Here is a 57,101-nt window from a genome sequence, read left to right on the forward strand (position 1 = left end):
GACTGGGGGGCTAGGGGGCTGGGGGGCCGACGGTGCAATCTCCTCTGCTCCCCTGCTCTCCTGCTCCCCTGCCATCACAGCCGGATCATAGATATGCAGACTGTTTCCTTCGGCCAGGCAGGGGAAGTAGCCGTAGACCAATTGGGGGTGCAGCAGGTTTTCTGAGAGAATCCGCTGCTTCCAGGTCTCTAGAATCGGATGCACGGTTTCTTTCAGAAAGGCGTCGTACTCTTCCCGCGACTGCTCCTGGGGTTTGCGAAACTGCCACTGGCCCACAAACAGCGCTTGAAGGTCGAGGTAGCCAAAGACTTCCTCTAGGGTAACGTCAGATGGAGTCAGCACCCGAGTACCCCAGAACGGCGGCGTGGGACGGGGAATGGTGGGGTCGACGGCCTCGGAGCGGGTGGTGTCTTCAGGATTTTGGATTTTGGATTTTGGATTTTGGTCAGTCTCCTCTAGGGCAGCCCCAGACTCATCCCCTCCTGGGAGGGGCAGGGGTGGATTCTCTGGGATGCCTGCCTCATCCAAAAAGCCCTTCAAATCATCCCAGTTCTCCGCCGCCTTAGCGGGCATGAGTTTATCCATAAAGTGCAGATCAGAGAAGGCGTCTTTGCCGTAGACAACTCGACCGTTGTAGGTGTTTTGGCAATCTTCGTGGACGAATTTGGGGGTCAGGGCCGCGCCGCCGAGAATGACGGGGACGGTGATGCCCTCCTCATTAAAGGTAGCCAGGTTGTCTTTCATAAAGGCGGTGGATTTGACCAGCAGACCACTCATGGCGATGCAGTCGGCCTGGTGCTCTCGATAGGCCTGGATGATGGCTTCGACGGGCTGTTTGATGCCCAGGTTTACTACCTTGTAGCCGTTGTTCGACAGGATGATATCGACCAGGTTTTTGCCGATGTCGTGGACGTCGCCCTTGACCGTGGCGATGATGAAGGTGCCTTTGCCGGAGCCATCGCTGTCGGATTTCTCCATGTAGGGTTCGAGGTAGGCGACGGCGGCTTTCATGGTCTGGGCCGATTGCAGCACAAAGGGTAGCTGCATCTGGCCAGAGCCGAAGAGTTCGCCGACGACCTTCATGCCGTCGAGCAAAAAGGTGTTGATGATTTCTAGCGGTGGGTAGGTTTCGAGGGCCTTGGCCAGGGCGTCATCCAGACCGATGCGTTCGCCGTCGATGATGTGCTGCTTCAGCTGTTCGTCGATGGGCAGGTCTTTGGCGATCGCCTCTTTTTTCTTCAGGCTCTTGCCCTCGAACAGCGTTGTCAGCTTAGTCAGTGGGTCGTAGGAGACGATATCGCCGTCAAATTCGCGGTTGTCGTAGATCAGGTCGCGGCAGATTTTTTGGTGCTCGGGGTCGATTTTCGCTAAGGGCAAAATCTTGGCGGCGCTGACGATCGCCCCATCCAGCCCCACCTGCATGGCCTCGTGGAGAAACACCGAGTTTAGCGTCACCCGCGCCACCGGGCTGAGGCCAAAGGAGACGTTCGACACCCCCAGCATGATGTGGCTACCGGGCAGATTTTCCCGAATCATCCGGATCGACTCGATGGTCTCGCGCCCGTTCACCCGGTCTTCTTCGATGCCGGTCGAAATCGGTAATGCCAGGGTGTCGAAGAACAGCTCGTGGGCCGGGATGCCGTACTCTAGGGTGTCGCGGTAGGCCCGCTGGGCGATCGCAAACTTCTTCTGGGCCGTGCGGGCCATGCCGTCTTCGTCGATGGTGCCGACGACGATGCCGGCGCCGTATTTCTTAGCCAGCTCCAGCACCTTAAAGAAGCGCTCGTCGCCGTCTTCGTAGTTGGTGGAGTTGAGGATGCACTTGCCCCCGGCCACCTTCAGTCCCGCCTCCATCTTTTGCCACTCGGTGGAGTCGAGCATCAGCGGCAGGGTGACGTTGGTGACCAGGCGTGAGACCAGCTCGTGCATGTCGCGCTCGCCGTCGCGGCCCACGTAGTCCACGTTGACATCGAGGACATGGGCACCCTCTTTGACCTGCGATCGCGCCAGCGCCACCAGCCCGTCCCAGTCTTCCGCATTCAGCAGCTCGCGGCACTTTTTCGAGCCGCTGGCATTGAGCCGTTCCCCCACGATCAAGAACGAGTTGTCTTGATCGTAGGGCTGGGGGCTGTAGATCGAGGCGGCGGCGGGGGTGTAGTTGAGAGCGGGACGGGGATCTAGATTTTGGATTTTGGATTTTGGATTTTGGAGCGTCCCCTCCTGGGAGGGGTCGGGGTGGGTTTGATCGGAATTTTGACTTGACCGCACAGGCCGCTCTTTGGGATGCAGGTCCCGCGCTAGCTCCGCCAGTTGGGCAATATGCTCGGGCCTCGTGCCGCAGCAGCCGCCGATCACCTGCACGCCCAGATCCTCCACGAAGTGCAGCAGCGACATCCGCAGCTCCGTGGGGGTGAGGCGGTAGACGGCATGGCCGCCGACGTTTTCGGGCAGGCCGGCGTTGGGGATGCAGGAGATGACAAAGGGCGACTGCTCGGCCAGGTGGCGGACGTGGTCTTTCATCAGGTCGGGGCCGGTGGCGCAGTTGAGCCCCAAAATATCGATCGGGTAGGGTTCGAGGATGGCCAGAGCCGCCGCCATTTCGGTGCCCACGAGCATGGTGCCCTGCTGTTCCATGGTGACGGAGACCATCAGGGGCAGGCGGGTGCCGGTGGCGATGAACCCCTCTTCGATACCGTTGAGGGCGGCTTTAATTTGCAGTACGTCCTGACAGGTTTCCACCAGCATCAGGTCGACACCACCGTCGATCAGCCCTTTCGCCTGCTCGACGTAGGCGTCTTTCAGCGTGTCAAAGTCGATGTGGCCCAGGGTGGGCAGTTTGGTGCCTGGCCCCATGGAGCCAGCGACAAAGCGGGGCTTCTCAGGGGTGGAATACTCGTCGGCGACGCGGCGGGCTAGGGCGGCGGCGGTTTTGTTGAGTTCGTAGGCCTTGTCTGCCAGGTCATACTCGGCCAGCACGATCGAAGTGCCGCCAAAGGTGTCGGTTTCAATCACGTCGGCCCCGGCTTCGAGAAAGCCTCGGTGTACTGTCTCTACCGCCTTGGGGTTGGTAAACACCAGGTACTCGTTACAGCCTTCGTACTCGGGGCCGCCAAAGTCTGCTGCGGTCAGGTTTTGCACCTGGAGGTTGGTGCCCATGGCGCCGTCGAAGACCATAACGGGGCGATCGGGGCTATGGAGACGCTGGAGAAAAGCACTGCACATGGGGGCTAGAACGTAATTTTATTGTGGGTTCACTCTATTATCGACCATCAGATTCAAGACATTACTGAATAGCAAGATGATTTCGTGGAATCTTGAAAGTGTTTCTAGGGCTTGCAGGCGTCGGGTCATGCCTGCAAGCAGCAATGTCGCTTTGAGCGTTGGTAGGTGCTATTTTCAGCCAATTTCTACGGTTTGTGCTAATGGCTGCCCAAGAAGTTGGCGACTTACTATATGCTTTGACTGTACATATTCTCAGTGACTCACCACTACAATGGGCCGACTCACCACCCATGTTCTTGACACAGCCCTGGGAAAGCCAGCTTCAGATCTGCGACTCACGGTCTGGGCTGTTAATAACGAGGCCGATATTAAAACTGCGCTCAAAACCGTTGAAACGAATGCTGATGGCCGCACCAGTGAGCCTCTGCTAGAGGGAGATGAGCTGCGCAAGGGAACCTACGAGCTGACCTTTGATGTTGCGGCTTACTTTGCCCAAACCAGTGCGGCTATTTCTGAACCCCCGTTTTTAGACCAGATTCCGATTCGCTTTACGGTGGCTGACCCCAGCGGCAACTACCATGTGCCGTTGCTGGTGTCGCCCTGGTCCTATAGCACCTACCGGGGCAGCTAGGATGGAGTAGGTGGGTGGATGGGCAAGTGGGTGGCTGATCGATCCAGCCGCCAGAGCCGTCACGGTGCTGATGTTAGGAGCGAATAGTTATCAAGAACTCGGCACCTTCAGCGGCGATCAGGTGATCGAATCGAGCGAGATCGCTGGGTTAACGCTCAAGGTGAACCAGCTCTTTGAGGTGGGGCTTTGACATCCTCTCCACTCAATCGCTAGGCAATATGGGCTGGCTGTTTGGCTCCACGCAGGATGGCGTCAGCTAATGCACTGTTACAGAGGCGATAAACTTTCGATGAACTGAAGGCGATCGGGGCTCAAACTGTCCGTCGATGCTGTCTTCGACATCTATAGCTTTAACCAGCGCACTTAGGACATCAGCCATGGTTCTACCGTCAAAACAAGTTATGTCAGTGGTCTTTGTGCTAACTGCTGCCCTTTACTCAGGCGGTGAGGCAACAGCCGCCGAAACCCAGGATACACAGGCGAGACTACTGGCAGACATAGCCTTTCAGTACGCCGATTTGGAGACATCCCAGCGATCACTCAGTATCTTAGACCAGGCTCAGCGATCGGTTGAGGGCATGACAAATCGCTGCTTTCAGGCCAACCCGCTGGTCAAGGTGGCGGGTGGCTACCGCCTGGTGGGACAGGACGATAAAGGCGATCAGCTGCTTGCCGAGGCTGTCCAAACGGCCCAGGCTCAGGAGGCAACGGGCTGTAGCAGCAGCGCTACGTCACCCACCGAGTCGCTGGCCAACCGAGCCCGCGAGTACGCCGAGGGTGGACACCTAGATCTAGCTGTCGACCTTGGCCGGGGTTTGCAGGATCCAATGCTGCTAGCGGGACTGGCTGGTTACTTATTCGAGCGTGGTCAGCCGAGGCGGGCCAGGCAGCTACAGGAGCAGGCGCTCGCGTTAGCCCAGACCATCGACGAGCCGTTCTACAAGAACCAAACGCTGACGGTGATGGCGCATCAGCTGCGGCTGGCTGGACACACCGAGCAGGCTTTGCAGGTGCTCGAAGCATCCCTAGAGAGCAATAGTCTGCTGAGTGGCGAGCGATCCAGCGAGGGAGCCTCGTTACAGATCAGTGCAGCGCTGTATACTGCTCAAGAATTGGTGGCGCTTCAGGCAGAGCAGCAGGCGCTCGATCTGCTCGATCAAGTTGTGCCTGAGATTGCCGGGCTAGAAAGCTCTTTTCCAGCGGATCAGTTTGTCTATTGGGCTGAGGCAGCGGCCCTGTACGGCGATCTGGGGCGACAGTCTGAGGCTGACGCCATTTTGGCCACTGCTCTAGCGGCGGCTGAGGCGACGCCCAATGACGAGATCCAGAGCCGAGACGATGCCCTAAGCAGAGTGGCTGGGGGCTATGTCAAGCTCGAAAACATTGACCAGGCGCTACAAATAGCCCCGCTAGTTCAGTCAGCGATTCTCCGAACGATGGTGCTGCAAGAGGTGGCGATCGCCTACGCCGCCTCAGGCGACGCCGATGCGGCCATAGCGCTAGTGCAGTCTATCGGCGGCTCTAACTCAGCGCTGATCGGTATCGTTAGACATTACCTGGCCCAAAACCAGCCTGACCAGGCATGGGATCTGGTGCAGACGCAGCAGGTGCAGGGCATTGCGGCGGAGGTGGCCCTTGGGTATATCGAGGCCGAACAGCCAGAGCAAGCCCTAGAGGTGGTCAAAGCAAGCGAGCTAGAGAGCCTTGGTGCCGACGCAGCCTTGGCCAACGCTAAAGCAGGGCAGGCTGAGCGAGCCGCATCTGGCCATCTGGACTATTTACGACCCGCTATTGCCCGTGAGCTGGCTCAGCAACAACAGTTTGATGCTGCCCTTCAAGTCGCGCAGTCCATTACCGACGACGTTTATCAGGCCCAGGCGTTGGTTGCGATCGCCGCAGGCTACAGCCCCACAGCCCCGGTAGAGAGGGGGGTGATGCAGCGCATACTGGCCCGCCTGACCCATTTCTGGCCAGGGAGGGCTGACGACTCAGACCGACAAAACGCGATCGAGGTGCTGGAGCAGGCGCTCCAGATTACCCAATCGCTGTAAGGCTAGCGGGGTTTGACCCTACTGCCCAGGCCGCTGGATGATTTGCTCCATCACCCGCTGCTTGGTTTTGGGGTCGATGCTGATCAGTCGTACGTAGTCTTGGGCGTAGTCAGCCAGGTAGCGTTCCAAATCGGCGGCAGCGGTAGCGGCATCCTGACCGGAGATAGCGGGACCGCTCTGCCAGGCGTTGGTCTGAAACCGCCGCTTATCCACATGCTCGATACCCAGGCGATAGCCCTGGGAGAGAATAGCGTTGATCTGATTGCGCACGTCGGCAGGAAGGGATGTGGAGGAGTAGGTGGATGGGCGAGTGGGAGAATAGGCGGCCTGGGGCGAATCGGGCATCGGACACTGGGGGGAGTCGCCGTTGCCGTTGTCCTCTGCTGCCACAGGCGCTACGGAGGGTGAGACGGAATTTTGAATTTCGAACTTTGAAGTTTGAACATGCTCGGCGGCAGGTTGGTAGGCGCGGTAGAAGGGGTCAGAGGCCGAATTAACAGAGGAACTGCCACCCTGACTGAGCACGCGATTGTATTCGTTGGCGAGGCGCATGTCATCGACCCGGCGCTGCTCGCGCACCAGGCGATCGCCCACTTCGATCAAGTGCGACAGGCTAAAATCGGGCTTGCGAAAGGTGGGCGGCGTGGTGGTATTGACCACGCTGCGGGAGACGTTTTCTAGCCCCACAGAATAAATAAAGTCGCGGATCTGCTCGTTATAGATCTGGGCGCGCACGGCTCCAAAGAAGTCGATCGCCTGGGTAGGGAAGGTATCCACCAGCATGGTTATATCCGGCTGGGGCAGGCCATCGGGGGCAAAGATGCCGCCGACGATACCAATGCGATCGCTCCGATCGGGCTGCCAGTAAAATTTCTCCATGCGCCCGTCGCGGATCAGCGGCGCGTAGAGGGTGGACAGATCGTTGCCGGTGACAATAATTGGCACCCGCTGAATTTCGCTGTCGTCGTAGCTGCCGGGCAGCTGAACATTGGTGGGGTTGTCGGCAATGTTCATCAGGGTGTTGTTCACCAGCTGAGTGTTGACGGTGTACTGAGTCAGGGCATCAAACCGGCCCGCCCCGGCGTCGATGTCGTTGATCATCAGCACCGCCATTTTGCCCCGCACCCGCACCAACTCGGCGGCCTCGCGGTAGCGCAACCGAATCAGGCGGGCCGGGTCGCCCGCGTCGGGGCTTTCCAGCTCGCCACCGGAAATGTGGACGACCTCGATGCCCATGCGCTCATACAGCAGTTCGCACTGAAAGGTTTTGCCCTCCCCCTTGCGACCGTGGACGCCCAGCAGCAGCGGAATTTTGACCTGGGGCAGCTTCAGGTAGTTTTTGGTGATGTGTACCGCCAGCGTGTCGAGAAACCGGGGCGAGAGGTAGTAGGCCATGTAGATTAAACGCCGTGGGGTAGCAGGGATAATGTGCTGATCGCGGCAAGGGCGATCGCCCTTGCCAACAATCGAACCGATCGAGAAGTATTCGCTTTTACAGTATCTCGCAGCGCAGAGCTACATTACCGAGCCGACAGCACCAGGGCTTCGTTAACCGTCAGAGTGAGATCCTGATTGGGGTTGATGGCAATCACCTCGACTTGGTCGCGTCCGAAGATCCGGGCCAGGGTGGCTCCGGTCGCCGTCCCGGCCAACACCTCCAGGGTGCCAACGCTTTGATCTCCGGTGGTGCGGGCGATCGCCGCCGCTGCGCCCGATCCCAGCACCGCTCCAGCCAGCGTCTCGCCAAAGGTCGCCCCCCGACGAATGGTTTCCATTGTCGTCACCGTTTGCGAGGTGGCGTTGATAGCTAGGCGCTGCCCCCCGGTGAGCACCAGTTCTTGAGCCACAAATTGTGAACCGCTTCCGCTCGGGCGCAGTTCTCCCACCACCTGACTGCCCGCCGGTACCAAAACGTTTCCAGCACTGTCGGTTACGGTCTGCGAAACTGTCAGGGTTAGGGCAGCTGTCTCATCGGGCAGCACGACAATTTTCTCGCTCTCGGCGTAGGTCATGGCTAGGGTTGTGCCCGCCGATAGGCTAGTCTGCGCCGCCACCTGCTGCCCCACAATGTAGGGAGAGTTGACCGTGGCCACCTGGTTTTGGCTGGCCAGAGCCTGGTAAATAAAGGCCGCCACATCAGCCCGCGTCGCCGTTTGGTTGGGCCGCAGGGTCTGAACATCGGGATAGTTGACCACCAGGCGTCGTTCCGTAGCCGCCGATAGGCTGGCCACTGCATACTCAGGAATCGAGGCGGCATCCCGATAGACGCCAAGGCTGGCTTGGTTGCTGGCGGTGTAGTTCAGCCCATTAGCGAGGGAAACCAGCACCTGGGCTCGAGGAATATTTTGGCTGGGCTGGAAAATGCCGCCGGGGTAGCCCGACAAAAAGCCCATCATATCGGCCTCACGGATGGCAGCGGCGGCCCAGTAGTTTGCGGGTACATCCACAAAGGCGGTCGCGCTCCGTACGGAAGACTGGCTAAAGGCCTGGCGAACCATGGCGGCATACTGGGCGCGGGTCACCAGCTCATCGGGACGAAAGGTGCCGTCGGGAAAACCGGCAATGACGTTTCTAGTCGCCAAACTATTGATGAATGAGTAGGCCCAGTGGCTCGAGGGCACATCGGCAAACTGGATTTGTGGCTGGGTCTGGGCGATCACCGGAGCGGCAGAGATTATAGGGGTAAAGGCACCTAGGGTTAACCCCAGGGCCACCATCAGAGCGGTTCCAGACTTTAGGCGAAGCGCATTAGACATGGTCAAAAAACTCCAAATACAGGCAACAGTTGGACATATTTTCAGGAAATTCGACTAGCAAACTTGCCCCAACAGATTTAACTCCAGGTGCTCTTGCAAATCTCGATTAAATTAATTAAAGATCCACATCCACACTAAATTCTGATCGACTGGTTCAGGCAATTGGTTATATTTTCTAGTTCTCTAAGGGTCAAAAAAGTTAGTCAAAATCCTCTATTTAGGCCGAAATAGGGCGATCAAACCGCTTTCTTTGCTCTTGTTTTAGAAGCAAAATGTGATTGTATTCCGACATCCTTAATCTAAAGCTACTTTGGTTGAATGAACAAACAAACTTTCCGCTATTTCAACTGTCACAGTGGGGGATTTTGCCGTGAGTCGTCTACCTGCTTTCCCCTCAAAGGAAACGAATTAGTAATAGATTTAAATAGGCACCAAAAAGTTCCAGCTATTTTGTTAAATACTGTTTTTGTGGATGTTGTTTTAGGTCTAGGATCCAATCAGAATGGTCTCAAGGGGGGGCAGTCTAGGCGGGCAGCGTGGCCTTAAACAGCTCCAGCACCTGCTCCCAGGCGTCGCGGGCGGCCTCCGCGCTGTAGCTGTAGCGCTGGTCGCAGAAAAAGCCGTGCTCGGCATCGGGGTAGCGAAAGATTTGGTGGGGTACGCCCTGTTCCTCAAGCGCCGCTTCAATCTGATCGACCTCTTGAGCTGAAATCAAGGGATCTTTCTCGCCAAAGAACCCGTACAGGGTGCCCTTAATTTCGCCAGTGCGGCTCAGGGTAGGCTCACCGCCACCAGGGGTCATGGTGACAATACCCGCCCCGTAGAATGAGGCCGTGGCTTTGACCGCCGGCAGCGTAGCGGCCAGGTAGGCGACATGGCCACCAAAGCAAAAGCCAATGCAGCCCACCCCCTCGGGGATAACGTTGTCTTGGGCGTAGAGGTGGGCGATCGCCCCCTGCACATCGGCCAGCAGTTCCTCGGCCTTGGTTCCCTGCTTGTAGCTGCGACCCAGCTCCAGGTCTGCTTGGGTATAGCCCACCTCAAAGCCAGGGGCCTGGCGGTGGTAGATATGGGGGGCGATCGCCACATAGCCCGCCCCCGCCACTCTCTCGGCCACCTCGCGAATGTGGCTGTTAACGCCAAAAACTTCTTGAATTACCACCACGGCCCCAAAGCGCCCTGGACGCGAGGGTTCGGCCAGATAGGCCAAAATTTCGGTATCACCGCTGGGAATGGTAATGGTCTCGGTGCGAACCAGGGACGCCATGGCAAGTATGCTTGTATCAGCCCTTTTACCTTAGCGCTGCGGTAGCCCCAATTGTCAAAAATTATTGCGTCTGCCTTAGGGATTCGTCAGAACTCAGCCACTTTTCTAGAATCGTCCTAAATTGGCAATACAGTCGGTGTATGTATACCTAACCCTAGATGGGTTGCGGCGGCAATTGTTGGGGGTGTCATGGTTTATCTGGCAATAGCTTGGAGGTGGTTTGATGGTGCAGTTTCATATACAGCCCGATAGCGAAATACCGGCGTCGACCCAGCTCTACGACCAGATCTGGTTTGCGATCGCCTCGCGGCAATATCCCCCCGGCTATCGGCTGCCCAGTACTCGACAGTTGGCCATGCAAACGGGCCTGCACCGCAACACTATTAGCAAGGTCTACCGCCAGCTCGAAGATGCTGGCGTAGTGGAGGCCATGCCGGGTTCGGGTATCTACGTGCGCGAGCAGAGCAATACCGAAAGCGCTCGCCCCCAAACGGTGCTCTGGACTGAGTTCCCCCAGGCCCGCGAAGTGGTAGAGACCGGGCTCGATGAGCTGCTGCGCCAGGGCTGCTCCCTCAACCAGGCGCGGGAGCTATTTTTAGCTGAGATCGACTGGCGACTGCGCTGTAGCGCTCGAGTGCTGGTCACCGCGCCCAAGCAGGATATCGGTGCTGGCGAACTGATGGTGCGCGAGCTGGAGAGCGCCCTCCATATTCCCGTGCAGCTGGTGCCCCTAGAAGAACTCGACACCATTCTGGCCCAGACCCGCTCGGGCACGGTGGTGACCAGCCGCTACTTCATCAGCGAGGCCGAGGCAATCGCTGCGCCCAAGTCGGTGCGGGTGATTCCTGTCGATATCTATGACTACAAAAAAGAGCTGGGCCTGCTGAAGGATCTACCCGAGGGCACCTGCCTGGGCATGGTCAGCGTCAGCTCCGGCATTTTGCGGGCGGCAGAGGTGATCAGCTACAGCCTGCGGGGCGATGAAGTTTTGCTTATGACCGCCCAGCCCGACGACCTCTACAAGCTCAATGCGGTGATCCACAGCTCCCAGACTATTGTGGTGTTTGACGACGCTAGTTTGCCGGCGGTCAAGAATGCGATCGCCGAAGCCCGCGAAGATTTGATTCGCCCCCCCAAGCTGGTGGTGTGCGACAACTACATCGGTGAGAAATCTATCCTGCTGCTCAAGCGCGAGCTGGGGCTAGATTAGGCATGAATAATCAGGCGAGGAGTGCCCTCACTGTCTTAGCATCCAGTTTAGTTTTTGGTTTGGCTGGCCTTTGGCTTGCTCCCAACGAACCTAAAGCAGTTGCTGTCGGGGCGCTTACCGGGACAGTTGGAGCAATTGGATACACACAGCAAGATAACCGTCTCAGACAATTAGCTGCTCAGCAACGACGCCCTTTGAATAGAGCCCCTTCCCCTCGTCAACACCAGGTCACCAGTCAGAGTAATCGAACGACCAAAAACCTTGAAATAATCACCAAAACTACAGCAGACTACGGCACAAAAATCTCAGAAATTGAGCGTATTCTGCGTCATCAGGCTGGTCAAACCAAGCTGAGCCAAAACGAGATAAATCGCATCCGTAAACGGTTAGAGGAACTCGAGTTTCAAGGGGGTAGTGCTAGGGCTGGAGACGAGGGTGTCAATTCTGACTTTCAACCCATTGAGCTGAGATTGGAGGCTCTAGAGACTCAGATTCAGGCTATGATCTCCGGTCGTTCAACTTATCAGGTAGAAGTGCCCATTAGCGCCCCTGAAACAGAGGACGACTCGCCTGAAGATGATGTTGCTCAGACCGTCATTCAGTGGTTTAACCTTAGGCAGATAGATGTTGAAAACTACTATGAACCAGATGCTAAGGTTGACGCATTGCTAGATGGTCTATCGCTTTACTTAGGGGAGCACTATACCACACTTAGACAGTTTCACTGGCGGCTACGAAATAGCGTAGGTCGAAGGGCGTACATTAACCTGAATGAATGTAATCCGCGAGAAAAGAGCATTCATAATCAATTTCTAAAAAAACTACGTTCCTGCGATTATCTATCTTTTGGCAGGATGATCAAAGACAAAGATAGCAATGACTATATCCTTGCCGCTCCCTATAATCGTTCCGATGTGCAAGGTTTTCTAGATGGGGGTTGGTTTGAGCGCTTCGTTTACTACAAAGTCGTTGAGTTACTGAATTCAGAGGGGGTTGAATACCAATACCTCAGGAATCTAAAAATTATCTACCAGGGTAATCATAACGCTGAGATAGATTTATTTTTTCTGATTGATGGTAAACCCTTGCTGATTGAGTGTAAGGCAAGCCAAGACTGTGACATGACACAGATTACTGGTTACCGCGACAGACTCTATTTAGAAGGTGATCAAGTCCTTTTGGTGGCGCTAAATATAGATGATTCAGGGGCTCACCTGCGATCTAAAAACTGGAATGTTAATGTTGCTAATCAGGATTCTTTTTTAAGCTTTATTCGGGAAATTATTCCTGCTGAGGTCAGAACCCAATTAGATGCCATACCAGAAGAATCTGGGCTGGAGGCCGGTGAGGTTTTGCCTCACTCTGATGAACTTAATGAGTCTGTAGATGATGATTTGAAGAGTTTTTTCAAAGGTCGTGGGCTTAATCAATCGCCTGAAACCAGAAAAACTATTTTGATGTCGCTGATTCAATTCTTTGATGGTGCCCATGAGCCCATTGGGTTCAATGATCTTACTAAAATACTACGGGACAATATGCGAGATGGTTCTGCGATCGGGCGCAATAAGATTCTAGAAGTTCTCAACTGTCTGCGCTATTCAGATATGTTCCGCGATGAAAAGAATAAACCTATTCGCGGGAATGTATCTCAGTTAATCTATGGTTTGTCTTCTGCAAAGCCAAAGACATTGGAAAGAAAATGTATTGAATTCTACGCCGATAAAGTGATTCAGCTTTTCGATTCTGACTTTTTTAAAGACGATGATAACTGTCGCGAATTTGAGCGGCTAACAAATGGAGAAGTACCTGTGAAATACAAATCAAAACTGGATAGGTGATACTTCCCAAGCCAAACTGATTACTAGATTAAACCCTATCATTGGTTTGTTGTTAAACCTCTAGTTGTACTGGCGTAATTCCCTCGCGCAAGGGCTTTTGCTGCTGCGTCCAGACCTGCTCAACTAGGGGGCCTACCATTGGTGAGCAGATACTGAGGCCCTGACGCAGCAGGCCAAAGCGACGCAATAGCTCACCCCGACTGGCCTCGTGGGCCTGAAGCCGTTGTGCCTCAATAATTTCCGGTTCTCGTTCGGCCTGAATACGACCTAAGGCCTGATCGATCGCGGTGGGATCGGGAGCGCCATCCTGCGCCGCCCTGAGCACTGGCACCAGGTGATTGGCGGCCACAATCACGTCGCGCAGGGCCAGGTTAATGCCTTGCGCCCGCACGGGCGACATCGGGTGGGCGGCATCGCCGAGCAGCAGCAGGCCTGGACGATGCCAGCGATCGCAGCGGCCCACCACGACCGAGAGCCGCAGCGGCGGCGTAATCTCATCTTTTACGGTGCGAAAGTGATTCACTAGATCTGGCGGCACCAGGGCAGCAAACGTGGTTGCCCAGTCTTTTGGCTCGGTGGGTGCTTCTGGGTCAATGGCCCAGGCCAGGTGCATTTTGCCTGCCTCTGCCCCATGGAATAGGCTGAATACCCGCCCGCCCTTAACGACGGTGCAAAACCGATTGTCGGTCTCGTAGCTAGCGGGGGCGGGTAGCTTAAACCACAGCACGTCGATGCTTTTGGGCTGGGTTTCGAGGGCTAACGCCCCCTGCTGGCGCATCGCCGAGGCGCGGCCATCGGCCCCGATCACCAGGTCGGCTTCTAGGGTGCGCCCGTTTGCTAGCAACACTCCCGCAACCCGGTCATTGCGCCAGAGCAGATCCTTGGCTGCGGTCCCAAAAATCCACTCGAAGCCAGGTTTGGCCTGGGCTACCTGCACCAGGGCCGATAGTAGTGGCGGCTGGGAGACCAGGGTACAGGGGCGATTGGCTCCCAGGGGTTCGTCGGCGCGAAACAGGCGGCGATCGTTGAGCCAAAATTCCCAGGCGCTGAGGGGGTGGTGAGGAATGGTCTCTAGTAGCGAATCGAGGCCCATTTGGTGCAGGGCGTCGAGGCCGCTGGGCATCAGCCCTTCGCCGCGAAACTGGCGCTGAAAGTCGCGGGCGGCTTCGATCAGGGTGACGGGGATGCCGCGGCGGGCCAGCAGTAGGGCCAGGGTGGCTCCGGTGGGGCCAGCTCCTGCGATAATCACTCTGGCCATAATTTTATCAGCGCTACAGCAAAACCTCCGTTCAGAATAACGCTCGATGGCATGACCCTAGCCCCTCCCCTTACAATAGGGACTCATCCTTCGACGACTGGAACTCGCTGTGGCAGCACCCGCTTCTAAGGCCGACAAGCCCACTCTCAAGCCCACTCTTATGTTGGTGGATGGCCATTCCCTGGCCTTTCGCTCGTACTATGCCTTCGCCAAAAATGCCGACGGCGGCCTGCGCACCTCGACGGGCATCCCCACCAGCGTCTGCTACGGCTTTCTCAAGTCGCTGCTCGACATGATGGAGGTGGAAAAGCCCCAGTACGCTGCCGTAGCCTTTGACCTGGCCCAGCCTACCTTTCGCCACGAGGCCGACGCCACCTACAAAGACGGTCGCCCCGAAGCTCCGGAGGGGTTTCTAGAGGATGTTGAGAACCTGAACGAACTGCTGACCGACTTTGGCCTCAATATCTATGTGGCTCCCGGCTTTGAGGCCGACGATGTAATTGGCACCCTGGCGACTAAGGCCCTGGACGAAGGATTCTGCGTCAAAATTCTCAGTGGCGACCAGGATCTGTTTCAGCTGATTGACCCCGACGAGTGCATCACCGTGCTGCACCTAGGCAACGCCTTTGCTAGGGGAGCCAAGAACGGTCTGGCCCAGGAATTCAAAATTGAGCAAGTGAAGGCCAAGCTGGATATCTACCCCCACCAGGTAGTGGACTACAAGGCGCTATGCGGCGACTCGTCGGACAATATCCCCGGCGTCAAGGGCATTGGGGCTAAGACCGCCGCCAAGCTGCTGGCGGAGTATGGCGATTTGGATGCGATCTACGCCGACATCGACAATATCAAGGGTGCCACCCAGAAGAAGCTGATCGAGGGCAAAGAGTCGGCCTACCACTCGCGCTACATGGCCAAGATCGTCACCGATATCGATTTGCCCATCGACCTGGCCACCTGCAAGCTGGAGGGCTTTGACCCCGACGTGGTGATTCCAGCGCTCAAAAAGCTGGAGTTTCAGAACTTTGTCAACCGCTTGGGCAAGCTGCAAACTGCTTTTGGGGGGAGGGCGGCAGAGAAGACGGCGAGTCAGGCTCTGCATTCAGGAGACAGGAGTCAGGAGGCCAGCCGTGAGGATGCTGGTGGTGCTGACGTGGCTTTCTTTACGGCAGAAGAAACCGACAGCGCCCAGGGAGTGGATGAGGTGGCGATCGCACCCCAGATCATTACTACCGAAGCCCAGCTCTACGAACTGCTCGACATTCTCTCGGCGCAAAAGAACCCCGCCACCCCCGTTGCCTGGGACACCGAGACCACCTCGCTGGAGCCACGGGATGCCACCCTAGTGGGCCTGGGCTGCTGCTGGGGTACCGGGCGAGACGAGATGGCCTATATTCCCGTCGGCCATAGCGAGGGCAAAAATCTACCCCTAAAGATGGTGCTAGATGCCCTGCGCCCCATTCTCGAAGACGACGAGTTTCCCAAGGCGCTGCAAAATGCCAAGTACGATCGCCTGGTACTGCGTCACCAGGGCATTGCTCTGGCGGGGGTGGTCTTTGACACCATGCTGGCCAGCTACGTGCTCAACCCCGAAACCACCCACAACCTGACGGATTTGAGCCTGCGCTACCTCAACCTTGTCGCCCAGAGCTATGAGGATCTGGTGCCCAAGGGCAAGACCATTGCCGATGTGGCGGTGGCGGCAGCCGCCATCTACTGCGGGGCCGATGTCCACACCACCTACCTGCTGGTGCCCCAGCTCCAGGCCGAGCTGGACGGCGTACCCGACCTCAAAACCCTGTTCACCGAGGTCGAGCTGCCCCTGGAGCCGGTACTGGCCGAGATGGAATCTATTGGCATTCGGGTTGACCCCGACTACCTGGCGAATTTTTCCAAGCAGCTGGAAACCGACCTGGCCCGCCTGGAGAAAACCGCCTACGAAGCGGCCGGAGAAACCTTTAACCTGGCCTCGCCCAAGCAGCTGAGTGAACTCCTGTTTGAAAAGCTGGGCTTGGACAAGCGCAAGTCACGCAAAAACAAATCTGGCGGCTACTCCACCGATGCCTCCACCCTGGAAAAGCTCCAGGGCGACCACGCCGTAGTGGATCTGGTGGTGGAGCACCGCACCCTCTCCAAGCTGAAATCAACCTATGTCGATGCCCTACCCACCCTGATTCGCCCCGACACCCACCGGGTGCACACCGACTTTAACCAGGCGGTGACGGCCACCGGGCGGCTGTCGTCGTCGAACCCGAACCTGCAAAATATCCCCATTCGCACAGCCTTTAGTCGGCAGATTCGGGCGGCCTTCATTCCTGAAACCGGCTGGCGGCTGGTGGCGGCAGACTATTCGCAGATTGAACTGCGCATTCTGGCTCACCTCAGCGGCGAGCCAGTGCTGGTGGAGGCCTACAACAACAACGATGACGTCCACACTCTGACCGCCCGGCTGCTATTCGAGAAAGATGAGATCAGCTCAGAAGAACGACGGGCGGGTAAGGTGATCAACTTTGGCATTATCTACGGCATGGGGGCGGTGCGCTTTGCCCGCGAGGCCGGGGTGAGCCGTGCTGAGGCCAAGACCTTTATCGATCGCTACTACGATCGCTACCCTAAAGTCTTCGAGTACCTGCAACAGATGCAGCGGGAGGCGATCGCCCTCGGCTACGTGCAGACCATCTGCGGACGGCGGCGGTACTTTAACTTTACCGATGGCAAGCTGCGATCGCTCAAGGGCAGCGACCCCGCGACCATCGACCTCGACACCCTCCGCACCAATGGCTATGACGCGGGCTCGCTGCGGGCCGCCGCCAACGCCCCGATTCAGGGCAGCAGCGCCGATATTATCAAAATTGCCATGATTCGCCTGCACGAGTTACTGAAAGACTATGAGGCCAACCTGCTGCTGCAAGTCCACGACGAACTGGTGTTTGAAGTGCCTCCTGCCGAGTGGGAGGCGCTAGAGCCTAAAATTACTGCCGTGATGGAGTCGGCAGTGGCCCTGAAGGTGCCTCTCAGGGTCGAGGCCCATGCTGGCCCCAACTGGATGGAGACCAAGTAAAGACAGGCTTGAATCTGCGATCGCCCCAGGAAGAGGACACCTCAGCCGATGAGCAGGCCCAGGTCGAGGCGGCTGGGTTGAGCGATGTCAACATTTCCGTGAAGCCTAACGGCATTACCCCAGACTTGACCGATTCAAGATAGGGGCAAAACCTGCTCAGGCACATCGATCAACTCGGCGGGTGGATAGAGCGGCGCACTCGGCGGGTGAAGCTGCCAAATCTCTTCGGGGCTGATGATAGGTGAAATCTCCTGCTCCCAATCGCCGCCACCAACGCTGATAGGTGTGTCAACAACGGTTGCTCCCAACAGGTTGAGATAGTCCATAGAGGCTCCGGTCACATCTGTAGAGTAGAGCTGAGCTTCGGTGAAATTAACATAGTCGAGATCGGCATTGACTAGAGTGGTTTGGCTTAGAAAAGCTCTAGTCAAATTGGCAGCCGTTAAATTTGCTTGGGTCAAATTTGCCCTTTCTAGATTGGCCCCAGACAGGTCAGCTCCGGTGAGGTTAGCGTGGTGCAGATTAGCGCCCATTAGATCAGCCCCCCTCAGATCGACCCAGGACAGATCGCAGCCTGGGCATTGATTGAGAATCAATAGCCTGCGGACATTGGAAGTTTGCAGATCGACCAAGGGGGGTTCAGCGAGAACCGGGGTGGCCAGCAGCAACATCGATAGCCCAGGCCATAACGCAAAATATTTACAACGCATGTTTCCTCCTTTTAGCCTGGCTGTACGGCCACCAGCTAATGAGATAGGTGCTGCCTCAAAAGAGAAGCCGCCGCGAGCCATGCCTTGAATAGCGCCTTTTTACTACATAGAAATATAAGTAGAAAAAGGACAATTGATGATGGAGTAGCTTCTTTGGTAGGAGTGGACTAGAAAGCTACCGCTTTCTAGTCCACTCCTTGATCCTGACATGAATCGGAGCTGCTAGATGATTTGTGCAATCAATCGCAGCAAACTTAGGTAGTTTCTGAGAAAGAAGATACCCCCAGGTAGGGGCGCAGGGCCTGCGCCCTCGAGAGAAAGCAAAATTTTCGGGTATTTTCGTTTCCAGAATTGTCCTTAGCTTGGCGTGGTTGCCGAAGGGAATGACCCACAGCCAGCCTTCCTCAAACGCACCGACCCTCATTTACTCCCTTACCCATCCACCCATCTACCCAAACAGTTTCCATTCTTGAAACCATCCTGAGCAGTCTGCTCCGCCATGGCAAGGTAAGGACAGCGTTACTTGATACCCTTGCCATGGAACACCGATGGATGGGCTGGGCCGCCCTGGGCAGCGGACTAGCGGCCCTGCTGTTAGGCTGCACCCAGATTCAGGCTCAGCCGCCCTTAGCCTCTGAACCCGCCCCCTACAACCCTACGGGTTTACCCTCTCCCGAGTTAACCCAGGCCCCTACCGTGGATAGCGAACTTACCCAGGCCCAATTGGACTTTGGCCTCACCCTGTTTGAGCACCTGCGACAGGCCAGCCCTGAGCAAAACGTGCTGGTGTCGCCCACTAGCGTTGCCCTGGCTCTCGCCCTGGTCTACAACGGCGCAGGCGGTGAGACCCAGGCCGCGATCGCCGACGCGCTCCAGATCCGGGGGCTAGACCTAGATCAGATCAACCAGGGCAACCAGGCCATCACCCAGCACCTGGCCCAGCTCGATTCTGAGGTAGCGCTGGAGATTGCCAACTCGCTATGGATTAACGAGCAGCTGCCAGTCCGCGATGACTACATCGAACGCATGCAGGTCGCCTACGCTGCCGAAGTAGCCGCTCTAGACTTTGGCCTACCTGCCGCTAGCGATCGCATCAACGCCTGGGTCAAAGAGCACACCCGCGATCGCATTCCCACCATCGTCGAGCAGCTGCCCGCCGATCAGCTGTTGGTGCTGGCCAACGCCGTCTATTTCAAGGGAGCCTGGAGCGAAGCCTTTGACCCCGATCGCACCCGCGATCGCCCCTTTACCCTGGCCAACGGCGACACCATTGAGCATCCCCTGATGGCCCAAGACGACGACTATCTCTATGTGGAAACTGACCAGTTTCAGGCGGTCAGCCTGCCCTACGGCAACGAGTCACTCAGCTTTGAGGTGATTTTGCCTGCCCCCGACACCGACCTGGCCACGGTGGCGACTCAGCTCGACGCTGAAACCTGGCAGGGCTGGATGAACCAAATGCGATCGCGCCCCGGCGAAGTGCAGCTGCCCAAGTTCCAGTTTGAGTACGAGGCCAACCTGATTCCCACCCTTGATGCCATGGGCATGGGCATTGCCTTTGAGGCAGGACAAGCCGATTTCTCGGGCCTTACCCCCCTCGATGCTTTCATCAACCAGGTGCGCCACAAGACCTTCATTGAGGTCAACGAAACCGGCACCGAAGCCGCCGCCAGCACGGCCATCGGCATCATGCCCACCTCGATTCAGATGCCGCCCGAGCCACCGTTTCAGATGGTGGTCGATCGCCCCTTTTTGGCCGCCATCCGCGATCGCCAAACCGGTACGCTGCTGTTTGTTGGGGCGATCGTAGACCCGAGGTAGGCGGGTGGATGGGTAGGCGGGTGGATGGGTAGGCGGGTAGACAGGCTCATGCTCATTCACTCATCCACTCACTTCCCGCGCTCCTCCAGCAGCCGCCGCCACTCGCTATCGAGCTTGTCCTTCTGGGCCGCTTCCTGCTCGGTCAGATCGACTTCGGTGGTGTAGGCCAGGTCATCGGTACCCAGCACCGTCTGGCCCCTGAGGGTCTCCGCAAAGGTCAGCTTTTCCTGTAGGTCATCGGTGAGCTGCTTGAGCTCTGCGGCCCGCTGCTCGCGCTCGGCGTTGCGGGCTTCAAGTTTGCTATTTTGCCGCTGCAGCCAAAAGTAGCGCACCAGAGGAATAGACAAAAATGCTGCGCCATAGCCTAGGAGCACCCAGTAAAGGGAATTGGCTAGGGCCACAATGCCCCCCAGCTCTGCCACTAGGGCTGCGTTATTTTGCAGCATGCTGCCCAAAGCCAGGGCACCCACTAGGTTGGCTCCGCCCAGGCCGATGGCCATCATGACCTGGCCTGAAGTGGCCTGGCTAAAGCGTCGGGGCAGCTCCCGCAAAAACTGGGGTGGCTTGATGGTGCGCCGTGCTTTGGCGGTGACTTGAAGTTCCGGAAACTGGTAGACGATGTTTCCCTGGGGGCTCACCTGGGGCAGGCCGTTGAAGTGGCTGAGTACCGGCACCATATAGTCTTCGAGTTCACTGTCCCAGCCCTTGCCGAGGTCGCCCAAAAACGGGGTAATCTGCTCGGCTACCACCGCGCCACCGTTGGCTTGAATCACCTGGGCAATATTTTGCCAGCGACGTTCGTCGAGGTCGTCGTTGGGGTCGCCGTCGCCAAACAGAAACGAGTACACCGCCTCCAGAAAGTTGAGGTCGCTCTTGGCGCGGGCGGGGCGGCGGCGATCGCCCCTGGGGTCAAACATCCAAAAAATGTCTGGGCCCAGCCAGATCCGGGGCATAAAGACCATGCCGCCGCCGCCCCGGCCACCACCGCTGTTGTTATCGTCGCGCCCGGCGCTGCTGGCGGCGATCGCCAGTACGGTAATGGCGACGACAATTAACACCAGTGACAAGATCAGCATGACGCCAAAGGAAATGCGGATCAGGTAGAACAACACCCGCCAAATCTTTTCCCAGGTGCTCTGCAACCGCAGTCGCCAGGATTTGCTCCACAGCACCGCCTGAATATTTTTGGGGAAAACGTAGGCGATCTCGCCCGATTCTGCCACCTGGAGGTGTGCCTGGGTCTCGGTCGCCAGGGCCAGTACCCCCCGCTGAGCTTCCAGCAGGGGAATGCCTGCTTCAGCCGCGACGTCTCCGATGGTGACTCGATGGCCTAAGCGCTCTACCGCTTGGGTAATCGTCTTTGTCTGCGCCATAAATTATTGGAACCCCTGGGTTCTAACGACACGTCGACTTACTCTGCTAGTTGCGTATACAACCAGTATAGAAACCGGGATCGAGAACCACAGGGGGCAGTTACCGTACCAATGCAGGGACTGAGGTCAGCCTTTGCCGAGTACCTGGTCGCGAATAGCGGTGATGTCGCTCAATAGCTCTTGGCGATTGGATGCCTTGAGCAGGTAGCGGTAGAGAAACCAGCCACTGTAGATCAACCCGATCAGCTCAAAGAGGGGTGCCAGTAGCGGAAAATCGTTGATGGCGCTGAGCAGCGCCAGTACCAGCTTGACCGCAATGATGGCGGCGATAATCAGGCCGACAGTAACAATGGGCCGACGGTACTGCTTAAAGAATTCCGACACATAGTCGGGCAGATCGCCCAACAGTCCAGAGACTTTTTCCCACACCTGCTGTACTTGACGGCTGGCTTCATCCCCAATGGCACCAGTAGCCGATTCTGATGTCTCCACATCTAGAACTGGCTTCTCAGGGTCTGTAAATGCAGTATCTGACTCAAATTCTGTACTCATAACTAATCATTCCAGGGGCTTGATTCAGTTCAATGGATAATTACGAAACAAGAATACACCCAATTCTTATTGAGCGTTAGGAGAGTTACAGACTGAATTAATTCGATGTTCAAATGGTTGGGTGTCAATCGTTGTCTGGCAGGCGATCGCCCCTACACCGGGGTCATTTATTCGCCTGAGAGGCCCTCTAGGGAATCTAAATACTTGTAAAGCTGTCGCCGATCGACGACGAAACCGGGGTCGGGCATCGGCCCTTGGCTATGCCTAGGGGATGGGGTTGCCCAGCGGATGAAGCCGCCTTGGCGGCGTTGGCTCGGGCGATCGTTAGAATATAGAGAAGTCATTGACGGCCTCACTTCAGCCCAATTACTATGGCATATCGCATCGTACCCAGGAGTGTATTAGCCCTATCGAAACGGTTTACGGCCATCTAAAGGGGCTCAAGCCCAGTCAGCTCAAGCAGTTGCAGCGCATCTATCATCAGCGACTGCCCGGCGATTGCGTGGTTACCCCAGAATTTGCCCAGCGATTGGCGGCGGTTAGCACCGAGATTGACAGCCCCTTGTGTGCGTACATTAATCGCCGGGGGCAGGTCATTCGGGTGGGGGTGGGCACGCTCCGGCAAACGCAAATTCCACCAACCGAGCTGCCCCGCTATGGAGCCGAGCGCCTCAGCGGCATTCGCTGTATTACGACTCAGTTTGAGCTGGCGCCACCGGGCGACGCCACGCTTACCACCATGGCGCTCCAGCGCCTCGATGTCTTGGCGGTGCTGGCGCTGTCGGGTACGGGGTTTACCCGCCGGGGGGGCGGGGCGACGGGCTATATTCACAGTGCCTATTTGGCCCATCTAGTGCCCCACCCCGAGCAGCGCTGGCTGGTGTCGGCACCGACCGCTTTAGAGGCGCTCTCCCAGCAGGATTTTTTGGCTCTGGCGGAGGGGCTAGAGGCAGAGTTTAGTCGCGCCTATACCGCCCGCCAGGTGGAGGACGATCGCGATCGCGTGCTGGTGGTCGGTCTCTTCACCAGTGACCAAACCGCTGACCACTTTCACACCCGTCTGCAAGAGCTCGATCGCCTGGTCGACAGTGCCGGGGGTGAAGTGCTCGAAACTCTCTACCAGAAGCGGCCCCGCCCCCACCCGCAAACGGTGCTGGGAGCCGGTAAGGTGCAGGAGGTCGCCCTGGCGGCCCAAACCGTGGGGGCCAACTTGATTGTGTTTGACCGCGACCTATCGCCCATGCAGGTACGTAACCTGGAAAAGCTGGTGGGCATTCGGGTGGTCGATCGCACCGAGCTGATTCTCGATATCTTTGCCCAGCGAGCCAAGACCGGAGCGGGCCAGCTCCAGGTCGAGCTGGCCCAGCTCGAATACCAGATGCCCCGTTTACGAGGACGCGGTCAGGCGATGTCGCGACTGGGCGGCGGTATCGGCACCCGGGGCCCTGGTGAAACCAAGCTGGAGACCGAACGCCGCACCATTCAGCGGCGGATTAACAAGCTCCAACAGGAGGTCAACCAGCTCCAGGCCCACCGCTCTCGCCTGCGCCACCGGCGCCAGGATGACAACCTGCCCTCGATCGCTGTGGTGGGCTACACCAACGCGGGCAAGTCTACCCTGGTCAACACGCTGACCAACTCCGAGGTCTACGCCGCCGACCAGCTGTTTGCTACCCTCGACCCCACCACCCGTCGCCTGGCCATCACCGACCCTCTCACCCACGCCACCACCCAGCTGGTGCTCACCGATACGGTGGGCTTCATCGAGGAGCTGCCCGCCTCGCTAATGGATGCCTTTCGCGCCACCCTCGAAGAGGTGACCGAGGCCGATGCCCTGCTCCATGTGGTGGATGTGTCGCACCCTGCCTGGCAAGACCAGATTCACTGGGTGATGCGCATTCTCAAACAGATGCCGATTGTGCCGGGGCCGATGCTGCTGGTGTTTAACAAGGCCGACCGGGTCAGTAATGAGGTGCTGGAGCTGGCCTACGATGAATATCCCCAGGCCCTATTTATTTCGGCTACCGAGCGCCTCGGGCTCGATACCCTGCGGCAGCGGCTGCTAACGCTGATCGATTACGCCGTCACGGTCTAGCTGAGCATCTACAATGCCGGCAGGTGGCGATCGCCACCGCAAATACTGCGATCGCGCCCATCCATGCCGCCCAAAGGAGCCGCCGGTGCCGAGTCTAGCCCCCAATCGCCACGTTCGCCACCACGAAAAGCAGTGGTTTGGCATGCTGTTTCGCCTGCGGGGGTCGGTGATCCCGTCGGTACTGCCCAGAACCCTGCTCTGCTGCGGCTTCTCGGTAGCGGTTTTGCTGCTGTACTGGCGGGGCTGGCCGGTGTCATCGCCAGCGCTGTCGTCGGTGGTGCCTAGCCTGGTGTTGGGCCTGCTGCTGGTGTTTCGCACTAACACTTCCTACGAGCGGTTTTGGGAGGGGCGCAAGCTGTGGGGCAATGTGATCAACCTGACCCGCAATTTGGCCCGGCAGATGTGGGTGGCGATCGCCACTCCCCAGCCCCAAGATAAGCAGGCCAAGGCCGAGGCCGTGCGCCTGCTGCCCGCCTTTGCCGTCGCCATGAAGCTACATCTGCGGGGCGAAGCCCCCGATAGCGAGCTGGCAGGGTTACTGAGCTGCGATCGCTTTACCACGCTCCAGGGGATGAACAACCCCTCCCTGGAGATTGCCTTTTGGGTAGCCGACTACCTACAAACCCAGCAGCTGCGGGGCACCCTTAACCCCTACCAGCTCACCTACTGCCTAGAAACCCTCGACGGTCTGGTGGATGCGTTAGGGGGGTGCGAACGCATTCTCAAGACCCCTGTGCCGGTGGCCTACTCGATTCATCTAAAGCAGCTGCTGTTGCTCTATTGCCTGGCCCTCCCCTTTCAGCTAGTGGGGACGGTGGGCTGGGGTACGCCTTTTTTGGTGGGGTTGATCAGCTTTGCGGTCTTTGGTATCGAAGAGATCGGCATTGAGATCGAAAACCCCTTTGGCAATGACCCCAACGATCTGCCCCTCGACACCATCTGCCGCACCATGCAGCAAAATACCGAAGACCTGATTTCGATGGTGCCGGGTACGCCCCGCTGGTGCCCTCCAGTGGTGGCCGATTCCTCGCCTGCCTCCGGGCAACTAACTCCCTAGTACGCAGGCCACCGATGCCATCACCCACGTTGAGCCCGGTTGGGCTCTCCTGCCACCGCCCTAAACTCCGAGGTAAGTCGTCGGGTCGAAGGTAGATTCGGCTCTTGGTGCCGGGATTGCCCGATGCAGAGCCAGTAAAGTTGAGTATCGACCATCCATAACGCATGGTTATCCCGTTCTCAGAGAGATGCATTAATCCACTCCACGCAGCCGACGGGTATTGTCGTAGAGGCTCTGGGCCAGTCCATCAAGGCGTTCAGAGAGTTTTGCATCGGTCAGCTTGCCCTGGTCATCAAACGCCTGCCAGGCCTGACCGATCGCCACCTGTTCTGGAATCACCCAGGTGTGCACCCAGCGCAGCATGGTACGCAGATCGTTGAGAGCATTGCTGTTGACTTGCCCCCCCAAAATGCTGACAGCACCCGCCACTTTGCCATCGAGCTGGTCAAAACTCATCAGATCTAGCGCATTTTTGAGCACGCCGCTAACGCTGCCGTGGTACTCGGGGGTGACCAGCACGAACCCATCAGCCGCCAGAAATGCCTGGCGCAAACGTTCCACATCGGGATGGTTGGGGTAGTCTTTGCCGCCGTGGCACAGGGGCAACGTCATCTCGCGTAGGTCGAGGAGTTCGACCTCGGCCCCCAGAGCCCGGAGGCGATCGCCCACCAGGCCCAGCGCCAATTGGCTATAGGAATTGGGCCGCAAACTTCCGGCAATACCTGCAAACTTGACCATGATATGCCTCTTTTTATTCGTAGTCGTAATGACTTCAGGTTAATGAATTTGGCGGCTATCTGTCAAGGGAGGGGTTGGGGGTTGGATGTAGGTTCTTTTTAGGAGCTATATCCAGATACCTTGGCCTGATTTAGAGATTTCTGGTTCGATAGCTGGATTAATTGGCTATAGTGACGACAAAATTGCCCTTTCAGGGTCGGAGGCCACTGTGGTAGACCCTACGTTCGATTCCCGTCAGCGGGTTGAAGCAGTCAGCCCAGCGATCGGAGCAGCTGAGACGGCTGCTCCGGCCCCGCTGATCGTTGGGAATGAAACTATTCCCCGAGGCAGGCGGGTGCGTCTCGATCTGCCCGTGGCGCGCCTGCCCACCGGCACGATGATGTCGCTGCCGATCACCATCATCCACGGCAAAAAACCTGGGCCGCGCCTGTGGCTGAGCGCCGCTATCCACGGCGATGAACTCAATGGGGTAGACATCATTCGCCGGGTGGTGCGGGAGCTCAAGCCCCACCGCCTCACCGGGACGGTGATTGCGGTGCCGGTGGTGAATGTTTTTGGCTTAATTGAGCAGTCGCGCTATCTGCCCGATCGCCGCGATCTGAACCGCTCGTTCCCTGGCTCGGCGCGTGGGTCCATGGCCGGTCGTCTAGCAGCCCTGTTTATGCGAGAAGTGGTCAGCCAGTGCACCCACGGTATTGATCTACATACCGCCGCCATCCACCGCATCAATCTGCCCCAGGTGCGGGCCAACCTGCAAAACCCCGATACCTATGCTTTTGCCCAGGCGTTTGGGGCCCCGATTATGATCAATTCCTCCCACCGCGACGGATCGCTGCGGCAGGCCGCCGCCAAACGCCAAATCCCCACCCTGCTCTATGAGGCGGGCGAAGCCCTGCGGTTTGACGCGATCGCAATTCAAACCGGTATCGACGGCATCTACCGGGCCATGGCCCACCTGGGCATGTACGCCCCACCGGCAACCAGCCCGCCCGTAACCCTAGAAGCCGGTGAAACCCGCTGGGTACGAGCCTCGCGAGGGGGCATCTGGCACCGCTCCATTGACCTGGGCGATGAGGTAAAGCCCCGCCAGCCCCTGGGCTTTATCAGCGATACTTTTGGCGATAAACCTGTGCAGGTGCGCAGCCCCCTGGCTGGCATTGTCATTGGCCACGGCCAAAACCCCCTGGTCAATCAGGGCGATGCCCTGGTTCACGTTGCCAGCATCAAAACCGATGATGTGCCAGCCTCGGATGACCGGCAAGACTCGTAGGCCAGGTGACGAGAATCGCACCCACCGCCTACCCCTATCCCCCCCTAGGTCAAAGCATAGGGTAAGCAAGACTTGTAGGATGGGCAAAGCAGCGTCGGCCCATTAGCTCACCCATGCAGCACTTTACCCAGCTCTTTTTAGATGTAGATGCCACCACCTCAACCAACGAGAAGGTGCGATCGCTACAGGCCTACTTCCAAACCGCTGACCCTGCCGATAAGGTCTGGGCACTGTATCTGCTGCTGGGCAAAACCCGTCGCCGCACCGTTACCTCGCGGGTGCTGCGGGAGGTTTTTCTACAAATTTCTGACATTCCTGAGTGGCTGTTTAAAGACTGCTACGCCCAGGTGGGTGACTCCGCCGAAGTGATTGCGCTGCTGCTGCGGGATGTGGATTTGTCGTGCCCAACCCTGGTCAATGGTCAAGCTCCCCCTAGGGGCGAACAGTCGTTTGCCCCTACCCAGGTCATTGCCAATGCCCATCCCCCTGTTAATCCCATGCCGCTGCACCAGTGGATGGAGGAGATTATCCCGATGGCCAAAGCGGTGTCAACCGACGCCGAACGGCGCGATCTGATCATTTCCTGGTGGGCCGCGCTGAGCAATACCGAAGTCTTTGTGCTCAACAAAATTCTCACCGGAGCCTTTCGTGTCGGCGCGTCAGCAAAGCTGGTGATCAAGGGATTAGCGGTCGCCACCGGTATCTCAGAACCGGTGCTGACCCACCGACTGATGGGCGACTTTACCCCCACGGTTGAGTTTTACACCCGTCTGACCAGTGCCGAAGCAACCCAAAATGCCCCCAGCCAGCCCTACCCATTCTTTCTCGCCACCTCCCTGGACGAAGACAAGTTTCGGGTCGAAGAGTTTTCTCGCTGGCGGGCGGAGTGGAAGTGGGACGGCATTCGCGCCCAGGTGATTAAGCGGGCCGACCAGGTGTTTATCTGGTCGCGGGGGGAAGATCTGGTGACGCCCCAGTTCCCTGAGATAGAAGCCATGATGGCGCTGTTCCCCAACGGTACGGTGCTGGATGGCGAAATTCTCTGCTGGCAAGACGGTAGGCCGCTGTCGTTTAACCATCTGCAAAAGCGCCTGGGCCGTAAGCAAGTCAGCAAAAAGGTCATGGCCGCAAGTCCGGTTCACTTCATCGCCTACGACCTGCTGGAGTACGGTGGGGTGGATATTCGGGAGCAGGCGCTGCGCGATCGCACCTATTCCCTCACCACCCTGCTAGGCGTCCACACCGCCCCCAACCTGCACCAGTCCATCCCCCTGACCTTCAACTCATTTGACGAATTGGCGGAACTGCGTCAAAAGGCCCGCCAGCACGGGGCCGAAGGGCTGGTGGTCAAGGCGATCGACAGCCCCTACCTGGTGGGCCGCAAGCGCGGCTACTGGTGGAAATACAAGGTTGACCCCATGAGTCTCGACGCGGTACTGATCTATGCCCAGGCGGGCAGCGGCAAGCGGGCCAACCTGTTTACCGACTACACCTTTGCCCTCTGGCAGGGGGATACCCTAGTGCCCTTTGCCAAGGCCTATAGCGGGCTCGACAATGCCGAAATCGACCTCCTCGACAAGTGGATTCGCCGCCATACCATCGAGCGGTTTGGGCCGGTGCGATCGGTCGAGCCCATCCAGGTGTTTGAGATTGGCTTTGAGGGTATTGCCGAGTCGAGCCGTCACAAATCGGGCATTTCGGTGCGGTTTCCCCGCATTTTGCGCTGGCGGACGGACAAGCCTGCCGCCGAAGCCGATACGCTAGAATCGGCCCAGGCGCTATTAGCAACATGCCAATAATTCGGATTTCAATATGCTAAAAGCTGCCATTATCCAGCCCGATCAGTCCTATACCTTTGCAGATTACTTTAAGCTCAACTTTGCTCCCCAGGATATTTTGGCGCACTTTGGCGTTTCGCTACAGCGGCAGTCGTTGACCCTACCTCGCTATGCTGGCCCCCTCAATCGCCTCAGCGATCTCAAAATGCGGATCGAAGAAAGTCTGCCTCGCCTGAGCTTAACCAGCGAAATGGCCCGCCGGGAGTTTTTAATTGCCCCGGTACTAACGGACGTGCTGCACTACACCGCTGCTACGCTCAATGTCGAGTATCCGGTGGCGGTGAGCAACCAGCTCAAAGGATCGCTAGACTACCTGTTGCAAAATGGCACGACATTTCTGGTGGTTGAGGCGAAAAATGAGGATTTAGAGCGCGGCTTTGTGCAACTCGCGATCGCGCTGATTGCCCTTGAACAATGGATTGAGTCTGACCAAAGTATTTTACAAGGGGCAATTTCGACCGGTAACATTTGGCAGTTTGGGCAATTTGATCGCCACTCTCGCCAGGTCACCCAAGACCTCGATCTCTACCGGGTGCCCGCTGATCTAGAGGATCTCCTTCGGGTTTTAGTTAACATTCTCGAACCTAATGTAGCGCTGGCCAGATAGCGGCTCAAGTTTTCTGCTCGACCACCAGGGTCAGGCTTACCCAGGTGCCCTGGGCGTTGTAGGTGCGAATCAGCCGCTGCCGCAGGGTAGGGGTAATCAGCCAGCCCACTTCAAGAAAAAACGGCTGCCCAGAGCGAATCTCGGTGGGGAAGGTGGCCGAGGCACCGTCGGGGAGGCGCAGCACCGTCACCGGTGGGCTCCCCTGGTCAAACTTCAAAGCATTGCCCACCGATCGCCCTTCGGACTGGATGGCAGGGCTATTGCCGAAGGTGAGGGTTTGGGCGATCGCCCCAGGAGTTTCCCCAGGCCTTAGCTCCAGTCGGGTCGCCATGGTTTGAGGCGGCTGTAAGTCGGGGAATACGGTTTCTGCTTCCCCAACCCAGGTGCCGAGGAGCTGATCGACAGACAGCTCCGGGCGCGGGGTGGGCTCGGTGCCTTCCAGGTGTTCGCGAATCAGCGTCAGGCTGCCCAAGGTCGGCTGCTGCGGAAAGATCTGGGCGATGCGCAGCCGCTCGCTGCCGTGGATCAGGCCCAGTTCGGCCCCAAATTCGCTCACCGGGCTGCGCTGAATTGACCCCTGGGAAAAGGCCCCGGTTTCACAAAACAGCACTCCCTTACCCAGTGAGCCATACTCCAGCACCGTTTCGCTAGGGGGCTGACCGGGGGGACACTTGCGAATTACCTGGCGCATAGTGTTGCCCTGGTTAAGGGGCAGCAGCGCCACCTCCGAGGGGATATCGTGCAACAAGGCTCCGCCGGTCGACAGGCTGGTGAACGACCCGACCCAGGTGCCCTGATTCTTGAGCAGGCGCGCCCATTGGGATGTGGGTGCTGACGCATTGGTCATGGTTTCAGGGGGTGTATGGCGGGATGTGGGCCTATCCACTCTGCATCAGGCTGACGAGGTGCGGTAGCTCTGGCAAGATTAAGGCGTTCATCGCCAGGGTCACGGCTTTACTGGAGCCGGGCAACGAGAAAATCAGCGTCCCCTGGAAGACCCCAGCCACGGCGCGGGAGGCGATCGCCCGGGAGCCAATCTCTTGAAAGCTCAGCTGGCGAAAAATTTCGCCAAATCCCGGCAGCGTTTTCTCTAGCAGGTGGGCAACCGCATCGTAGGTCGTGTCGCGGGGAGCAATGCCGGTGCCGCCCGAGAGCATGATGCAGTCTACCTGGTCGGCCAGAGTTTGGCATAGCTCGGCGATGCGATCGGGCTCGTCGGGCACAATGCGATACTCAACCACCTGCTGCCCCGCTTCAGCCAACAGCGTTTGAATGATTTGCCCGCTGCGATCGCTCTCTACGGTGCGGGTATCGCTGACGGTGACTACTGCGCAGCGCACGGGCCGCGACAGCGCCTGGGGATGGGCCATGGCTAAAGGTGACTCAACTCTTGGTAAAGCCCAGGCCGTTTTGCTCGGCGTAGCGATTCATAAAGCGCATAAAGCGATCCCACTCGGCCTCGCTCTTCATCACGTAGGTAGCCTCGATGCCCGCCGGTTCGCCGTTGACAAACTTGCCGTTGACATCGCGGGTCGCCATCTCGCCCTCTTCGTCAACCAGGTACATGCCGGTTATTTCTACACCCTCTTCTCCAGACAACGCCTGGGGATGATCGAAGTAGAAGGTGGCGGTGCCGTCGGAGCCATCCTTGGCACGGGTGAGTCGTACATCGGGAATCACCGGCTCGGCTGTACCACGGGAAAATTGAATTTCGGCCATAGGAAACGTCCTAACCTAGGGTTCTATTTGTAAAAATTTATTCTCTCACGTTACCGGGACTAGGGAAGGGTGAGCGTTCTCAAGTCTTTTAGGAGCTAGCTAACCCCCAAATGCCATCTCGGGCGGCCATGACAGTAGGTGCGCCCACCCGTGTTTCAGTACAGCTTGAAAGGCGCGACGGATAAGCCCCTTCAACATAGGCTGAGCCGTAAACAGGTACCCCGCCGGTATCAAATTGTGTAACGGACTGAGGGAGGGTGTTTGGCTGGTGTTTGACTGGTGTTTGACTACTGATGGGTGTCTGTGGGCAATAGCTTGCGCCACACCGCTCAAGGCGGCTGTTATTGACCGACGGCCAGCCTCAGCAGGTGCAGGTGGTGCACTATCTGAGTCAGGGGCAGTATGTGTGCTCTGGGGCGGGCACCTGCCAGGCGGGTTAGAAAGTGGACTTGTCCGCCGGAATATTCCCCATCTTTGTTGTTGGTACTTTTTGCAGATTCACTTCACATTTATCGTTTAACCGAACGTCATCGGTCAGGTTTTTATGGGTTTGTTACCCCGATCGCGGGCTCGGTTCTCGTTTTCGCTGCAAGCCTATGCCGCCAGTCTACTGGTGGCGATGGGTGCGGTTTCTCCTTTGCCGCTGTGGGCACAGTCTTCGACAAGCGGCGATCGCTCTCCCTTTTGCCAGGTCGTTGAAGATCAAACCTCTCCCTATTTGGACGTCACGGCCATCCGTGACGCCATTGAGCAGGGGGGCGATCTCAACCAGCTTTGCGATTTTTATGGACAACAGTGGCTGCCGCTGAATCTGTTGATTTCTAGCGAGAGTGACCTGATTGAACGGGCGATCGCCCAGGGCGCTGATGTCAACGGTCAGGATGGGGAAGGCAACACGCCGCTGCACTACATTCGCTACCACGGGGAGGCCGTGGCCCAGCTGTTGATTGATCGTGGCGCTAACGTCAACGCCAGAAATCACCAGGGCTCCACGCCTCTTCACAACATCTATGGCGACAAATCCCCAGAAGTAATGCAGCTCTTGCTCGACCACGGGGCTGACATCAATGCCAGCAACCAAGAGTACTTTACCCCCCTGCACCGGGCTACCGAAGAGACTATTGCCTGGCTGCTCGCAAATGGAGCAGACCTCAACGCCCGTACCAACCAAAACTGGACGCCGTTGCACTATGCCGTCACCGTGCCCGCCGTGGCGATACCGCTGATTGAAGCTGGTGCGGATCTCACGTTGCAAAACGCCTATGGTGCGCCGATTCATGGCAATAGCCTTGCCCCAGCGGTGTTGACGGCGATGCTAGACCAGGGTGTGAACGTCAACCTGACCAACCAGCAGGGAGAAACGCCCCTGCACCGACATCGGTTTAGCCCCGAACTGACTCGGATACTCATCGATCACGGCGCTGATGTCAATGCCCAAGATAACCAGGGCTGGACACCCCTGTTTGATGTCAATATTGACGTGGCGCGGCAGCTGGTAGCGGCGGGAGCCGATCTCACTGTGCAAGACCACCAGGGGCGTACGGCGCTGCATCAGGCAGCGATCGAAGCAACCAGCTATTGGGGCACCGAGCTGACGGCGCTGTTTTTGAGCCAAGACTTGCCCGAGCCGCTCTATGCCGTGCGGGATAACAATGGCGAGACAGCGCTGGAGATTGCCCAGCGGCTGGGCAAGACAGAAATCGCCAACCTCCTACAGGTGGCTGAAGCAGCAGCGGGGAACGATCGGGCCGATGGACCCGCAGACGAGAATACGGCGGTTTTACGGCAGCTGCTCCGGGCTCAGAACTGGGCGGCGGCAGATCGAGAGACCCGGCGACTGCTCGATCCTGCCTCAGTCCCGAACCAGGCGACTGAGGCTCCAGTGGTGACCCCAGCGCTAATTCGGGCCATCGATCAGGCGTGGCTGACGGCCAGCGACGGGCGCTTTGGCCTGAGTGTGCAGCTGCGGCTGTGGCAGGCGGCCCAGGCGGCCCACCCCAACGACCGCGATGCGGCGGTAAATGATTTTCGCGATCGCGTTGGCTGGAAAATTCCGGATCCCCGCGAGGAACCCGATTTTATCAGCAGTGACTGGCGCAATGAGTCAGAGCTGACCTACTCGCTCCAGGCTCCCGAGGGGCACCTGCCCTGGGCTGGGGTCTCAGACGCGGTGGTGCAGGATCTGGCAACGCCCGGTCCTGGCGAGCACTGCGGCAGCTGCACCATTGACGCGATGGCGCTGCGGGATAGTCGCTTTTATGGCCGCATTCCTGAGCTGATGGCGGCGGTGGCCACCGCAATGAACCCGCCCGCCGATGCATCCTGGCGATCGCCCCAGGAGCGGTTTAGGCTTGACCTAACGGCGATATTTCAGACCGAACCGTATTGGGCTGATAGCATCTCCCCCCACGCGGTGGCGATTAGCCCCGACAGTCAGCTAATCGCCGTGAGCAGCTCTACAAATGTTGCCGACTATGAGGCGACGTTAGCGCTGTGGAACCTGACGACAGGAACCCACCGCGTCACCCTGCTGCCAGTGGCTAGATTGCGGGCCGAGGCCCTGGCCTTTAGCGCCGACAGTCAAACCCTGTGGGCTAGGTTAAACAACGGTGACCTGGCCATCTGGGATACGGCGCGGGGCACGCTGATGAAGCAGTGGTCTGCCGACCAGTGGGGGGTGAGCGAAATCGTAACTAGCCGCGACGGCAACTATGTCTATACCGGCGGAAATGGCACCGTCAAAATCTGGTCGCCCAGCGGTCAGCTTTACCGCACCCTGCGGCTGTCGGCTGGGGAAGTCAACCCCGGCCCGGTGCGATCGCTGCTGCTCAGCCCGGACGGTAGGCAACTGGCCGTGGCCACCGACCGCACGATTCAGCTTTGGGGCACCGAGGGTCGGCTGATTAAAGTCACCACCCAAATCACGGATCAAACCGAGATTGTCTACGACGCCTTTTCCCTGGCAAACGGCATGGCCTTTAGCCCCGATAGCCGCTACTTTGCCACCCTCGATACCGACCGCAGCGTCAAGCTGTGGAATGCGGCTACCGGAGCGCGAGTGATTACCCTGCGAATGCCGGATCCCCCGCAGGCGCTGGCCTTCACCCAGGATGGTCAAACCCTGATCGTGCGAGACCATCAGCAGATGCTGATGTACTGGAACTTGCAGACCTATCAGCGCGATCGCACCCTCTCTGTCGACACTACGGACACCGAAGGCGCGATTTTTCTGGCGAGACCGATTATCCTTAGCCCCGACGGTCAAACCTTTGCAGTGCCGCTTCTGATGGCCTCGTTGGACGGTGCCATCGATCTTCGTCGGACCAGCGATGGCGAGCGTCTAGCCGTCTTGCCAGGGAATACCCTGCAATTTAGCCCCGATAACCGCTGGCTGGTCACCGAGACCTATACTGCCCGAATTTGGTCACCCGAGTAGGGTCGCGGGGTCAGCAGCAGCATGCTCCACAGAATCTACTCAATTGGTCTCGGCATCCTGCTGATCGGTGGGCTGTACGCTTGTCAGATGCCTCGGTTTTTCGCAAGGGGAGGAGTTGACTACGGCCAACTGGAAGAGCAGCTTCAGGCGCAAAATTGGCAAGCCGCGGATGCTACAACCTTGCAGATGTTGCTGACGGTGAGCGATTCAAAGCCGCCTCCGAGCGCTGGGGAGAGACCGCCGACTGGGGCGGTGCCGGTCTGCCTCAGCGTCTAATCGATCTAGAGCAAGCCCTGGCCCAGCAGCGCTGGATTGATGCCGATCAGATCACGCAGATTTTGTTCGACCACTATCGCCAGGCCCACTGGGCCGAATTTGGCGAAAACGATAGCCATCAACTGATTCCCTGCTATCTACCGACCGCTGTCGACGGTCTGTGGACGGACTATTCTCAAGGCCACTTTGGTCTCACGGCTCAAGCCAAAGTTTTAGCAGATCTGGAGCTGTTGCCGACCGAGGATCAACCCCCCAGCCCCCAACAAACGCTAAGCTTTTTTCAGGCAGTGAGCTGGCCAGAACGCCTGCCCGATCGGTCTGAAAATCCCTATCAACCGGCCTACGATTCAGTGTCACCGGAGCAAGTTCCCAAGGGACATTACCCGTACTACATGGGCTATAGTTTCTCAACCTACGGCTCGGGGTATAACACCAGCTGGCGGTGGTTTCTCGACCCAACCTGCGGTTTTAACTCGAAGGTCAGGTAATTTGCAAACGTCCATTAATTAGGCAAGGTTCGACGTGGGGGCATTGCAGTGCAATGCCCCTACTGGTGCGATCGCCCTAGATTTGGCAGAGGATGGCGATCGCGCCAATGGTCTCATTCGTCACCTCCAGCTCCATCGTGCAGGCGGCTTCCGAGTTGGTGTACTGCCAGTAGTCTGCATCGGAGCGGGGCTCCACCAGCGGTGCCCCGTAGAGCCGTTCGGCTTCAGCGGCGGTAGCGCCGGGGCACAGACCCGACGGCGTGCAGTAGCTGGGGCTGACGCTGCGAATGTTCGAAATCGCCCCTTCGAAGAAGCTCATCGACATTCCCCGATACGTGAACCGGGTCGAAAAGGGGCTGACCTGGTCGATCTGATCGGGCTGACCGAGCTGGCCAATCACCTCAGCTTCTGTAGCCCCTGCCTCAACACCCCCCAGCGAGAATTGATCAGATGCGATCGTGCCGATACTGCTGTAGGCCTGCCAGCCGTTGGCCGTGCAGATGCCGCCGCCCTCAGGCGCGCTGTCGCTGTGGCACCAGTAGTTTTCCCCGTCGAACACATGGCCAGGGTTGATGGTGGTGAGCTGGCTGGTAGGTCGCCACTCATATTCACCGCCTTCGTCGTAGTAACGGTATTGATTGCCGCGCACTTCTAGCCCCTGGCCGGTGCCGCCCATCGCGTAGTAGCCCTCGGCAATGCGCGGGCGAACGGTATTTTGCTCCGGGGTCTGGGCGGGGCGGCTATCGCTTGATTCGAGCTCAGCGTCAGTTGGCGCAGGGGCCACGGCGGCGTCTGCGCCAACGGCGGCACTGGCCGCTGTCGGGCTGCTTGGCTGGCTGGTTGGGCTCTCAGCCGTGGCAGAGGGTTCACCACAACCATAGGCGGCGATCGTGAGCGCTGTGGTCAGCAGCAGGGTACTGAAGCGTCGGCAAAAGAGATTGGATTTCATAGTGCTTGAGGATGGGTCGAAAGGTGAAGGGGTAAAACCGGATCAGCGTGACAGAGGGATGCTTCATCAAAGCTGGCATTCGACTGTGATGGCGTCGATGGCGTCGTTACCATCAACAGCGATTTTTAGCCAGCAGGTGCCGGGCTCAGATGGGTAATATTCCATATACTGCCCGTCTTCTCGGTCGGCTACGGTGGGGGTGCCGTATTGGGCGCGGGCGCGCTCAAAGGCCATGTTGGGGCAGATGCCGCTGGGGGTGCAGTAGGCTGAATTGGCGCTGGTGACTTCGATCACCCGCCCTTCGTAGAAGAAAACCGTAAGGTCGGTATATTCAAAGGTGCGATCGCCGAAATCTTCAACAATGGTTTCAGGCTGCCCTAATCTGGCGATTACGGTGGCTTCATCATCGCCGGGATAAATGCCCCCGAGGGAAAGTTCGCTGGCCGATATCGCCAGATCCTCTACCGGCTGAGGCCGGGCAGTGAGGCCTGTTTCTGGCATGGCTTGAGACGATGTTCCGATGGGCGTTGCGGTAGATGTCGGGGTGTCTTCTAAGGCCCGATTGGATGGCGGTACAGATGAGGCCTGGGTACAGGCCAGGGAGGCGATCGCAGCGCTACCCCCCAGCAGCGCCGCGGCAACCATGCAGATTCCGTAGCTGTAGTTTCTTCGCAGCATTTGTATATTTCAACCCGTTTGGGATAATTGCTTGGTTCGGCCAGCGATCCTCTCGCCCCAGTGCTGAGATGTCAGGGTTGAGAAGATCGCTTGACGCTGTGTACTTTGGCAGATGCTATGGCGCGTGAAGGGATTGCCAGGACAGTTTAGATGATTGAATTCTAAGCACAGTGTGCTTTTCTTCGTTCTTCTGTCTTCTCTTTTCGTTCTTTAGCTGACGCTCAGCGCCCCCGATAGGCCGCGGCCTCCCAGCGAGCTACCTTGACCCCGCCATTGACCACGTCGGTTTCCACCCCATTGGGCAATCTCACCCAGTCACCCAGCGGCGTACTGCGGGCATGGAGGCCCACCAGGTAGTAGTTGCCATCCTCGAACAGCGCAAAGATCGGGCCGCCGGATGCTCCCGGATTGGTGTCGCAGTCGTGGGCTAGGGTATCGTTAAGGTCGTCGTCGGTATGCCAGACACCCAGAATGCTGCACGCCTGGTCTACCCCTGCCGTTTCAGTCGGCAGACCAAATTCCCGCAGGTTTTCGGTAGGAAAGTCGCCTGAGTAGCCCAGCAGGTTGATGCGCTCAAAGCTGGCGTCTAATACGTCGGGGTCGTCGAAATCGAGATTGCGCTAGCCCATGTAGCCGTAGTAGTCGCCCAGGGCATCGGCAAGCCGCAGCACCGCCCAATCGTCTTTTTCGACCATGTAGTTAGTCGACCAGCCCGTTTCGTAGCTGATAATTTCAGCCTCGTCCAGGGCAATGCCTTCGATCAGGCTGGGCTTAAAGACCAGCTTGAGTCTCAGATCGGCATTGTCAGCTATCAGCCCCCGGTAGTCGCCAGGTTCGATGAAGGTATCAACCAGGTCGCCAGACCCGTCTTGTAGCGGCAAAATCAGACAGTGGGAGTTGGTCAAAATGGCGCTGGGGCCAATCAGAGTAGCGGTGCAGGTGGAGATAGCTTCTCCCTGGATTTGCCACTCCAAGCGGCCCATGGCCACCCAGGGAAATTCGCGGGTAAGGACGGGCCGACGCTCGTCTGCGCCAATCACTACCCGGCTGTCGCCGTAGGGGGCGTCGCTTTGGGAGAGGTCGGGGGGCAGTAGAGTGGTGCTGTCGGTGTCAGCGTTGAAGGGGAGCGCGATCGCAGCGGATGCGCCGGGCACCGTCTGATCAGATACCTGAGCAGGAGCAGGCTGGTGCAGCCCTAAAACGACCACCAGCGTCACCAGTAACAAAACTCCAAAGGGTTTACGGAGCCATTGTTTCAGCATGTTCAACTAACCTTTTTGAATAGTTGGAGGAATAAATTGGAGAAGTTGTTTGTGAGGAGTTGTTTGTATTGTGTCTTTTGTTTTTTGGCCCCTCGGGCCGGTATCAAAAACGGATACCAGCCCCTAGCGCCACTCGCCCTGAAGGGTAAAAGCCGCCCAGTAGTAGGGGCTTTGGCCTGCCTGCCACTGGTCGAGCTGAGCGGCCCGCAGCGCTGCCGCTGGCGTTAACCCGTCCTCTAGCAGATGGCCATACAGCCCGCCCATTAGCGCCGCTGTGGCTTCGTCATTTACATTCCACAACGACACGGCGACCCTTTCCGCACCGGCGTACATAAATCCCCGCGACAGGCCAATAATGCCCTCGCCGCTGACGTTCTCGCCACGTCCGGTTTGGCAGGCACTCAGCACCACCAACTCTGCCGCCAGCCGCAGGTTAAAGATGTCGTGCAGCCGCAAAAAGCCGTCGTCGCGCAGTTGCCCCCGCGCGTCTACCAGCGACAGCACAATACCAGAGAGCTGCGGGTTCACCGGGTTGATGAAGCCGTGGGTCGCCAGGTGCAGCACGCTGTACTGGTTGAGCCGGGGATTAGTCACCCAGTCGTAGTTGGCCTCAAAGTCGAAGGCCGACAGGGCCGGTATACTGCGCGCCTGGGCCTGGGCCAGAATGCTGTTGGCCTCGGTGCGGGTAAAGGGCAAGGGGGCGATCGCTTGCAGGTCCATATCCCGCAGGTTGCGTTCGGCCGCCTGGGGCAGGGGCGCATTTGTCTTCTGGCTCAGGCGCTGGTCGTCGGCCCCATAGACCGGGTCGGCGAGTACCGCGATCGACAGGGGCAGTTCACCCCGATTGGCCAGTTGCTGTCTGAGGATGGCAACGGCTGAGATAGAGGGCTGGGAGAGAATTTCATGCTCTACCAGCAGGGGAACGTACTCAGCGCTGCCGGGCACCGCCAGGGCGGCAAAGGGAATCTCTGAGAGCACCCCGTCTCCGGCAATCAGCAGGCGCTTGCCCTCGGCCCAGTCTGGTAGCTCAGGTAAAATCATCGCCGTCAGCGCCTGGGCCGGACGCTTGATAAAGGTGACGGCACCGGGCTGAGCCACCGCGTTACGAAATGCCTGGGCGGCGGCGGCGATGGCTTCTCGTCCCGGTAGCACTATGCTCTGGAACTGGTCTTTGCCCACCAGATACAGGTAGCTCTGGTTTTCGCCCAGGGCATACTGCACCAGCACCGTATCCTCGTCGAGCAGCTGCTGCTGAATCAGGGCCAGGGTGAGCGGTCGGGGCTGCACGGTGTCGGCGTAGGCGGGGCTGACCCGGCGAATCTCGGTCAGTTTGGTTTCGAGCTGTTGCAGAACGGCCTCGCTTTCGCGGTCGATGGCGGCGGCCTCGGCCTGGGTGTAGTCGCCACTACGCAGGGCGATGCGACGACTTTCAATGGTTTGCAACTCGGTTTTGAGGGCCTGCTCCTGGGCCAGCAGCGCTGGGTCAACGCCCTGGCGAATGTCGACGTTGGCTTCGCTCAGCAGCTCAATCAACAGTCGAGCGCGTGAAGCCTCACTGGTTTCAAAGGCGGCTTCAGGCCGACCCATCTGCATCAGCAGGTCGGTCTTGAGCTGGTAGTAGTCTTGAACGGTGGCGAAGTAGCTGGAGCGCAGATCACCGGGGCTGATGGCTAGGCGCAGGTCTTCAACCAGGGCGATCGCGTCATCAATAGCTGTGAGAGCGTCTTCTAGCTGGTTCTGCTCTTGGTATAGCAATGCCAGGTTGTACAGGGTGTCGGCTTCCCCCGGCCTGTCGCCTACGACTCGTCTCAGTGGCAGCGCCTGCTGGTAATAATCTAAGGCGGTAGCGCGATCGCCGAGGGCCTGATAATTGGTCCCGATGTTATTGAGGGTCGTGGCCTCACCCTGGCGATCGCCCACGGCTCGGCGCAGTGGCAACGCCTGCTGGTAATACTCCAAGGCAGTGGCGCGATTGCCGAGGACTTGATAAATTGCGCCGATATTGTTGAGGGTAACGGCCTCACCCTGGCGATCGCCCACAGCTCGACTCAGGGACAACGCCTGCTGGTAATAGTCCAAGGCGGTGGCGTAATCGCCGGTAACATTGTAAATTCCACCAATATTGTCGAGGGTCACCGCTTCCCCTTCGCGATCGCCCACGGCCCGCCTCAGCGACAAGGCCTGTTGGGAATAATCGAGGGCAGTTTCGTACTCGCCGAGGTCACTGTAAACCGCGCCAATATTGCTCAGGGTAGCCGCTTCACCGCGTCTGCTGCCCACGGCCTGATTGAGGACCAAGGCCTGCTGGTAGTGCTCTAAGGCGATCTCACGCTCACCCAGGGCATCATAGAGCGAACCTATATTGTTGAGGGTCGTGGCTTCAGCTTGCCGGTCGCCGATTGCCTGACTTAACGGCAGGGCTTGCTGATAGTAATCCAACGCGGTGTCGCGCTCGCCGAGGGCATTGTAAACCGAGCCCAGGTTGCCGAGAATAACGGCTTCAGCTTGCCGGTCGCCGACGGCCCGACTTAACGGTAGGGCCTGCTGATAGTAATCCAACGCGGTTTTGCGATCGCCCAGGCCATCGTAAACGAGGCCGATATTACTGAGGGTGGCGGCTTCACCCTGCCTGTCGCCGACGGCTCGTCTCAGGGGCAGGGCCTGCTGGTAATAATCTAAGGCGGTTTCGCGATCGCCTAAGGTGTCGTAAACGAGGCCGATATTACTGAGGGTGACGGCTTCACCTCGCTTATCACCCACGGCCTGTCTCAAGAGCAGGGCCTGCTGATAATATTCAAGGGCCGTTTGGTGCTCGCCCAGGGCGCTGTAGACATTGCCGATATTGGTCAACGCGGAAGCTTCGCCCGCTTGGTCGCCGATGGCTCGATTCAGGGGTAGGGCCTGCTGGTAGTAGGCTAAGGCAGTTTCGCGATCGCCCAAAGCGTTATACAAATTCCCCATATTTGTCAAAACAGAGGCTTCCCCCCGGCTATCCCCGACGGCGCGACTCAGGGGCAACGCCTGTTGGTAGTAGCTGAGAGCCGTTTCGGTCTCGCCCAGAGCCTGATGGGCAACGCCAATATTGGTGAGAATTGCTGCTTCAGCCTGCCGATCGCCCAAAGCTTGAATCAGCGGCAGCGCCTGTTGGTAGTAGTCGAGAGCGGCGGTGCGATCGCCCAGGGCGTCGTAGACCAGGCCAATATTGTTGAGGGTAAGCGCCAGTTCTCGCTGGGCACCGGCCTGCTGCCACAGCGGTACCGCCTGCAACCACAGCTCAACAGCCTGCCGCAGCGATGCCTCACTGCCCTCCTGAAACAGGCTATTACCCTCCTGGTAGAGGCGACTCGCCTCAGCAAACGGATCGGACTGGGCCAGTGCGATCGCGCTGCTCTGCCAATCCGGCAACATGATGGTGGCTGGCATTAGCCAAACCAAACCGGCACACCCGGCAATTAAAGCCCGCTGTCTTGAGCTCATATAGAAACTCTCTTTTAGAGTTGGACGAAATGACTAACGACGAATAAATACGATGTAATCGCCGTCTGCTTAGCAATTACGCTAATGGGTTTGCGAGCAGTTCATGAAAAGGTTACAGATTTTGAAACTACTGTGTTGACAGGCATCTAAGGCTTGCTCTCCAGGAGGTCGCCCATAGGGTCAGCGGTCAACACCGTCAGCGACTCGGCTAGCGCCACGGCCTCGGGAATCGGTACATCTGCACAGCTGCGCAGGGATTCAAACAGGTCGCCAATGTAGGTAGCCCCAATCAGGCGATAGGCCCCCGAAGGGCCGCTCATCCAGTCGGTAAAGAGATTGGGCTGAGGAAACTGGGCTCGCATGTCGGCATCGGCAAAGGGGCCGTGGTTGAGGCCATAGTCCTGGTCGCCAAAAAGGGGTGGCTGAATGGGGGTTCGGCTCTCGGTAGCCGGGGGGTCGTCAATGCCCTGGGCGGCAAACTCCACCGCAAAGCACTGATTCAGGTCGTTTTGATAGACCACCAGGTAGGCGGGGCCTGAGTCGCCCCGATCGACCCGCAGTTCTGCGATCGCAAAGGACGGCGGTACGGTGCCGGGCACCACCACCTCCACCCCCAGGCTGGTGAGCTGATTGGTTTGCTCGGGAGACATTTGGGCCAAAAAGGCCCCGTCCGGTGGCGGCGGCGGGCCTTCGCTGGGCAGCGCATCATTAGGGGTGTCTAGAGAGACGGACGGGGGATTGGCGCGATCGCAGGCGGCGGCGACCGTTGCTATCATCCCCGCGATTAAGACTCTAGCGATCCATGGGTTTACCCTGCTCACGTGCCGTAGCCTCCGGGTGCAATATCGCCGCTATCCTATCGTGGTGCCCTTGCCATCGGCCTGGTCTGAAGCCCAAACTCGCAGTAAACCTATGGTATGGCATGATAATCACCTGTTGACCTGGAGCTCAGCCCGTTGCATAAGCTACCGCCTCTATCGCTGTCGGTGAAAGTATTCTACGGCGTCGGTGAGCTGGCGGCAGCGGTGCCTGCCAGTCTGTCGGCGTTTTTTGTGCTCTATTTTTTTACCACGGTGGCGGGGCTGAGTCCGGCCCTGGCCGGGGCAGTGCTGCTGTTTGGTCGATTTTGGGATGCCATTAATGACCCCCTGATCGGCTGGCTGAGCGATCGCACCGTGTCGCCCCTGGGCCGTCGCTACCCCTGGATGCTGGGCGGCGTCATCCCCCTGGCAATTTGCTCCGTATTGCTGTGGACAGTGCCGCCGTTTCCGGGACAGTGGGGCATTTTTGCCTACTACATTGTGCTGTCGGTGTTTGCCTTCGCCGCATTCACCACGGTGCAGCTGCCCTATACGGCCCTGGCCGCTGAGCTGGCCGACGACTACGACGAGCGCACCGATCTGATCGGCATGAAGTCGGCCTTTAGCATTGGCGGCAGCATTGTGGCCCTGCTAATGGCCCAGGTGGTCTTTGCCCGAGTAGCCGACCCGGCCCGCCAGTACGTTATTTTGGGGGCGCTGTCGGCCTGTCTGGCGGTGGTGATTATTGGCCTGTGCGTGGCCGGTACCTACCGTCGCTACTGGCAGGTGCAGCGTGGTCGCCCCCGTTTGGCCACCAACCCTCAGTCGCCAGCCCTGCTGCCCCAGCTGCGCAGCGTGTTTAGCAACTCTGCCTTTCGCCAAATTTTGGGCCTTTACCTCTGCGGCTGGATGAGTGTGCAGGTGACCGCCGCCATGCTGCCCTACTTTGTGGGTGCCTGGATGGGGCTGCCCGCCACCCACTTTGCCCAGATGGCCCTGGCGGTGCAGGGTACCGCGATCGCCATGCTCTGGGGCTGGGACTGGGTGGCCAAGCGCACCGGCAAGCGCACGGTGTTTCTCATGGGGGCTCCGCTGGCGGCCTTTGCCCTGGGTGGTCTGGCCACGGTGCAGCCGGGCCAGGTGGTCTGGATGTATACCCTGGGCGTGATTGCGGGCATAGGGGTGGCAACGCTGTACATGGTGCCCTTTGCGATGCTGCCTGACGTGGTAGACCTCGATGAGCTAAATACCGGCCTGCGGCGGGAGGGGCTCTACTTTAGCGCCCTGGTGTTTTTGCAAAAGCTGGGGCTGGCGATCGCGCTGTTTATCTCGGGTCAGGTGCTGGGCTGGACGGGGTATGTGGCCAGTGCCGAGACTCAACCTGAGGCGGCCCTCACCGCCATTCGCCTGCTGATTGGCCCTTTGCCTGCGGTGTTATTGGCCGTGGGGCTGTGGTTTTGCTACCGCTACCCGATCAGCCGCGATCGCCACCAGCAAATTTTGCTGGCCCTAGACGAAAAGCGCCAGCAGCGCATGGATACCGAGGCGACCCCTGATGCCGATGCGCCAGTTCAAGGGAGCTAGGAGTATTCCATCTAAAAACGGGCAGCCAGAGGGCAGAAATATCTGCACATAGGGAACAAAGCATTTACTCCTGCGACTGAGTAAGAATTAGGGCTGTGCTGTAGCCGCCCCAAAACGTACTTATGCACTAATCCTGCGTGCATAGCTATAGCCCTATGGCAAGTGTGTTGTTTCGAGTACTAGGATTTTTTTTCATGGCTACTATATGTTCCTCCCAAACCAAACGCTGGCTGGCCGGTCTTGCGAGTATTGGTGCTGCCACACTGCTAGCGGCCTGCGGTACCGAACCTGACTCCACCGCTGTAGACACCGCTCCTGAGCAAGCTCCTATGACAACCGAAGAGCCTGCCACCACCACTGGTGAGAATACGGTGGCTGAGGTAGCGGCTAGCTCCGACGAATTTAGCACCCTGGCCCTGGCTGTTGAGGCAGCAGATCTAACTGCGGCACTGTCTAGTGATGGGCCAATTACGCTGTTTGCGCCGACTAACGAAGCCTTTGAGGCGCTGCCCGAAGGCACCCTTGACAAGCTGCTGCTGCCCGAAAATCAGGATCTGCTGCGCCAGGTGCTGACCTACCACGTCGTGCCAGAACAGATCGCAGCCGCCGATATCATCACAGAAGAAGTGCCCACCGCTGAGGGAAATCCCCTTGCTTTGCAGGTAGATGACGCCACGGGCGATGTCTTGGTCAACGAGGCCATGGTGGTTACTCCTGATATCCAGGCCAGCAACGGTATCATCCACGGCATTAACCAGGTCGTTTTGCCCCCTGACCTGGTCCTCTAACAGGTGCCGCAGGGAGATACGCATCTTCCTATCCCATCAAAACTCGTTGACCGAAAGAACCCCAGGGCTGAGCCCTTGGGTTTTTCTGTCAGCGGGTGAATTGCTCATACCAAACCCGACCTCAACAACCCCGATTCAAAACGTTGAGCGTCAGTAGCCCCTCACTCTAATGCATTGAGCAGTTCAGCCACCTTGGCATCCCAAAGCGCGCGGTCAACCCCAATAAGCTGATGATGTCCCGCATCGGGGGAAATCACGAGTTGCTTAGGGCCGGGAATATGCTCAAATAGCTGGTTGATTTCGGCCACCGTTGTCCACTTGTCCTGCGCTCCATGAATCAGCAACGTCGGGCAGTTTACCGCCTTGGCATAGCGTGTGGGATTATGCCTAAACCCGTTCACCCCGTGTTGTAGGCCGCCCCAAAACACCAACAATTCGGCAGTGGGAAAGGTCGGTAAGTGATGATATCGGAGCCGACTTCTTACCGCGTTCAGAAAGTGGGCAAAGGGAAGTTCCAAAATCACGGCATCAGGAGTGATACCTTCCTGAGCGATCGCTCGCAAAATTGCCGCACTGCCCATCGAAACGCCGTAGAGAATGGTTGGGGTCGGTAAGTTTAGGTCTGCGGCATAGTCCAGCGATCGCACTACATCTTTGGCTTCCTTGATACCAATGGTGATGGTGTTGCCGCTGGAGCCCCCCACCCCCTGAAAATCCACCAGCAGACAATCATAGCCCAGAACCGTAAAGGTTTGAGCAGGGCTAACGAGCTGGCTCCCTTTAGTCCCCAAATTGCCGGGGAACAGGATGACGGTGCCCCGAGGCACAGCCGCAGGCGTCGGCACTAGCCAGGCTTCTAAAAACGCATCCCCCCTGAGGGGAATCTGGTGAGTGGCATAGTCTAAGCCGAGATCGCTAGGCACAATGGCAGAACTGGGTTTGGGCACTCCCAAACCAATTTGCCCTGGTGAACGGACATGGGTCATGTGATACGTCATCACATAGGCGGGGGCATTGGCCACTATCAGAAGAACCACAACGCTGATCAGGAATCGCTTTCCCCAATACCTGTGCGCCTGCGGATTAAATGAGGGCCGAAAAATTCCCTGCCAGAGGGCAGTTGCCAAGGCCCCGAGGTAACATAGCAGACTACCCAAGAGGAAAAAGGCCGCTATCGGCTTGAGCGGCAACACCCAGGGATTGACTATCCCTAACCGATATAAAACCACTATGGCTAGAGCGAGTCCAATCAAGCTCAGTAGAGCCAGCGCCCCGGCACGCACTAACGATCGACGGAGGATAGTCATAGCTCAAATTTTGCTCGGGTGGCTGATGCTAACCGATCTGCAAATGCCGCCTTGAATACCCGGCGCTGCTCAATTGATAGCCCATTCAAATCGGTAACCCCTTACCTGGCAGCAACGTTCGGGTCTGATCCAAAATCCGGTTGGGTAAACCCCGATTCATAATCAGGAACCCCCTAGGGGCGTAGCATGCTACGCCCCTACAAATCGGGGGTATGCAGCCAGGGTTTGGTCTGATCAGCCCCGCAAACCGATAACCCTGATGACGACTGGGAGGCAGTTTTGGTGCCCTTCGCCATGCTCGATGTATTCAAAATCTTGAGTTAGCTGCCGTGGTTAGATGACTGCTGCCCTAGGCGGGGCTCGGTGCCCGCCAGCAGCCGATCGATGTTGCTGCGATGGCGCAAAATAACGTAGGTCGCCCCCACTATGACTAGCACCACGTAGGGGAGAGGCTGCCCCATCACCACCATGAGAATGACCGCCATCAGGGCTGCCGCCATTGAGCCAAGTGACACAATGCGGCTGAGGGCCAGGGTAACCCCAAAGGCCGCCGTTGCCCCCAACGCTGCGGGCCAGGCCAGACCCAGCAATACGCCGAGCCCCGAGGCCGCCGACTTGCCGCCGGTAAAGTTGATCCACACCGACTTACTGTGGCCTAAGATAGCCAGCAACCCTGCCAGCATGGTGATCCAGGGCTGTAATGCCGACACCAGCGATGGCTCTGGAGCCAGACCCAACACCCGGGGCCATAGGGCGGTCACCAGCAGCACCGCCAACGTTCCCTTGAGCAGATCAAATATCAGGACTGCGATCGCAGCCTTTTTCCCTACGGTCCGCAGTACGTTGGTCGCTCCAGTACCCCCCGACCCGTATTGACGAATGTCGATGCCCTTGAGCCAGCGAGCAATGACATAGCCCGTAGGAATTGAACCCAGTAGGTAAGCTGCCACCAGCAGCAGCACAATTGCGAAGACCGCCAACGCCCTATTTCCTTAACGTCTTGTAACAGGATTGGCAGGTCTAGCCGCCCGATGTCAGGCCCCTCGTACTCACCCACCACTACCAGTCTAGGGGGATCGGTGCACCTGTTTGCAGGCAAGTTAAAAATTCTCGACGAAGCGCGTTTGCTGGGTTGGGGTTACTGAGGTGGAGCTTCATCGGCGGCACAGAGCCGTTCGATCACCTGCTCAGCAGTGATCAGTCGCTTCAGTACGACTTGCCCGATGGGGATACTGGTAGCGCTTTCGGGCTTTACTTCTACCATCAGTACAGTTTCTTCGACCTGGTACAGCCAGAGAGTCTCACCCTGTTCTTGAATCGATAGGCCGAGGCGACGCATATGGGGCTTGCGCTGCCAGCCCAGTTCATTCCACAGGCCGCCAAATTCCCACACTCGGCCTGTCACCCAACCATCTGAAAGAAAAAAGTACTTCACCGCTCACTCTGCCACACCATTGATCAATGGCATTATGCACTGTGATGTCCAAAGGACTAAAGACCTCCGGTATTTAAATATCATCAAGATATTTTAGTGTCGTCAATGCCAGCGGTTAGGTTTTGGGGACGACAAGATAGGGATGCGATCGCAACCTGCAAGTGCTTGTCGAAAACTTTGTAAAACCATCCGGATAGTGGTGGTCATCCACGTATTAGGCAAAGGTAGATGCACCCTGATTGTTAAGCCTTGAGATACCTGGAGGGATCTCAAGGCTTTTTATTTGTTTCCCCCAGAGACTGTTGCTGGCAGCGCCGAGACTATCCTGTGATACCCTAGCCGCAATTAGCGCAAGGGCAGGAAACTCTATGGCGACAGTAACGGTAGGGCTACTCTTCGGCGGTTGCTCCGGCGAGCACGAGGTTTCGATTCGCTCGGCCCAGGCCATTGCCCGCGCCCTGGCCAGCGGTGCCAACGTCGAAAAATATACTGTGCTGCCGGTCTATATTCGCAAAGACGGCGTTTGGCAGGCTGGCCCCCAGGCCAAGACCGTTTTGACCGCTGGTCTGCCGCCTCAGGATGAGGGCAGTGCGCCGTCAACACCGCGCCAACGCCTGCCTCAGTTTGAGGCCGTGGATACGGTTGACATCTGGTTTCCGGTACTCCATGGCCCCAACGGCGAAGACGGTACGGTACAGGGGCTTTTGACCCTCATGCAGCAGCCCTTTGTGGGCTCTGGAGTGCTGGGCTCGGCCCTGGGGATGGACAAAATTGCGATGAAAACCGCCTTTGCTCAGGCTGGGCTACCCCAGGTACAATACCTGGCCGTGAGCCGGGCCGAGGTGTGGTCTAACCCCTGCGTGTTTCCCAAACTGTGCGATCGCATCGAGGCTGAGCTAGGCTACCCCTGCTTTATCAAACCCGCCAACCTGGGCTCATCGGTGGGCATCGCCAAGGCCACCAGCCGCAAAGAACTCGAAGCCGGTCTCGACAGTGCCGCCAGCTACGATCGCCGCATTATTGTCGAAGCCGGAGTCGTCGCCCGCGAGGTCGAGTGCGCCGTGCTGGGCAACGACACCCCTAAAGCCTCAGTGCTGGGCGAAATTTCCTTCGGGAGCGACTTTTACGACTACGAAACCAAATACACCAGCGGCCAATCGCAGCATGGCATTCCCGCCAACCTACCTGACGAGATTACTCGCCGCATTCAGGAGATGGCGATAACCGCGTTTCAGGCCGTAGATGCCGCCGGGATTTCTAGAGTCGATTTCTTCTACGTTGAAGACACCGGAGAGGTGCTGATCAATGAGATCAATACCCTGCCAGGGTTCACTGCCACCAGCATGTACCCCATGATGTGGGAAGCCAGCGGAGTTTCCTTTGCGACCCTGGTGGATGCCCTGATTCAGCTTGGGTTTGAACGAGCCCAGGTTTGACCAGACCTGATGTGCTTGAGTTTGGCAAACAAGGGAACCGTTACCCCTAAACCAATGCCGGCTTTTCTAGGCGGCTGAGTTTGCAACTATCCTGGCGCTGCATCGCTTCAGTTGCCGTAGCTGGCGACGAAAATGAAGGCGCTGCCCCTGCCTCGATGGCAGGAGAGGCTGAGATGAGCTCGTTTAATCTCAACGCAGAAGCCACCGTTGCTAACTGAGAATGGCCTGGTAAAAGGAACCGTCCAGACTCAACTGCCCTGACGCAGAAAGCATTCGCGTTCGACTTTAAATCCTCTTGAGATTTAAGATCGAGCGGCAAATCGGGTTGTGGGGTAGTCGTAGAGCTAGCCTCTTCTGGGTCTGGCAAAGCCTCTACCTCAGCCGCTCGGTCAGCTGCATCGGCATTAGAAGAATAGGGCTCAGCTTGGAGCTCCAGTTTTCTGGGGCTAAAGGCCACCCTGGCATCCTGCACAGACCCAGAGAGCCGATGTCCCGAAAACGATTGGTGATCGGCAGGCAGGAAGTCCACTGTTGAACTGGCGATCGCAGCTTCAGCACTGGGTGAAACCCGAGCTGGGGTGCTTGAATTAGCCGATGTTTGAGCAGCTGATTGCCTATCTGCAAGGGCCGACCTCTCTTGCCGGGGAGCTTCCGCTAGGGGCTCAACAACAGCAACCCTGACTTCTTCCCCAGCACCGGGGGAGATGGCTGGACGACTCTCTGGCAGAGGCGAAGAGTGCCTGGCCTGCACTCGTATTTCAGATATAGGCTGGCTCGAACTCTGTGATAGATTGGGCTGATGGGATTGCCCTGCTGTGGCCGCCAAAGCAGGCGCAGCAGGCGTCGGGGACACTGCAGCCTGACTGCTAAGTTTGCCAGGAGACTCTGCGGCAATCAAGGCCTGATCAGCATAGACATCTCGAACTTCGGGCAAGGTTGCCGTGAAAGAGACATCAGACCGTTCAGAATAACGATTTGCCGATGCAGCTAGTGCGGCCCCATCATCGGGCTCATCATCTGAATCTATAGTGGCAAAAGGAGTGGCGCCATTTTTTGCTACGGCCATTCCCAGGACTCCCCAGGTTATGCAAATACCGCTCCAGGCAAATGCTTTCATGCGAGCAGCACGGTTCCTTGAGTACGGAGATTTTTTAGGGCGATAGTAAGCCATTATCAGTATTTCCCAACAAATTAATGAGCTACAGATCTTCCGTTCTTCAGTAGATAAGTCCCTACTGAGCAGGTTAATTGTAAAGATGGGCAGTCAAAAATAATGTTCTATATCTTTGCTGAATATTGATGAAGGTTCATCAATGAAATATATAACGCTGGCCAGTTCGCTGAACAAACAGGGACGCCGCTGAGCCGATTACACCCCCCTAACCGGGTGGTTTCATTGGCGCTCAATGCTGGCACAGAAGGGATGGGGGCCTGTCCTGTGAGCAGGCCAGTGCCCAATTCCGAACGAATTGAGCGCGGCAATGGCCAAAAATGCTTCGCTCAATTGTAGCCTTCGCCTGGCACAGCCCATACCCCAACCGACGAACCATAGGGTAGGCTAAGAAAGCAAACGACACATCCCCAACCCATGGCCAACCTCCAACCCACCGTCACGCCGACCATTGAGCGCTCTAAGGCGGGCTTTAACGACTATGCCGAGCGGCTCAATGGGCGGGCCGCCATGCTGGGGTTTGTGGCGTTGGTGTTGTTTGAGCTGGTGACCGGGCAGGCGATCGTGACCTGGCTGGGTCTGCGGTAGGGTGACGACGAACCCTCACTTTGGCCTTCAGCTTGGGAAAAGTATGGGGTGAGTAGACTGAGCCCCCGTCTTTGCGGTCACCGTTTTATACGGCAACCCGCCTGGCTAAGGGGCCGGGGCAATGCCCTAGAGAGACTGCACCGCCATCGAATTTGCTGTATTTAGGAGACTGGCCATTAAAGCGCTGTTTAGAAAACAACCGTGGTTGGCCACGGCGCTCACCGTCGGCGCTGTGGATGGCCTGATGGGGTCAGCAGAAGAGAAAATTTCGCTGGCGCTGTTTGGGCTGGTGCTGGCGGGGGGAGCCATTACGGTGAGCTGGGGACAGATTCAGCGCCACGCCACCACCAGCCGCATGCCGACGGCGCTGCACCCACCGGGGCAGATCTACATTTCCCCATCCACCGGCCCGTCTGCGGGCCTAAACGATCGACAGGCCAAAACCGGCGACGAATCGACCCCCTGAAGCGGGCACTTGGCCTGGGCACAGGTAGGGCAGCTGGCGCTCGTTACCAACTCTAGACTGCGCTGGCGATATAGGCTGACGTTTTGGCGAATGTAGCCCTCAATCTCTAGCTCGGAGAGGTCATCGGCAATCAAAATCGCCTGGGGGCTGCCCACGGTTTGGCGACTGAGGTTGATGTGGGCCAGGTTATCGCAAAAGCTCACCTGGGGCGAATGCACCACCACCGGCAGTTTCTGGGGCTGGCTGCGAAAGGCTTCGGGGCGCTGCTGGGCGTAGTGATCTTTGAACTGGAGGGTGACGGTGCCGTCGGTATAGCAGCGGCTGCGAATGTGGCGTTGAAAGGGCACCGTGAGAAAGCCCTCGGGGGTGAGGCTATACCACCACGACTTATGCCATCCCTGGTTGGGCAGGTTGAGAATGTACTGCACCTCCTCGAGGGTAAAGCCCGATCGCGCCAGCAGCGCCTCAGCCTCGGTGATCGGCACGTTATGGGCCAGAGTGGCCAGGTCTGAGTGGCAGGGGGTAATGGCCTCGTATTGCCGATGGTTGCTGAGATCGGGGGTGGGTGGGGCCTCAGGATAGGATCCGGCCAAGACACAATTGATGTGCTCAAAGGTGAGCACCGCATCCATGCGCCCCTGGGCCGGGTAAGGCAGGGGAACGGCGACCTGCACCGCTACAGTGCCAATTTCGTGGGGATGGGCGATCGCAGGTAGGCTCTCGGTCAAGAGCGATCGCAGAAACGGTTCGTCGGCCACGGCCAGGGCTAATTGCGGGTCGGCAACAATGGGGCTATGGGCAATGGGGCTATGGGCACGCCGTCGCTGAGCTGACGGGGCCAGAGGAGAGCTAACCATCGGTAAACACTCGCCAGAATGGGGCTACCGGACTTGCGATCGGGTCAGGGTAGAGGTTTCCACCCAACATCGGTTTTCCCGTTTTATCAAGAAGGTTGAGGCGATCGCCGCCGCCGCGTGAAAATGTTGCACAGGTTCGCACAGCGCAACGTAAATGCTGCGCTTTATTACGTTATTTACCATTGGGTATGGTGCCGCCGCCCGCCCTGGGTGATGGCTGAGCCATAAAAAACGCCGCGATCGCGGCGTTTTGAGGGTCATCTAGGGATTCAATACACAACCAACCTGCCTGCTAGGCACTGGCCCCGCCATCGTCAGGCGTGTCATCGAGCACTTCGATTTGCACTGGGGCCGGGGCCGCTGCCTCAGCAGGCGGGGCCAGTTTGCTATAAATCAGGGCTATAACTGACTTTACGCCCCGCACCAGGGGGCGAAACAGCCCGTAGCGATCGCCGTAGTCGGTGGCCATATCGGTGTCGAAGCGATCGATCTGGCTTTGCAGGTTGGTCAGCACCTGCTGGGCCCAATCCACCTTGCGATCGTTGGCCAGGTGGCGCAGCTCGGCAAAGATTTCTGCCCAGGTCGGAGCTTCGCCCCCTGCCGCCGCCTCGGCTTCAGGGGTCTCAGCCGCAGTCTCAGCCGCAGTCTCAGCCGCAGTCTCAGCCACGGTCTCAGCCACGGTCTCAGCTGCTTCCTTAGCCTTAAGTTGTTCAATCATGTCAGCCAGCGACTTTCGGCCCAGGGCTTCAAATTCGCTAGAGCCGCCTTTGATTTCACCAAAAGCTTCGGTTGCCGCCGACTGAACAATTTTGCGAATTCGTTCTGCGCGCTGGCTACCTTCTTGCTGAGCTTTTTCCCAGTCGGTTTTGACGCGGTCTTGCACAGTTTTAGTCATCGAGCTTCTCCTGATTAAAAAATGGGGTTAAAAGGGCCTAAAGAACAGCGACAGACTCGACGTCAATCACCGTTTCAGAGCGGTCTGCCACTGGGGCCTGAGTCGTAAACTTCTCTGCCTGACGGAGATTGCGTTTGCGATCGAGCAAAATCTGGGTAATTTCGGTAATGGCGAGGGTGGCCACCAGGCCGTCATCAATCCAGCCCACAACCGGAAATACATCGGGGGAAATATCCAGCGGGCTCACCAGATAAACTAGCGTGCCAAATAGGATGACCCAGCGATATTTTGAGTTGCGAATAAGCTTGCGATACCAGGTCATGATTGATTTGCCAAAAAATCCTTTTGCCATTGCTATCTCCGTTAGCTGACAAATTTATCTTGACAGAGGTAATGACGGTTTACAGGTGTGGCTTACCCGTGAAAAAACGCGGTTTTTACACCGAATCGACCGTATAGTAAAAGCCGTAGCGTGGGTTGATCTAGGCCAGCCCTGTCAAGGTGGGACAGATTAAGGTGGCAATCCCTTCGATTGGCCGCTGAGCCTAGGACTAGAAGTCCAAAGCTCAAAGCCAAAATCCTCTGAAGCGGATTAACAGCTGGTTACCCCAGTCTGCTCTAGCAGACTTTCGTCATGAGCCAGGGCGTTAACGCCCTGGTGGTTGTGGCCGAAGTCTCTTAGCCTATGGGCATTTCGGAAATAGTTTTGCCACCTTGACAGGGCTGGTTGCTCTAGGCGTACTCTAAGCCAGCAAAGGGTTGCAAGCCTGACCCACGCTACAGGTTTGGCGCACAGGTTCCTCACGTCTTGACAGACTGCCGGGCGGTGTCAGGGTATGATGTGGCAGATTTTTTCGTGGTAGCGGGTTATGTCCTCATTCCAACTGCGTATCTATGTTCCGCCCCACCCGCTGGTCAAACATTGGCTGGGGGTGGCCCGCGATGCTGAAACACCGGGGCCGCTGTTTCGATCGGCCATGGAAGAACTGGGCCGCTGGCTCACCTACGAAGCCGTGCGCGAGTGGCTGCCGACGATGGAGACCACGGTGAACACCCCCCTTGGCCCCGCCCCGGCGACCTTTATTAACCCCGACGTGCCCACCATGATCGTGCCGATCTTGCGGGCGGGGCTGGCCCTGATGCCGGGCATTCAGGCGCTGCTGCCCCTGGCCACGGTCTACCACGTGGGCTTTGTGCGCAACGAAGCAACCCTGCAGGCCAGCTGCTACCTCAACAAGCTGCCCGACCAGCTCGACCCAGCCATGCGAGTCATCATTAGCGAGCCGATGCTAGCGACCGGCGGCACCATTGTGGCCATGATGGCTGAGTTGACCCAGCGGGGCATTGACCCAGCCCTAGTTAGGATTATCTCGATTGTGGCGGCTCCCCCGGCGCTGCAAAAGCTGGCGGCGGCCTACCCCACGGTGACGGTCTACACCGCCATGATCGATGAGGAGGTCAACGAGCACGGGTTTATTGTGCCGGGGCTAGGCGACGCGGGCGATCGCACCTTTGGCACCTAGCGGCGCGGGCAGACCGTTGAATCTTTAAGTCATACCTTTATTTAACCCCGCTGTCGGGGAGACAAGGCAGAATGGTTGAGAGCACGTTAACCCGGTTGTGGCGAACCAGGGCGATATTTCGATAGCGCCTGGGCTTTGGCACAATGGAGGTATTCTGAGCATCGCTTCTTTGGCTACCCTATTGTTTGGGACAAACGGATAAACGACCTATGAGTCAGCAAGACAATTTTGTCGGCGGATTTTTGCTGGGTACCCTGGTGGGTGGGGTGCTGGGAGGTGTGGTGGGGGCTTTGGCCGCCTCCCGCATGCAGTCGGGCGGCAAAGCCAAGTCATCGCTGCCCAAGGTAGATGGTGGCCTGGCCTTTGGCGAGTTTGACGACACCGACGAAGAGAGCATTGAGGCGGCGCGGCTGGGGCTAGAGGCCAAAATTGCCCAGCTCAACGATGCGATCGACGACGTGCGCCAGCAGCTCGGCGGCATTAACGGCCATTCTGAGCACCCCTGGGAAAGCCCGTCGCGCATTGACTCTTAAGCAAATCTTCCGGGTTGGCTCCGCCCCAGCGGCAGCAAACCGTTACATTAGACTGACAGATAAAGACGATCCGTGTATTGTTGGTAACGACTACCGCCGAGGTTCTCAGATGGACATATTGGTACAAACCCTCACTACTTTTCTCTCGATTTACACGATTTTGTTGATCGTGCGCATTCTTTTGAGCTGGTTTCCCAATGTGGACTGGTTTAGCCCTCCTTTCTCAGTGCTGAGCCAGTTGACCGACCCCTATCTCAACCTGTTCCGCTCGATCATTCCCCCCCTGGGTGGTATCGACCTGTCACCAATTTTGGCCTTTTTGCTGCTGTCCTTTGTGCGCCAGGGTTTAGTGGCGATCGCAGTGGCGACCTCATCTACCTACGCCTACTTCTAGACCGCTACTCGCCCCTGGCACTAGCTTCCCTTAACCTGTCGATGCTGCTCTCTGGCCTTTAGAGATCGCTCATCATCGGCAGGTTAAGTCGTTTAAGTAGCCGGGGGCAGGGGTTGGCTGTTGGGGGAGATTGCGTCACGGTAGGGGGCCAGCATCCCCGGCTTGACTAATTTTTGAGCGGTTGAGGCACCCAGGTTTCCTATAATGAGGGCTTATGATCTATTGCCCTTCATCTGCCCCGCTATGCCGTCTGACTCTAACCGCCCCGGCCAAAGCGCCTCCAGCCTCGACGAAATTCGCGCCGCCCGCCTGCAAAAGGTTGACGAGATCAAGCAACTCGGCCAAAACCCCTTTGCCTATCGCTGGACGGTGACGGCCAGTACCGCCGATCTTCAAACTCAATATGCGGACCTCGAAGCCGGGGAAGAGGTCGAGGTCGAGGTCTCCCTGGCCGGACGGATTATGGCCCGTCGGGTGATGGGCAAACTGGCTTTCTTTATCCTGCAGGACGAGACCGGCACGATTCAGCTGTACCTGGACAAAAAAGATATTCAGGCGTCCATGGCCCAGACGGATGAGCAGGCCTTCAACCATCTGAAGCAGCTGACTGATGTGGGGGATATTTTAGGGGTGCGGGGGACTCTCAAGCGTACCGACAAAGGGGAACTCTCCGTCAGGGTGCAGGAGTACGCCGTGCTGACCAAGGCGCTGTTGCCCCTGCCCGACAAGTGGCATGGCCTGACCGATGTGGCCAAGCGCTACCGCCAGCGCTACGTCGATTTGATTGTCAACCCTGCGGTGCGGGAGACGTTTCGTAAGCGGGCTTTGATCACCTCGGGTATCCGTCGTTATTTAGAGGATCGGGGATTTCTGGAGATCGAAACGCCGGTCTTACAAACTGAAGCGGGAGGCGCTGAAGCCCGTCCGTTCACCACTTATCACAACACCCTGGAGATGGATCTCTACCTGCGCATTGCCACTGAGCTGCACCTGAAGCGGCTGGTGGTGGGTGGCTTTGAGAAGGTGTTTGAGATTGGCCGCATCTTTCGCAACGAGGGGGTCTCGACCCGGCATAACCCCGAGTTCACCAGCGTAGAATTTTACCAGGCCTACGCCGACTACCACGACTTTATGGATCTGACCGAAGACCTGGTGGCCACCCTGGCGAAGGATATTCTCGGTACCCTCAAAATTACCTACCAGGGGGTCGATATCGACCTGACCCCGCCCTGGCGGCGCGTCACCATGCACGACCTGGTGCAGGAGCATACGGGGCTAGATTTTCATCAGTTTGCCGACCTCGAAGCAGCCAAGGCCGCCGTCAAAGACTTAAACCTGCCCGGCATCCACAACTGCGACTCGGTGGGCAAGCTGCTGAACGAGGTCTTTGAGGAAAAGATTGAAACCACGCTGGTTCAGCCGACATTTCTGATCGACCACCCGGTGGAGATCTCGCCCCTGTCTAAGCCCCACCGCAGCCAGCCGGGGGTAGTGGAGCGCTTTGAGCTATTTGTGGTGGGGCGCGAAACCGCCAACGGCTTCTCGGAGTTGACTGACCCGATCGATCAGCGACAGCGGTTTGAGCTCCAGGCCGCCCGCAAGGCCGCAGGCGATCTGGAAGCGACCGGGGTTGACGAAGATTTTCTCACCGCCCTGGAGTACGGCATGCCCCCGACCTGTGGTGAAG

Annotated in this window: 51 protein-coding genes (1 of these 51 running past the window's edge); 24 read left to right on the forward strand and 27 right to left on the reverse strand. The window is 57.9% G+C overall.

The window, feature by feature from the left end; genetic code table 11:
* The coding region (locus IQ254_RS05915) for a homocysteine S-methyltransferase family protein (protein ID WP_228040232.1) at nt 1-3,222 on the reverse strand (3,222 nt) is incomplete at its 3' end.
* 271 nt (nt 3,223-3,493) lie between these two features.
* On the opposite strand from IQ254_RS05915, the gene uraH reads away from it, so the two are divergent.
* Together uraH and IQ254_RS05925 are read left to right on the forward strand one after the other, a co-directional pair.
* Complete coding sequence (uraH, locus tag IQ254_RS05920; protein ID WP_193965250.1) at nt 3,494-3,853, forward strand: hydroxyisourate hydrolase; 360 nt, start codon at nt 3,494-3,496, stop codon at nt 3,851-3,853.
* Between the two features lie 10 nt (nt 3,854-3,863).
* Nucleotides 3,864-4,043, forward strand: a complete 180-nt coding sequence (locus IQ254_RS05925; RefSeq protein ID WP_193965251.1) for a Uma2 family endonuclease — start codon at nt 3,864-3,866, stop codon at nt 4,041-4,043.
* 66 nt (nt 4,044-4,109) lie between these two features.
* Here IQ254_RS05925 and IQ254_RS31995 read toward each other — a convergent pair whose 3' ends face one another.
* Nucleotides 4,110-4,232 carry a hypothetical protein gene (locus tag IQ254_RS31995; RefSeq protein WP_255526977.1) on the reverse strand — a complete coding sequence of 41 codons (123 nt, stop codon included), beginning with the start codon at nt 4,230-4,232 and terminating at the stop codon, nt 4,110-4,112.
* On the opposite strand from IQ254_RS31995, the gene IQ254_RS05930 reads away from it, so the two are divergent.
* Nucleotides 4,231-5,904, forward strand: coding sequence for a hypothetical protein (locus tag IQ254_RS05930; RefSeq protein WP_193965252.1), 1,674 nt, complete (start codon nt 4,231-4,233; stop codon nt 5,902-5,904). The two genes, IQ254_RS31995 and IQ254_RS05930, sit on opposite strands and share 2 nt — an antisense overlap.
* 18 nt (nt 5,905-5,922) lie before the next feature.
* Here IQ254_RS05930 and IQ254_RS05935 read toward each other — a convergent pair whose 3' ends face one another.
* The 3 genes from IQ254_RS05935 to IQ254_RS05945 all read right to left on the reverse strand — a co-directional run bounded on the left by IQ254_RS05935 (nt 5,923) and on the right by IQ254_RS05945 (nt 9,927).
* Nucleotides 5,923-7,299 carry a ribulose bisphosphate carboxylase small subunit gene (locus IQ254_RS05935; protein ID WP_193965253.1) on the reverse strand — a complete coding sequence of 459 codons (1,377 nt, stop codon included), beginning with the start codon at nt 7,297-7,299 and terminating at the stop codon, nt 5,923-5,925.
* Between the two features lie 125 nt (nt 7,300-7,424).
* Complete coding sequence (locus IQ254_RS05940; RefSeq protein ID WP_193965254.1) at nt 7,425-8,660, reverse strand: S-layer homology domain-containing protein; 1,236 nt, start codon at nt 8,658-8,660, stop codon at nt 7,425-7,427.
* 523 nt (nt 8,661-9,183) lie between these two features.
* Nucleotides 9,184-9,927 carry a dienelactone hydrolase family protein gene (locus IQ254_RS05945; RefSeq protein WP_193965255.1) on the reverse strand — a complete coding sequence of 248 codons (744 nt, stop codon included), beginning with the start codon at nt 9,925-9,927 and terminating at the stop codon, nt 9,184-9,186.
* Between the two features lie 223 nt (nt 9,928-10,150).
* On the opposite strand from IQ254_RS05945, the gene IQ254_RS05950 reads away from it, so the two are divergent.
* Both IQ254_RS05950 and IQ254_RS05955 read left to right on the forward strand, forming a co-directional pair.
* Nucleotides 10,151-11,137, forward strand: coding sequence for a GntR family transcriptional regulator (locus IQ254_RS05950; protein ID WP_193965256.1), 987 nt, complete (start codon nt 10,151-10,153; stop codon nt 11,135-11,137).
* A gap of 2 nt (nt 11,138-11,139) precedes the next feature.
* Nucleotides 11,140-12,975 (forward strand): hypothetical protein, encoded by a 1,836-nt coding sequence (locus IQ254_RS05955; protein ID WP_193965257.1) that lies wholly within the window; start codon nt 11,140-11,142, stop codon nt 12,973-12,975.
* 52 nt (nt 12,976-13,027) lie between these two features.
* Here the strand turns inward: IQ254_RS05955 and IQ254_RS05960 are convergent, their stop codons facing one another.
* On the reverse strand, nt 13,028-14,233 hold the full coding sequence (locus tag IQ254_RS05960) for an FAD-dependent monooxygenase (RefSeq protein ID WP_193965258.1): 1,206 nt from the start codon (nt 14,231-14,233) through the stop codon (nt 13,028-13,030).
* A gap of 160 nt (nt 14,234-14,393) precedes the next feature.
* Here IQ254_RS05960 and polA point away from each other — a divergent pair, with 160 nt between their 5' ends.
* Both polA and IQ254_RS32000 read left to right on the forward strand, forming a co-directional pair.
* Nucleotides 14,394-17,291: a DNA polymerase I gene (gene polA, locus IQ254_RS05965; protein ID WP_193965301.1), complete on the forward strand. Its 2,898-nt coding sequence runs from the start codon at nt 14,394-14,396 to the stop codon at nt 17,289-17,291.
* An 8-nt stretch (nt 17,292-17,299) separates the two neighbouring features.
* Nucleotides 17,300-17,434 (forward strand): hypothetical protein, encoded by a 135-nt coding sequence (locus IQ254_RS32000; protein ID WP_255526978.1) that lies wholly within the window; start codon nt 17,300-17,302, stop codon nt 17,432-17,434.
* On the opposite strand, the gene IQ254_RS05970 is transcribed toward IQ254_RS32000, so the two are convergent.
* Entirely contained in the window at nt 17,426-18,001 is a 576-nt protein-coding gene (locus tag IQ254_RS05970; protein ID WP_193965259.1) for a pentapeptide repeat-containing protein, read from the reverse strand. The genes IQ254_RS32000 and IQ254_RS05970 overlap by 9 nt on opposite strands.
* A 537-nt stretch (nt 18,002-18,538) precedes the next feature.
* On the opposite strand from IQ254_RS05970, the gene IQ254_RS05975 reads away from it, so the two are divergent.
* Nucleotides 18,539-19,822 (forward strand): serpin family protein, encoded by a 1,284-nt coding sequence (locus IQ254_RS05975; protein ID WP_228040233.1) that lies wholly within the window; start codon nt 18,539-18,541, stop codon nt 19,820-19,822.
* A gap of 68 nt (nt 19,823-19,890) precedes the next feature.
* Here IQ254_RS05975 and IQ254_RS05980 read toward each other — a convergent pair whose 3' ends face one another.
* The 3 genes from IQ254_RS05980 to IQ254_RS05990 form a co-directional block, all read right to left on the reverse strand.
* A complete protein-coding gene (locus IQ254_RS05980) occupies nt 19,891-21,195 on the reverse strand; it encodes a hypothetical protein (RefSeq protein WP_193965260.1) in 1,305 nt (434 codons plus the stop codon).
* 126 nt (nt 21,196-21,321) lie between these two features.
* Nucleotides 21,322-21,747 (reverse strand): CAAD domain-containing protein, encoded by a 426-nt coding sequence (locus IQ254_RS05985; RefSeq protein WP_193965261.1) that lies wholly within the window; start codon nt 21,745-21,747, stop codon nt 21,322-21,324.
* Between the two features lie 167 nt (nt 21,748-21,914).
* The gene (locus IQ254_RS05990; protein WP_193965262.1) at nt 21,915-22,091 is read right to left on the reverse strand and encodes a hypothetical protein; all 177 of its coding nucleotides are present in this window, start codon (nt 22,089-22,091) and stop codon (nt 21,915-21,917) included.
* Nucleotides 22,092-22,156: 65 nt separating this feature from the next.
* Here IQ254_RS05990 and hflX point away from each other — a divergent pair, with 65 nt between their 5' ends.
* Entirely contained in the window at nt 22,157-23,842 is a 1,686-nt protein-coding gene (hflX, locus tag IQ254_RS05995) for a GTPase HflX (protein WP_369011292.1), read from the forward strand.
* A gap of 13 nt (nt 23,843-23,855) precedes the next feature.
* On the forward strand, nt 23,856-24,899 hold the full coding sequence (locus tag IQ254_RS06000; RefSeq protein WP_193965263.1) for a bestrophin family protein: 1,044 nt from the start codon (nt 23,856-23,858) through the stop codon (nt 24,897-24,899).
* A 192-nt stretch (nt 24,900-25,091) separates the two neighbouring features.
* On the opposite strand, the gene IQ254_RS06005 is transcribed toward IQ254_RS06000, so the two are convergent.
* Nucleotides 25,092-25,637, reverse strand: a complete 546-nt coding sequence (locus IQ254_RS06005; RefSeq protein ID WP_193965264.1) for an NADPH-dependent FMN reductase — start codon at nt 25,635-25,637, stop codon at nt 25,092-25,094.
* Between the two features lie 295 nt (nt 25,638-25,932).
* Here IQ254_RS06005 and IQ254_RS06010 point away from each other — a divergent pair, with 295 nt between their 5' ends.
* From IQ254_RS06010 to IQ254_RS06020, 3 genes are all read left to right on the forward strand, one after another.
* On the forward strand, nt 25,933-26,907 hold the full coding sequence (locus IQ254_RS06010) for a succinylglutamate desuccinylase/aspartoacylase family protein (RefSeq protein WP_193965304.1): 975 nt from the start codon (nt 25,933-25,935) through the stop codon (nt 26,905-26,907).
* Nucleotides 26,908-27,020: 113 nt separating this feature from the next.
* Nucleotides 27,021-28,706 carry an ATP-dependent DNA ligase gene (locus tag IQ254_RS06015; RefSeq protein ID WP_193965265.1) on the forward strand — a complete coding sequence of 562 codons (1,686 nt, stop codon included), beginning with the start codon at nt 27,021-27,023 and terminating at the stop codon, nt 28,704-28,706.
* 13 nt (nt 28,707-28,719) lie between these two features.
* A complete protein-coding gene (locus tag IQ254_RS06020; RefSeq protein ID WP_193965266.1) occupies nt 28,720-29,352 on the forward strand; it encodes a hypothetical protein in 633 nt (210 codons plus the stop codon).
* Nucleotides 29,353-29,356: 4 nt separating this feature from the next.
* Here the strand turns inward: IQ254_RS06020 and IQ254_RS06025 are convergent, their stop codons facing one another.
* Genes IQ254_RS06025 through psb28 form a run of 3 tightly spaced genes read right to left on the reverse strand, consistent with a single transcriptional unit; the run spans nt 29,357 to nt 31,071 of the window.
* Entirely contained in the window at nt 29,357-30,199 is an 843-nt protein-coding gene (locus tag IQ254_RS06025) for a DUF3598 family protein (protein WP_193965267.1), read from the reverse strand.
* A 31-nt stretch (nt 30,200-30,230) separates the two neighbouring features.
* On the reverse strand, nt 30,231-30,722 hold the full coding sequence (locus tag IQ254_RS06030; protein ID WP_193965268.1) for a molybdenum cofactor biosynthesis protein B: 492 nt from the start codon (nt 30,720-30,722) through the stop codon (nt 30,231-30,233).
* 13 nt (nt 30,723-30,735) lie between these two features.
* The gene (psb28, locus tag IQ254_RS06035; RefSeq protein ID WP_193965269.1) at nt 30,736-31,071 is read right to left on the reverse strand and encodes a photosystem II reaction center protein Psb28; all 336 of its coding nucleotides are present in this window, start codon (nt 31,069-31,071) and stop codon (nt 30,736-30,738) included.
* A 544-nt stretch (nt 31,072-31,615) separates the two neighbouring features.
* Between psb28 and IQ254_RS06040 the strand changes: the two genes are divergently transcribed.
* Nucleotides 31,616-34,507 (forward strand): ankyrin repeat domain-containing protein, encoded by a 2,892-nt coding sequence (locus tag IQ254_RS06040; protein ID WP_193965270.1) that lies wholly within the window; start codon nt 31,616-31,618, stop codon nt 34,505-34,507.
* 155 nt (nt 34,508-34,662) lie between these two features.
* Complete coding sequence (locus IQ254_RS06045) at nt 34,663-35,271, forward strand: GUN4 domain-containing protein (RefSeq protein ID WP_193965271.1); 609 nt, start codon at nt 34,663-34,665, stop codon at nt 35,269-35,271.
* A 76-nt stretch (nt 35,272-35,347) separates the two neighbouring features.
* On the opposite strand, the gene IQ254_RS06050 is transcribed toward IQ254_RS06045, so the two are convergent.
* From IQ254_RS06050 to IQ254_RS06070, 6 genes are all read right to left on the reverse strand, one after another.
* Complete coding sequence (locus IQ254_RS06050; RefSeq protein ID WP_193965272.1) at nt 35,348-36,220, reverse strand: hypothetical protein; 873 nt, start codon at nt 36,218-36,220, stop codon at nt 35,348-35,350.
* A gap of 66 nt (nt 36,221-36,286) precedes the next feature.
* Complete coding sequence (locus tag IQ254_RS06055; RefSeq protein ID WP_193965273.1) at nt 36,287-36,865, reverse strand: hypothetical protein; 579 nt, start codon at nt 36,863-36,865, stop codon at nt 36,287-36,289.
* Between the two features lie 254 nt (nt 36,866-37,119).
* Complete coding sequence (locus IQ254_RS32005) at nt 37,120-37,248, reverse strand: hypothetical protein (RefSeq protein ID WP_255526979.1); 129 nt, start codon at nt 37,246-37,248, stop codon at nt 37,120-37,122.
* Nucleotides 37,249-37,518: 270 nt separating this feature from the next.
* Nucleotides 37,519-38,160, reverse strand: coding sequence for a serine protease (locus IQ254_RS06060; RefSeq protein ID WP_193965274.1), 642 nt, complete (start codon nt 38,158-38,160; stop codon nt 37,519-37,521).
* 123 nt (nt 38,161-38,283) lie between these two features.
* Nucleotides 38,284-41,637, reverse strand: coding sequence for a tetratricopeptide repeat protein (locus IQ254_RS06065; protein ID WP_193965275.1), 3,354 nt, complete (start codon nt 41,635-41,637; stop codon nt 38,284-38,286).
* Nucleotides 41,638-41,783: 146 nt separating this feature from the next.
* Nucleotides 41,784-42,413 (reverse strand): hypothetical protein, encoded by a 630-nt coding sequence (locus tag IQ254_RS06070; RefSeq protein ID WP_193965276.1) that lies wholly within the window; start codon nt 42,411-42,413, stop codon nt 41,784-41,786.
* Nucleotides 42,414-42,593: 180 nt separating this feature from the next.
* On the opposite strand from IQ254_RS06070, the gene IQ254_RS06075 reads away from it, so the two are divergent.
* Nucleotides 42,594-44,021: an MFS transporter gene (locus IQ254_RS06075; protein ID WP_228040234.1), complete on the forward strand. Its 1,428-nt coding sequence runs from the start codon at nt 42,594-42,596 to the stop codon at nt 44,019-44,021.
* A gap of 194 nt (nt 44,022-44,215) precedes the next feature.
* Complete coding sequence (locus IQ254_RS06080) at nt 44,216-44,809, forward strand: fasciclin domain-containing protein (RefSeq protein WP_193965277.1); 594 nt, start codon at nt 44,216-44,218, stop codon at nt 44,807-44,809.
* Between the two features lie 161 nt (nt 44,810-44,970).
* Here the strand turns inward: IQ254_RS06080 and IQ254_RS06085 are convergent, their stop codons facing one another.
* From IQ254_RS06085 to IQ254_RS06095, 3 genes are all read right to left on the reverse strand, one after another.
* Nucleotides 44,971-46,116, reverse strand: a complete 1,146-nt coding sequence (locus IQ254_RS06085) for an alpha/beta hydrolase (protein ID WP_193965278.1) — start codon at nt 46,114-46,116, stop codon at nt 44,971-44,973.
* A 320-nt stretch (nt 46,117-46,436) separates the two neighbouring features.
* Nucleotides 46,437-47,096: a glycerol-3-phosphate 1-O-acyltransferase PlsY gene (gene plsY, locus IQ254_RS06090; protein WP_193965279.1), complete on the reverse strand. Its 660-nt coding sequence runs from the start codon at nt 47,094-47,096 to the stop codon at nt 46,437-46,439.
* A 158-nt stretch (nt 47,097-47,254) separates the two neighbouring features.
* A complete protein-coding gene (locus IQ254_RS06095; protein WP_193965280.1) occupies nt 47,255-47,551 on the reverse strand; it encodes a hypothetical protein in 297 nt (98 codons plus the stop codon).
* Between the two features lie 368 nt (nt 47,552-47,919).
* Between IQ254_RS06095 and IQ254_RS06100 the strand changes: the two genes are divergently transcribed.
* The 3 genes from IQ254_RS06100 to IQ254_RS06110 all read left to right on the forward strand — a co-directional run bounded on the left by IQ254_RS06100 (nt 47,920) and on the right by IQ254_RS06110 (nt 51,212).
* Nucleotides 47,920-48,987 carry a D-alanine--D-alanine ligase family protein gene (locus IQ254_RS06100; protein WP_193965281.1) on the forward strand — a complete coding sequence of 356 codons (1,068 nt, stop codon included), beginning with the start codon at nt 47,920-47,922 and terminating at the stop codon, nt 48,985-48,987.
* Nucleotides 48,988-50,575: 1,588 nt separating this feature from the next.
* Nucleotides 50,576-50,746, forward strand: a complete 171-nt coding sequence (locus tag IQ254_RS06105; protein ID WP_193965282.1) for a chlorophyll a/b-binding protein — start codon at nt 50,576-50,578, stop codon at nt 50,744-50,746.
* 205 nt (nt 50,747-50,951) lie between these two features.
* Nucleotides 50,952-51,212 carry a hypothetical protein gene (locus IQ254_RS06110; protein WP_193965283.1) on the forward strand — a complete coding sequence of 87 codons (261 nt, stop codon included), beginning with the start codon at nt 50,952-50,954 and terminating at the stop codon, nt 51,210-51,212.
* Here IQ254_RS06110 and IQ254_RS06115 read toward each other — a convergent pair.
* The 4 genes from IQ254_RS06115 to IQ254_RS06130 form a co-directional block, all read right to left on the reverse strand.
* The gene (locus IQ254_RS06115) at nt 51,134-52,069 is read right to left on the reverse strand and encodes a hypothetical protein (RefSeq protein ID WP_193965284.1); all 936 of its coding nucleotides are present in this window, start codon (nt 52,067-52,069) and stop codon (nt 51,134-51,136) included. The genes IQ254_RS06110 and IQ254_RS06115 overlap by 79 nt on opposite strands.
* Nucleotides 52,062-52,211: a hypothetical protein gene (locus tag IQ254_RS06120; RefSeq protein ID WP_193965285.1), complete on the reverse strand. Its 150-nt coding sequence runs from the start codon at nt 52,209-52,211 to the stop codon at nt 52,062-52,064. The genes IQ254_RS06115 and IQ254_RS06120 overlap by 8 nt, the downstream gene beginning before the upstream one ends.
* Nucleotides 52,212-52,361: 150 nt before the next feature.
* Nucleotides 52,362-52,964, reverse strand: a complete 603-nt coding sequence (locus IQ254_RS06125) for a hypothetical protein (RefSeq protein WP_193965286.1) — start codon at nt 52,962-52,964, stop codon at nt 52,362-52,364.
* A 37-nt stretch (nt 52,965-53,001) separates the two neighbouring features.
* Nucleotides 53,002-53,316, reverse strand: coding sequence for a YkvA family protein (locus IQ254_RS06130; protein ID WP_193965287.1), 315 nt, complete (start codon nt 53,314-53,316; stop codon nt 53,002-53,004).
* 517 nt (nt 53,317-53,833) lie between these two features.
* On the opposite strand from IQ254_RS06130, the gene upp reads away from it, so the two are divergent.
* From upp to lysS, 4 genes are all read left to right on the forward strand, one after another.
* The gene (upp, locus tag IQ254_RS06135; RefSeq protein WP_193965288.1) at nt 53,834-54,487 is read left to right on the forward strand and encodes a uracil phosphoribosyltransferase; all 654 of its coding nucleotides are present in this window, start codon (nt 53,834-53,836) and stop codon (nt 54,485-54,487) included.
* 209 nt (nt 54,488-54,696) lie between these two features.
* On the forward strand, nt 54,697-55,020 hold the full coding sequence (locus IQ254_RS06140) for a hypothetical protein (protein ID WP_193965289.1): 324 nt from the start codon (nt 54,697-54,699) through the stop codon (nt 55,018-55,020).
* Between the two features lie 109 nt (nt 55,021-55,129).
* A complete protein-coding gene (locus IQ254_RS06145) occupies nt 55,130-55,414 on the forward strand; it encodes a YggT family protein (protein ID WP_193965290.1) in 285 nt (94 codons plus the stop codon).
* 243 nt (nt 55,415-55,657) lie between these two features.
* Nucleotides 55,658-57,101, forward strand: the 5' portion of a protein-coding gene (gene lysS, locus IQ254_RS06150) for a lysine--tRNA ligase (protein WP_193965291.1). The gene runs 98 nt beyond the window's last position; 1,444 of the gene's 1,542 nt are visible here — the first part of the coding sequence; its start codon is at nt 55,658-55,660; the stop codon falls past the right edge of the window.

The sequence above is a fragment of the Nodosilinea sp. LEGE 07088 genome (assembly GCF_015207395.1).
In the GTDB taxonomy this organism is placed as follows: domain Bacteria; phylum Cyanobacteriota; class Cyanobacteriia; order Phormidesmidales; family Phormidesmidaceae; genus Nodosilinea.

What these genes read in the sequence shown, in the direction of transcription:
- IQ254_RS31995 (WP_255526977.1), bottom strand. Translation starts at nt 4,232, where the DNA reads ATGGCTGATGTCCTAAGTGCGCTGGTTAAAGCTATAGATGTCGAAGAC.
- IQ254_RS05970 (WP_193965259.1), bottom strand. Translation starts at nt 18,001, where the DNA reads ATGCGTTGTAAATATTTTGCGTTATGGCCTGGGCTATCGATGTTGCTG.
- IQ254_RS06050 (WP_193965272.1), bottom strand. Translation starts at nt 36,220, where the DNA reads ATGAAATCCAATCTCTTTTGCCGACGCTTCAGTACCCTGCTGCTGACC.
- IQ254_RS06005 (WP_193965264.1), bottom strand. Translation starts at nt 25,637, where the DNA reads ATGGTCAAGTTTGCAGGTATTGCCGGAAGTTTGCGGCCCAATTCCTAT.
- IQ254_RS06060 (WP_193965274.1), bottom strand. Translation starts at nt 38,160, where the DNA reads ATGCTGAAACAATGGCTCCGTAAACCCTTTGGAGTTTTGTTACTGGTG.
- IQ254_RS06130 (WP_193965287.1), bottom strand. Translation starts at nt 53,316, where the DNA reads ATGGCAAAAGGATTTTTTGGCAAATCAATCATGACCTGGTATCGCAAG.
- psb28 (WP_193965269.1), bottom strand. Translation starts at nt 31,071, where the DNA reads ATGGCCGAAATTCAATTTTCCCGTGGTACAGCCGAGCCGGTGATTCCC.
- IQ254_RS05975 (WP_228040233.1), top strand. Translation starts at nt 18,539, where the DNA reads ATGGAACACCGATGGATGGGCTGGGCCGCCCTGGGCAGCGGACTAGCG.
- IQ254_RS05985 (WP_193965261.1), bottom strand. Translation starts at nt 21,747, where the DNA reads ATGAGTACAGAATTTGAGTCAGATACTGCATTTACAGACCCTGAGAAG.
- upp (WP_193965288.1), top strand. Translation starts at nt 53,834, where the DNA reads ATGTCCTCATTCCAACTGCGTATCTATGTTCCGCCCCACCCGCTGGTC.
- IQ254_RS06125 (WP_193965286.1), bottom strand. Translation starts at nt 52,964, where the DNA reads ATGACTAAAACTGTGCAAGACCGCGTCAAAACCGACTGGGAAAAAGCT.
- IQ254_RS05935 (WP_193965253.1), bottom strand. Translation starts at nt 7,299, where the DNA reads ATGGCCTACTACCTCTCGCCCCGGTTTCTCGACACGCTGGCGGTACAC.
- IQ254_RS05990 (WP_193965262.1), bottom strand. Translation starts at nt 22,091, where the DNA reads ATGACTTCTCTATATTCTAACGATCGCCCGAGCCAACGCCGCCAAGGC.
- IQ254_RS06055 (WP_193965273.1), bottom strand. Translation starts at nt 36,865, where the DNA reads ATGGTTGCCGCGGCGCTGCTGGGGGGTAGCGCTGCGATCGCCTCCCTG.
- IQ254_RS06105 (WP_193965282.1), top strand. Translation starts at nt 50,576, where the DNA reads ATGGCCAACCTCCAACCCACCGTCACGCCGACCATTGAGCGCTCTAAG.
- IQ254_RS06140 (WP_193965289.1), top strand. Translation starts at nt 54,697, where the DNA reads ATGAGTCAGCAAGACAATTTTGTCGGCGGATTTTTGCTGGGTACCCTG.
- IQ254_RS06115 (WP_193965284.1), bottom strand. Translation starts at nt 52,069, where the DNA reads ATGGTTAGCTCTCCTCTGGCCCCGTCAGCTCAGCGACGGCGTGCCCAT.
- IQ254_RS06015 (WP_193965265.1), top strand. Translation starts at nt 27,021, where the DNA reads ATGCAGCACTTTACCCAGCTCTTTTTAGATGTAGATGCCACCACCTCA.
- IQ254_RS06025 (WP_193965267.1), bottom strand. Translation starts at nt 30,199, where the DNA reads ATGACCAATGCGTCAGCACCCACATCCCAATGGGCGCGCCTGCTCAAG.
- IQ254_RS05930 (WP_193965252.1), top strand. Translation starts at nt 4,231, where the DNA reads ATGGTTCTACCGTCAAAACAAGTTATGTCAGTGGTCTTTGTGCTAACT.
- IQ254_RS05945 (WP_193965255.1), bottom strand. Translation starts at nt 9,927, where the DNA reads ATGGCGTCCCTGGTTCGCACCGAGACCATTACCATTCCCAGCGGTGAT.
- IQ254_RS06020 (WP_193965266.1), top strand. Translation starts at nt 28,720, where the DNA reads ATGCTAAAAGCTGCCATTATCCAGCCCGATCAGTCCTATACCTTTGCA.
- IQ254_RS06040 (WP_193965270.1), top strand. Translation starts at nt 31,616, where the DNA reads ATGGGTTTGTTACCCCGATCGCGGGCTCGGTTCTCGTTTTCGCTGCAA.
- IQ254_RS05960 (WP_193965258.1), bottom strand. Translation starts at nt 14,233, where the DNA reads ATGGCCAGAGTGATTATCGCAGGAGCTGGCCCCACCGGAGCCACCCTG.
- IQ254_RS06000 (WP_193965263.1), top strand. Translation starts at nt 23,856, where the DNA reads ATGCCGGCAGGTGGCGATCGCCACCGCAAATACTGCGATCGCGCCCAT.
- IQ254_RS05950 (WP_193965256.1), top strand. Translation starts at nt 10,151, where the DNA reads ATGGTGCAGTTTCATATACAGCCCGATAGCGAAATACCGGCGTCGACC.
- IQ254_RS05980 (WP_193965260.1), bottom strand. Translation starts at nt 21,195, where the DNA reads ATGGCGCAGACAAAGACGATTACCCAAGCGGTAGAGCGCTTAGGCCAT.
- IQ254_RS05955 (WP_193965257.1), top strand. Translation starts at nt 11,140, where the DNA reads ATGAATAATCAGGCGAGGAGTGCCCTCACTGTCTTAGCATCCAGTTTA.
- IQ254_RS06100 (WP_193965281.1), top strand. Translation starts at nt 47,920, where the DNA reads ATGGCGACAGTAACGGTAGGGCTACTCTTCGGCGGTTGCTCCGGCGAG.
- IQ254_RS06085 (WP_193965278.1), bottom strand. Translation starts at nt 46,116, where the DNA reads ATGACTATCCTCCGTCGATCGTTAGTGCGTGCCGGGGCGCTGGCTCTA.
- IQ254_RS06065 (WP_193965275.1), bottom strand. Translation starts at nt 41,637, where the DNA reads ATGAGCTCAAGACAGCGGGCTTTAATTGCCGGGTGTGCCGGTTTGGTT.
- polA (WP_193965301.1), top strand. Translation starts at nt 14,394, where the DNA reads ATGTTGGTGGATGGCCATTCCCTGGCCTTTCGCTCGTACTATGCCTTC.
- IQ254_RS06080 (WP_193965277.1), top strand. Translation starts at nt 44,216, where the DNA reads ATGGCTACTATATGTTCCTCCCAAACCAAACGCTGGCTGGCCGGTCTT.
- uraH (WP_193965250.1), top strand. Translation starts at nt 3,494, where the DNA reads ATGGGCCGACTCACCACCCATGTTCTTGACACAGCCCTGGGAAAGCCA.
- IQ254_RS06145 (WP_193965290.1), top strand. Translation starts at nt 55,130, where the DNA reads ATGGACATATTGGTACAAACCCTCACTACTTTTCTCTCGATTTACACG.
- IQ254_RS06030 (WP_193965268.1), bottom strand. Translation starts at nt 30,722, where the DNA reads ATGGCCCATCCCCAGGCGCTGTCGCGGCCCGTGCGCTGCGCAGTAGTC.
- IQ254_RS05940 (WP_193965254.1), bottom strand. Translation starts at nt 8,660, where the DNA reads ATGTCTAATGCGCTTCGCCTAAAGTCTGGAACCGCTCTGATGGTGGCC.
- IQ254_RS06070 (WP_193965276.1), bottom strand. Translation starts at nt 42,413, where the DNA reads ATGATAGCAACGGTCGCCGCCGCCTGCGATCGCGCCAATCCCCCGTCC.